The 57,671-nt window shown below is 68.2% G+C and carries 44 protein-coding genes and 2 pseudogenes (1 of these 46 running past the window's edge); 30 read left to right on the top strand and 16 right to left on the bottom strand.

All coding sequences use genetic code 11. The features are described from left to right. The 4 genes from CCS01_RS08230 to hisD all read right to left on the bottom strand — a co-directional run. Positions 1 to 656, bottom strand: partial view of a ribonuclease E/G gene (locus CCS01_RS08230; RefSeq protein ID WP_239992053.1) — the 5' portion only. 463 nt of this gene lie to the left of the window's left edge; only the first 656 of its 1,119 coding nucleotides appear in the window; its start codon is at positions 654 to 656; its stop codon lies off the left edge, out of view. Continuing rightward, positions 653 to 1,228 carry a Maf family protein gene (locus CCS01_RS08225; protein WP_275112898.1) on the bottom strand — a complete coding sequence of 192 codons (576 nt, stop codon included), beginning with the start codon at positions 1,226 to 1,228 and terminating at the stop codon, positions 653 to 655. The genes CCS01_RS08230 and CCS01_RS08225 overlap by 4 nt, the downstream gene beginning before the upstream one ends. Positions 1,229 to 1,244: 16 nt before the next feature. Then, positions 1,245 to 1,463, bottom strand: a complete 219-nt coding sequence (gene infA / locus CCS01_RS08220) for a translation initiation factor IF-1 (protein ID WP_011631737.1) — start codon at positions 1,461 to 1,463, stop codon at positions 1,245 to 1,247. A gap of 480 nt (positions 1,464 to 1,943) precedes the next feature. Further along, entirely contained in the window at positions 1,944 to 3,233 is a 1,290-nt protein-coding gene (hisD, locus tag CCS01_RS08215; RefSeq protein ID WP_104518345.1) for a histidinol dehydrogenase, read from the bottom strand. 108 nt (positions 3,234 to 3,341) lie between these two features. Here hisD and CCS01_RS08210 point away from each other — a divergent pair, with 108 nt between their 5' ends. Then, positions 3,342 to 3,656, top strand: a complete 315-nt coding sequence (locus tag CCS01_RS08210; protein ID WP_146101615.1) for a type II toxin-antitoxin system MqsR family toxin — start codon at positions 3,342 to 3,344, stop codon at positions 3,654 to 3,656. Further along, a complete protein-coding gene (locus CCS01_RS08205; protein WP_158258291.1) occupies positions 3,649 to 4,239 on the top strand; it encodes a type II TA system antitoxin MqsA family protein in 591 nt (196 codons plus the stop codon). The genes CCS01_RS08210 and CCS01_RS08205 overlap by 8 nt, the downstream gene beginning before the upstream one ends. Positions 4,240 to 4,508: 269 nt before the next feature. Here the strand turns inward: CCS01_RS08205 and hisG are convergent, their stop codons facing one another. Next, positions 4,509 to 5,207 carry an ATP phosphoribosyltransferase gene (hisG, locus tag CCS01_RS08200; protein WP_104518342.1) on the bottom strand — a complete coding sequence of 233 codons (699 nt, stop codon included), beginning with the start codon at positions 5,205 to 5,207 and terminating at the stop codon, positions 4,509 to 4,511. 569 nt (positions 5,208 to 5,776) lie between these two features. Next, positions 5,777 to 6,286, bottom strand: coding sequence for a tetratricopeptide repeat protein (locus CCS01_RS08190; protein WP_158258290.1), 510 nt, complete (start codon positions 6,284 to 6,286; stop codon positions 5,777 to 5,779). Between the two features lie 559 nt (positions 6,287 to 6,845). Between CCS01_RS08190 and CCS01_RS08185 the strand changes: the two genes are divergently transcribed. From CCS01_RS08185 to CCS01_RS08165, 5 genes are all read left to right on the top strand, one after another. Beyond that, positions 6,846 to 7,661 carry a DUF3313 family protein gene (locus tag CCS01_RS08185; RefSeq protein ID WP_158258289.1) on the top strand — a complete coding sequence of 272 codons (816 nt, stop codon included), beginning with the start codon at positions 6,846 to 6,848 and terminating at the stop codon, positions 7,659 to 7,661. 84 nt (positions 7,662 to 7,745) lie between these two features. Beyond that, complete coding sequence (locus CCS01_RS08180; RefSeq protein ID WP_104518338.1) at positions 7,746 to 9,023, top strand: carbohydrate porin; 1,278 nt, start codon at positions 7,746 to 7,748, stop codon at positions 9,021 to 9,023. A 445-nt stretch (positions 9,024 to 9,468) separates the two neighbouring features. Beyond that, positions 9,469 to 9,960 (top strand): squalene/phytoene synthase family protein, encoded by a 492-nt coding sequence (locus tag CCS01_RS08175; protein ID WP_146101614.1) that lies wholly within the window; start codon positions 9,469 to 9,471, stop codon positions 9,958 to 9,960. A gap of 469 nt (positions 9,961 to 10,429) precedes the next feature. After that, positions 10,430 to 11,152, top strand: coding sequence for a DUF3313 family protein (locus CCS01_RS08170; RefSeq protein ID WP_158258288.1), 723 nt, complete (start codon positions 10,430 to 10,432; stop codon positions 11,150 to 11,152). 83 nt (positions 11,153 to 11,235) lie between these two features. Beyond that, positions 11,236 to 12,519 carry a carbohydrate porin gene (locus CCS01_RS08165; protein ID WP_104518335.1) on the top strand — a complete coding sequence of 428 codons (1,284 nt, stop codon included), beginning with the start codon at positions 11,236 to 11,238 and terminating at the stop codon, positions 12,517 to 12,519. Between the two features lie 152 nt (positions 12,520 to 12,671). Here CCS01_RS08165 and CCS01_RS08160 read toward each other — a convergent pair whose 3' ends face one another. Further along, positions 12,672 to 13,271: a superoxide dismutase gene (locus CCS01_RS08160; RefSeq protein WP_104518334.1), complete on the bottom strand. Its 600-nt coding sequence runs from the start codon at positions 13,269 to 13,271 to the stop codon at positions 12,672 to 12,674. Between the two features lie 151 nt (positions 13,272 to 13,422). On the opposite strand from CCS01_RS08160, the gene CCS01_RS08155 reads away from it, so the two are divergent. Both CCS01_RS08155 and CCS01_RS08150 read left to right on the top strand, forming a co-directional pair. After that, on the top strand, positions 13,423 to 14,226 hold the full coding sequence (locus tag CCS01_RS08155) for a squalene/phytoene synthase family protein (protein ID WP_104518368.1): 804 nt from the start codon (positions 13,423 to 13,425) through the stop codon (positions 14,224 to 14,226). 3 nt (positions 14,227 to 14,229) lie between these two features. Continuing rightward, positions 14,230 to 15,186, top strand: a complete 957-nt coding sequence (locus CCS01_RS08150) for an alpha/beta fold hydrolase (protein WP_104518333.1) — start codon at positions 14,230 to 14,232, stop codon at positions 15,184 to 15,186. A gap of 21 nt (positions 15,187 to 15,207) precedes the next feature. On the opposite strand, the gene CCS01_RS08145 is transcribed toward CCS01_RS08150, so the two are convergent. Both CCS01_RS08145 and CCS01_RS08135 read right to left on the bottom strand, forming a co-directional pair. Continuing rightward, positions 15,208 to 16,155 (bottom strand): hypothetical protein, encoded by a 948-nt coding sequence (locus CCS01_RS08145; RefSeq protein WP_104518332.1) that lies wholly within the window; start codon positions 16,153 to 16,155, stop codon positions 15,208 to 15,210. 695 nt (positions 16,156 to 16,850) lie between these two features. Then, on the bottom strand, positions 16,851 to 18,290 hold the full coding sequence (locus CCS01_RS08135; protein WP_104518330.1) for an alkaline phosphatase family protein: 1,440 nt from the start codon (positions 18,288 to 18,290) through the stop codon (positions 16,851 to 16,853). A 133-nt stretch (positions 18,291 to 18,423) separates the two neighbouring features. Between CCS01_RS08135 and CCS01_RS08130 the strand changes: the two genes are divergently transcribed. The 3 genes from CCS01_RS08130 (at position 18,424) to CCS01_RS08120 (ending at position 20,508) form a co-directional block, all read left to right on the top strand. Continuing rightward, positions 18,424 to 19,560 (top strand): FAD-dependent monooxygenase, encoded by a 1,137-nt coding sequence (locus CCS01_RS08130; RefSeq protein ID WP_104518329.1) that lies wholly within the window; start codon positions 18,424 to 18,426, stop codon positions 19,558 to 19,560. A gap of 262 nt (positions 19,561 to 19,822) precedes the next feature. Further along, entirely contained in the window at positions 19,823 to 20,281 is a 459-nt protein-coding gene (locus CCS01_RS08125) for a putative toxin-antitoxin system toxin component, PIN family (RefSeq protein ID WP_158258287.1), read from the top strand. After that, positions 20,236 to 20,508, top strand: coding sequence for a toxin-antitoxin system HicB family antitoxin (locus CCS01_RS08120; RefSeq protein ID WP_104518327.1), 273 nt, complete (start codon positions 20,236 to 20,238; stop codon positions 20,506 to 20,508). Before CCS01_RS08125 ends, CCS01_RS08120 begins: the two co-directional genes overlap by 46 nt. A 104-nt stretch (positions 20,509 to 20,612) precedes the next feature. Here the strand turns inward: CCS01_RS08120 and CCS01_RS08115 are convergent, their stop codons facing one another. Continuing rightward, positions 20,613 to 21,725 carry an FUSC family protein gene (locus tag CCS01_RS08115; protein ID WP_104518326.1) on the bottom strand — a complete coding sequence of 371 codons (1,113 nt, stop codon included), beginning with the start codon at positions 21,723 to 21,725 and terminating at the stop codon, positions 20,613 to 20,615. Then, on the bottom strand, positions 21,722 to 22,663 hold the full coding sequence (locus CCS01_RS08110) for an HlyD family secretion protein (protein ID WP_204848183.1): 942 nt from the start codon (positions 22,661 to 22,663) through the stop codon (positions 21,722 to 21,724). The genes CCS01_RS08115 and CCS01_RS08110 overlap by 4 nt, the downstream gene beginning before the upstream one ends. A 1,039-nt stretch (positions 22,664 to 23,702) precedes the next feature. Between CCS01_RS08110 and ileS the strand changes: the two genes are divergently transcribed. Beyond that, positions 23,703 to 26,510, top strand: a complete 2,808-nt coding sequence (ileS, locus tag CCS01_RS08105; RefSeq protein WP_104518324.1) for an isoleucine--tRNA ligase — start codon at positions 23,703 to 23,705, stop codon at positions 26,508 to 26,510. Beyond that, on the top strand, positions 26,495 to 27,016 hold the full coding sequence (gene lspA, locus CCS01_RS08100) for a signal peptidase II (protein ID WP_104518323.1): 522 nt from the start codon (positions 26,495 to 26,497) through the stop codon (positions 27,014 to 27,016). Before ileS ends, lspA begins: the two co-directional genes overlap by 16 nt. Positions 27,017 to 27,244: 228 nt before the next feature. Here the strand turns inward: lspA and CCS01_RS08095 are convergent, their stop codons facing one another. Together CCS01_RS08095 and CCS01_RS08090 are read right to left on the bottom strand one after the other, a co-directional pair. After that, a complete protein-coding gene (locus CCS01_RS08095) occupies positions 27,245 to 28,681 on the bottom strand; it encodes a sensor histidine kinase (RefSeq protein ID WP_104518322.1) in 1,437 nt (478 codons plus the stop codon). After that, positions 28,678 to 29,352 carry a response regulator gene (locus CCS01_RS08090; protein WP_104518321.1) on the bottom strand — a complete coding sequence of 225 codons (675 nt, stop codon included), beginning with the start codon at positions 29,350 to 29,352 and terminating at the stop codon, positions 28,678 to 28,680. The genes CCS01_RS08095 and CCS01_RS08090 overlap by 4 nt, the downstream gene beginning before the upstream one ends. A gap of 233 nt (positions 29,353 to 29,585) precedes the next feature. On the opposite strand from CCS01_RS08090, the gene CCS01_RS34555 reads away from it, so the two are divergent. The 11 genes from CCS01_RS34555 to CCS01_RS08030 all read left to right on the top strand — a co-directional run bounded on the left by CCS01_RS34555 (position 29,586) and on the right by CCS01_RS08030 (position 49,930). Beyond that, positions 29,586 to 32,231, top strand: coding sequence for a glycosyltransferase (locus tag CCS01_RS34555; protein ID WP_204848182.1), 2,646 nt, complete (start codon positions 29,586 to 29,588; stop codon positions 32,229 to 32,231). A gap of 5 nt (positions 32,232 to 32,236) precedes the next feature. Then, positions 32,237 to 33,487 carry a glycosyltransferase family 4 protein gene (locus CCS01_RS08075; RefSeq protein ID WP_104518320.1) on the top strand — a complete coding sequence of 417 codons (1,251 nt, stop codon included), beginning with the start codon at positions 32,237 to 32,239 and terminating at the stop codon, positions 33,485 to 33,487. Continuing rightward, positions 33,484 to 35,280, top strand: coding sequence for an ABC transporter ATP-binding protein (locus CCS01_RS08070; protein ID WP_104518319.1), 1,797 nt, complete (start codon positions 33,484 to 33,486; stop codon positions 35,278 to 35,280). Before CCS01_RS08075 ends, CCS01_RS08070 begins: the two co-directional genes overlap by 4 nt. A 6-nt stretch (positions 35,281 to 35,286) precedes the next feature. Further along, positions 35,287 to 35,907, top strand: a complete 621-nt coding sequence (locus CCS01_RS08065; protein WP_104518318.1) for a histidine phosphatase family protein — start codon at positions 35,287 to 35,289, stop codon at positions 35,905 to 35,907. After that, positions 35,900 to 37,078 carry an efflux RND transporter periplasmic adaptor subunit gene (locus tag CCS01_RS08060; RefSeq protein ID WP_158258286.1) on the top strand — a complete coding sequence of 393 codons (1,179 nt, stop codon included), beginning with the start codon at positions 35,900 to 35,902 and terminating at the stop codon, positions 37,076 to 37,078. The genes CCS01_RS08065 and CCS01_RS08060 overlap by 8 nt, the downstream gene beginning before the upstream one ends. Then, positions 37,075 to 40,119, top strand: a complete 3,045-nt coding sequence (locus tag CCS01_RS08055; protein ID WP_104518316.1) for an efflux RND transporter permease subunit — start codon at positions 37,075 to 37,077, stop codon at positions 40,117 to 40,119. The genes CCS01_RS08060 and CCS01_RS08055 overlap by 4 nt, the downstream gene beginning before the upstream one ends. Further along, on the top strand, positions 40,116 to 43,373 hold the full coding sequence (locus tag CCS01_RS08050; protein ID WP_104518315.1) for an efflux RND transporter permease subunit: 3,258 nt from the start codon (positions 40,116 to 40,118) through the stop codon (positions 43,371 to 43,373). The genes CCS01_RS08055 and CCS01_RS08050 overlap by 4 nt, the downstream gene beginning before the upstream one ends. Positions 43,374 to 43,819: 446 nt before the next feature. Continuing rightward, complete coding sequence (locus CCS01_RS08045; protein WP_104518314.1) at positions 43,820 to 45,244, top strand: TolC family protein; 1,425 nt, start codon at positions 43,820 to 43,822, stop codon at positions 45,242 to 45,244. Beyond that, positions 45,241 to 46,383 (top strand): efflux RND transporter periplasmic adaptor subunit, encoded by a 1,143-nt coding sequence (locus CCS01_RS08040; protein ID WP_104518313.1) that lies wholly within the window; start codon positions 45,241 to 45,243, stop codon positions 46,381 to 46,383. Before CCS01_RS08045 ends, CCS01_RS08040 begins: the two co-directional genes overlap by 4 nt. Before the next feature lie 6 nt (positions 46,384 to 46,389). Next, positions 46,390 to 49,527 carry an efflux RND transporter permease subunit gene (locus CCS01_RS08035; RefSeq protein ID WP_104518312.1) on the top strand — a complete coding sequence of 1,046 codons (3,138 nt, stop codon included), beginning with the start codon at positions 46,390 to 46,392 and terminating at the stop codon, positions 49,525 to 49,527. Between the two features lie 13 nt (positions 49,528 to 49,540). After that, positions 49,541 to 49,930: a cupredoxin domain-containing protein gene (locus CCS01_RS08030; protein ID WP_104518311.1), complete on the top strand. Its 390-nt coding sequence runs from the start codon at positions 49,541 to 49,543 to the stop codon at positions 49,928 to 49,930. A 401-nt stretch (positions 49,931 to 50,331) separates the two neighbouring features. On the opposite strand, the gene CCS01_RS08025 is transcribed toward CCS01_RS08030, so the two are convergent. From CCS01_RS08025 to CCS01_RS08015, 3 genes are read right to left on the bottom strand one after another with little or no spacing between them, the layout of a single operon-like run. Next, complete coding sequence (locus tag CCS01_RS08025) at positions 50,332 to 51,738, bottom strand: sensor histidine kinase (protein WP_104518310.1); 1,407 nt, start codon at positions 51,736 to 51,738, stop codon at positions 50,332 to 50,334. After that, complete coding sequence (locus CCS01_RS08020) at positions 51,735 to 52,403, bottom strand: response regulator transcription factor (RefSeq protein WP_104518309.1); 669 nt, start codon at positions 52,401 to 52,403, stop codon at positions 51,735 to 51,737. The genes CCS01_RS08025 and CCS01_RS08020 overlap by 4 nt, the downstream gene beginning before the upstream one ends. Next, positions 52,403 to 52,735, bottom strand: a complete 333-nt coding sequence (locus CCS01_RS08015) for a PepSY domain-containing protein (RefSeq protein WP_104518308.1) — start codon at positions 52,733 to 52,735, stop codon at positions 52,403 to 52,405. The genes CCS01_RS08020 and CCS01_RS08015 overlap by 1 nt, the downstream gene beginning before the upstream one ends. A gap of 108 nt (positions 52,736 to 52,843) precedes the next feature. Here CCS01_RS08015 and CCS01_RS08010 point away from each other — a divergent pair, with 108 nt between their 5' ends. The 5 genes and pseudogenes from CCS01_RS08010 to CCS01_RS07990 form a co-directional block, all read left to right on the top strand. Continuing rightward, on the top strand, positions 52,844 to 53,524 hold the full coding sequence (locus CCS01_RS08010) for a cytochrome b/b6 domain-containing protein (protein ID WP_104518307.1): 681 nt from the start codon (positions 52,844 to 52,846) through the stop codon (positions 53,522 to 53,524). Continuing rightward, complete coding sequence (locus tag CCS01_RS08005) at positions 53,514 to 54,062, top strand: hypothetical protein (protein WP_104518306.1); 549 nt, start codon at positions 53,514 to 53,516, stop codon at positions 54,060 to 54,062. The genes CCS01_RS08010 and CCS01_RS08005 overlap by 11 nt, the downstream gene beginning before the upstream one ends. Positions 54,063 to 54,117: 55 nt before the next feature. Next, entirely contained in the window at positions 54,118 to 56,682 is a 2,565-nt protein-coding gene (locus CCS01_RS08000; RefSeq protein ID WP_104518305.1) for a cation-translocating P-type ATPase, read from the top strand. Positions 56,683 to 56,755: 73 nt separating this feature from the next. Next, a pseudogene (locus CCS01_RS07995) lies at positions 56,756 to 57,247 on the top strand (IS701 family transposase); the annotation flags it as partial. Positions 57,248 to 57,451: 204 nt separating this feature from the next. After that, positions 57,452 to 57,671: pseudogene (locus CCS01_RS07990) on the top strand (IS21 family transposase); the annotation flags it as partial.

The raw sequence follows: 57,671 nt of genomic DNA, 5'->3' as shown, positions 1-57,671 counted from the left end.
GACCGGTTCAGTGCCTCGTGCCGGCCGCGTGCGCCACCGCCGCCCTCCAGCGCGCCGCCGGCGTCGACGTCGATCGCCACCAGTGCCGGAGTCGGCCAGATCGACAGCCGGGCGCCGCCGGGCAGCACGACAACCGGACGGGACAGCGCGTCGACGGCGTCGGCGATGTCCGCGTCGAACACGCCGGCAGTCACCGACACCGGACGCCCGGCCTCGGCCCGCAGCGCCACCGCCAGGCCCGCGTCGTCCACCAGGATGGCGGCGTCCGGATGGCGTTCCGCCAGGCGCGCCACCGGGCCGGGGCCGCGCTGCAGCATGCGCGGCGGCCCGCCTGCGGCCAGTGCCTGGTCCACACGGGCGGTGAGTCGCGGACCCTTGCTGCCCTGGGCGGCGCGGGTCACCCGCACGGCCAGGATCGTTCCCACGGTCAGGCCCTTGCCGCCTTCGCTGTCGGGCAGGAAGCCCTGATGATCCGCCAGGGCGACGAACGCCCCGGCCATCGCCGGGACCACGGCGGTCACCCGGCCGACGTGCAGGTCGCCGACGCCGTCCGGCGCGCCCGGGCGCCACAGCGCGTAGTCCACCAAGCGATCACTGGCGACCACGGCAACCTGCGCCTCGCCCGGGCTGGCGGCGACGCGGATGGACAGCGTCACGGCACCTGCCAGCCGAAGCTGCGCAGCAACTGGGCGGTTTCGAACAGAGGCAGGCCGACGACGCCGGACTGGCTGCCCGACAGGAAGCGGATGAAGCTGGCGGCATAGCCGTTGATCGCGTAGCCGCCGGACTTGCCGAGGCCTTCCCCGGTGGCGACATAGCGCTCGACCTGGTCGTCCGTCAGGCGGTTCCAGGTGACGATGTTCTCGACCACGCGCTCCCGCAGCGCGCCGTCGGGGCTGGCCAGTGCGACCGCGGTGATCACCCGGTGGCGGCGGCCGGACAGCAGGGCCATGCAGGCGCGGAGATCGTCCGGCGTTTCCGCCTTGGGCAGGATGCGCCGTCCGGCGGCAACCACCGTGTCGGCGGCCAGCACCAGGTGGTCCGGAAAGCGCACCGCAGCCGCCTTGCCGCGGGCCATGCGCGCGGCATACAGCCGCGGCGGCTCATCGGGCGCGGGAGTCTCGTCGATATCGGGGGCAATGATATGCGCGGGCGTGATGCCGATCTGCTGCAGCAGCATCAGGCGTCGCGGGCTGGATGAGGCCAGCACCAGCGGGAGCGGCTTCACCCGCAGGGCACGCGCATTACTTGAAGCGGAAGGTGATCCGGCCCTTGGTCAGGTCGTAGGGCGTCATCTCGACGTTCACCCGGTCGCCGGCCAGTACGCGGATACGGTTCTTGCGCATCTTGCCGCTGGTGTGGGCAAGGATGGAGTGCTCGTTGTCCAGCTTCACGCGGAACATGGCGTTGGGCAGAAGCTCCATCACCGTGCCGCTGAATTCGATCATGTCCTCTTTTGACATCAGGCCCCATGGTTCCGTTGATTCGGCGGGAACATGATATTCGGCGCCGGCAAGGTCAAGTGATAGCAGCGGCCGCGGCGTTGCCCGCCCGATGGCGGCCACCCGTCAACCCTGCCGTCCGAAGCGGGTTGTGCCGCCGCTACCGCGCCGCTGCACCCGCTCCACATGGCCGCCCGCGGCGAAAAGCGGTCACGAAAACGTCTTCCGTCCGGGTTGCGGATGGAGCGCCCCGGGGCGGAAACGTCTGTAAGAGCGCCAGAGCAAATCGAACATGAGTCGGGACGGATCGACGGCACAGCTTCATCGTCATGGCTGGCGCAGGCCGCATGTGCGTTAAAACTTGCGGGTTGGTGGCAGTGGCGTTGCTATGTTGTCATGGTAGACGAAGGCCCACCATCCACGGCGTTGGCTGATATCGGCACCGCCAGGCGTGGATGGTGGGCCTTCGCCTACCATGACGGGAAGCAGCAACTCGCCGCGCTACGACTGCAGCCGCAGGGCGATGCTGCGCGCATGCGCCTGCAGGCCCTCCGCCTCGGCCAGCGCCACGCCGGCCGGGCCGATTTCCGCCAGTGCCGCCCGGCTCGCCGACACCCAGGTCGTCCGCTTCAGGAAGTCGAACACCGACAGGCCAGAGGCGAACCGCGCGGTCCGCCCGGTCGGCAGCACGTGGTTCGGGCCGGCCACGTAGTCGCCCACCGCTTCCGGGCACCAGCCGCCCAGGAAGGCGGCGCCGGCGTGGCGGACGCGGGCGAACATCGCCTCCGGGTCCGGCAGCATCAGCTCCAGGTGCTCCGGCGCCAGGCGATCGACCAGGGCGACGGCCTGCGCCCAGTCATCGACGACGATCATGGCGCCGTGCGCCTCCCAGCTGGCGCCGGCAATGGCGGCGCGGGGCAGGGTGGGCAGCTCGGCCGCCACCGCGGCGGCGACGGCGTCGGCGAAGGCGGCACTGTCGGTGATCAGGATGGACTGCGCCGCCTCGTCATGCTCGGCCTGCGCCAGCAGGTCGACGGCGATGCGGCGCGGATCGTTGTTCGCATCCGCCAGCACCACCACCTCGGACGGGCCGGCGATATTGTCGATGCCGACGCGGCCGAACACCTGGCGCTTGGCCTCGGCGACATAGGCGTTGCCGGGCCCGACGATGCGATCGACGGCCGGGATGCTGGCGGTGCCGTAGGCCAGGGCCGCGACCGCCTGGGCGCCGCCGATGCGGTAGATCTCGGTGACCCCGGCGCGGCGGGCGGCGGCCAGCACCAGCGGGTTCAGCACGCCGCCGGGCGTCGGCACGCACATGGCGATGCGGCCGACGCCGGCCGCGCGTGCCGGGATGGCGTTCATCAGCACCGAGGACGGATAGGCCGCCTTGCCCCCGGGCACGTACAGCCCGACCGCATCCAGTGCGGTCCAGCGCTGGCCCATGGTCACGCCGGCGGCGTCGGTCATCCGCAGGTCCTGCGGCAGTTGGGCGCGATGGAACGTCTCGATCCGGATCGCGGCGAGGTCCAGGGCGGCGGCGAGGTCTGCCGGAATGGACGCGGCGGCTGCCTCGATTTCCGCGGCGCTGACGCGCAGCGTCCCGGGCGTCAGCGTCTGGCGGTCGAAGCGCGCGGTGTAGTCGATCAGCGCCGCGTCGCCGCGGGCGCGCACATCGGCGATGATGCCGGCGACGATGCGATCAACCGTCTCGGTGGTTTCGCGCGCTTGCGACAGCAGTTCGGTGAAGCGCGCCTCGAAGTCGGCGTCGGTGGTGGAGATACAAATCATGAATGCCGTTTAGCGGATAACGTTGCCTCCGTCCAAGCCGGTATCGTTCGGGCTGGTTGGGTTGCGTTGACAATAGAGGTAGCACCGTGCTACCTCTAATGGGTGATTATGCCTGCCAATGCTCTTGAAACAGTTCGTAGGCTTGTCGCCGACGAACGCACTTGCTCGTTCTTCCAACCGGTTCTTGCGGAGCTTCGGCGGCATGATTTGGACTCGGACGACCTCCGGGAGATATTGGCCACCGAGCTGGGCGAGATTCATTGCTTCAAATCGAAGCCGACGGAAAAATATTTTCCGCAAACGACCTCAGACTATTACTCGATCTGGATCGACGGGTGCGGAACGAAGATGTTCATCAAGCTTCTTGTCAGTGGAGAGAAACTGGTTGTGACATCCTTCAAGAGGGATGAGAGATATGAATGAGATTTGCACGAACTGCGGAAGTTCAGCGATATTTCAACAAATTGCTCCATTCACCTTTGTCCATGGCGGCAAGGAAACCACGATTGATGACGAACGCACGGTCTGTGGCACATGCGGTAGCATCGTGTACTCAGGCGATCAGATCAGCCGGCATGAACTCGCCGTAGCGGCGAAGATTCGCGAACTCGATGGTCTCTTGAGCGCTGAGGCGTTGCGCCGCATCCGTCTGAAATACGCGTTGCGCCAAACGGACCTTGAAGCGATGCTTTCCATCGGCCCCAAGACCTGGACGCGGTGGGAGCGGGGTAAAGTGCCCCAAAACAAGGCAGCCGATACGTTGATCAGGGTTCTGGCAACTGATCCGGAAGTCGCAAGACATTTGATGATGCAAGCCAATATCGACAATCCTGCGGCGGATGCGGTTTTTGCTCAAATCGATGAGGATACGAAGCGACTTGCCGAAGCGAATTTGCGAGCCCGGATAATCGCGTCGGGCCGGAATATGGATATCGCCGATATGGCGCAGCACGCGATCAATGCGGTTCGTGAAGCCCGGCATGAGCTGGGCGTTCAGGCTGCATGACCGGCCAGGCCACAGACCGCGCCAACGGCAGTGATGCCAATGTTATTCGTCCTGACAAACGGCTTTGATCGGCTGGTCCAGGAAATGCATAGGATCAGAGCCGGCGAAAAACAGAACGCCTTCGCGTGCGCCCCGATTCGCCACCCATCAATGACCGTCCTGCAGACGCCAGAGCGTTTCCACCCAGACTGGAAACGCCCTCGCTCATATCTCGCGAGCAATTTCATCGACCCGAATCGCTCGGCGATTCCAGCCATGCCGATAGCGCTCTAACCGCCGGTCTCCAGCGCCGCGCGGAAGCGGGCGATCCAGGCGCCGATGGCCTCAGGCTGCGTCTTCAGCGCGGTGCGATTGACGATCAGCCGGCTGGTGACGTCGGCGATCACCTCGGTTTCCACTAACCCGTTGGCCTTCAGGGTGGAGCCGGTCTGCACCAGGTCGACGATCATTCGGCACAGGCCGAGGCCTGGGGCCAGCTCCATCGCGCCGTTCAGGTGCACCACCTCGGCGTGGATGCCGCGGCCGGCATAGTGCCGCCGGGCGATGTTGGGATACTTCGACGCCACCCGCACCTCCGACCAGCGCGACGGATCGTCGGTCCCGGCCGTTGCCGCCGGCTCGGCGACCGAGACACGGCACTTGCCGATGCCCAGGTCGAGCGGCGCGTACACCTCCGGGTAGTCGAATTCCATCAGCACGTCGGCGCCGCAGATGCCGATATGCGCGGCGCCGAAGGCGACGAAGGTGGCGACGTCGAACGGGCGGACGCGGACGATGTCCAGCAGCGGATCGTCTGTCGGGAAGCGCAGCCGGCGGCTGTCCCCGTCGGCGTAGTCCGGCGACGGCACGATGCCGGCCCGCGCCAGCAGCGGGCCGCACTCCGACAGGATGCGCCCCTTGGGTAGCGCCAGGATCAACGGTGTCGTCGCGTCCGGCGCTAGCGCCGAGGTCGGGAACGAGGCGGTCATGCAAGCTCCGGCTTCACGGTGGCCGGGCGTTTACATCACGATCCCGGCGATCGGAAGCCCGGACCGGGTAACGCTGGGTTGCGTCCTCTCTCGCCCGTAGCGCCTACTGCCAGACCACGCGTTCCGATTCGCCCGGGGCCAGCCGGCTGCGCGGCAAACAGTGCCAGCGCGTCGCCGCGCAGCCGGCGATCAGCCGGTTCGTCCCGATCCGGCGCCGGGCAGGCCCAGCACCAGCCGGCCGGTCTGCTTCGGCCGCCGGGAACGGCGGCTTGCTGTCCATGACGGCGACACGGAAGGGGACGGTCCGTTCCGCCAGGACTCCTTGCAGGGGCATCATGCGGGATGCCGAACCGCCGTCGTGATGACCGGCAACCAACCCGATCGTTGCCAGGTCGCGCCGAGGCTGCGCGGGACGCCTGACAACTCTGCCGCAGCCGCATATGATGGTATCGACAGCCGCCATTGTTCCCGTCATCCATGATGACCCGGCAGCCCCGTGACCTACGGGACTGTCTCGACGTGCGTGTGGTCTGCTGTCGGGCGTTCCCGGTCCCGGGACGGAAGCCGCTTTACCCGAGCCCGGCGCGGTTGCGGGCGATGGCCCGGGTTGTCGGATGATCCGGCCCGTAGACTTTCCGCGTGATCGACAGCGCCCAGTCCAGCGCCTCGCGCGCCGAGAATGCGTCGCCCATGTCCTTCAGCACGCCGGCCAGGTTGTTGGCGTCGCGGGCAACACTGGGATGGTCGCGCCCGAGCGCCATCTCGTCGATCGCCAGGGCACGCTCGAACGCGGCGCAGGCTTCCTCCAGGTCGCCGAGATCGTGCAGCACAAGGCCGAGATGGTTGATGTCGGTGGCGGTTTCGGGGTGCTCCGCGCCGAGCGTTTCGGTATGCATAGCCAGGGCGCTGCGCAGTTGCGCCTGTGCGTCGGCGAAGTCGCCCAGTTCGTGCGACAGGCGGCCGAGGTCGCGCAGGTCGCCGGCCAGGAGCGGATCATTGGCGCCAGGCTGCCGCTGGCGGGCCTCGATTGCCTGTTCGAGACTGGCACGCCGGGCGCGCAGGTCATTCAAGCCGGGCATCGGCAGACTCCATCCCAAGAGTGAGTTCCGCAACGGCCTGCGGTTCGCTGTAGTCATTTGACGGCATGTGGGCAAGGCTCACGGGATTTGCGACCCCATATAACGATCGGCATGATGTTCGGTTGCCGCAGCCGGATCCAAATTTGTCGAATCGTTTTCAACGAATTAATATTGGCGTTGGTGTTGCCCATTTGCCACAGTTCTGACGGCTTCCGGAGGCTTGCCGCACACGGTCGCCAGCTTGTGATTTCGATGTCAAGGCTGCGAAATTCCGGCTGATTTTGGCGATTTATATGTCGATATAGCACCTATCTATATCTTATAAGGCGGAATTTTCCAATAATTTGCCATTTACAAATTTGTCCGGAACTGATTGAGTTGCTTATCATTTATCCAGTGATGCTTTTTGGCGTTGCCGGATCGCTGCAGCGCCGTCATTACAATTGACAGTTCGTCGGAAGCGCAGTCAGGTGTGGTGAACGAAGCTGCGTTTCGCCGAAGCATCTGAAAGTCCAGTGAGTAACAAGTTATGCGCGGCTTTGGTCTGTGGGGTAGAACAATGAAGAAGATTGTCCAGGCGACCGACGTTACAATGCGCGGCCCAGACATGAGGCGTTTCCAGGAAGCCGGGCCACAGCGCCGATCCGGCATGGCCGGGCTGTTGTCTCGACAGTCACGATCGATGCTGGCGGCTTCCGTGGCTGGAGCGTTCGGATTGTTGCTTGCCGCGTGCACCCCGCCGGGGGCCCGGGCGCTCGATACCAACGTGCCGCTGACGAAGGCACCGGAGGATCTTTCGGGCGCCGCGCCGATGGGTACCCGCCTGTGGCGGAGCCCCGAACTCGCCGCCGCGGAGCGCTCGGCATCCGCCTACCAGATCCCGCCGGCCACGGTGTTTCGCGGCCGGGGCTCATACTACGCCGATCTGAGCCCGGACCAGGTGGACCAGGTTGCCGCCATGTGCACCAGGGATGTGCGCAGCGCCGTCGCCAGGCGGTTCAGAGTCGTGGACCAACCCGGGCCGGGCGTGTTCAGGCTGGAACTGATTCTGGCCCGCCTGGTTCCGCCGCGGCCGCAGTACGCTGCGCCGGCGGGCTGGAACTTCGCCGGTCCGGCGCTGTCGGTCGGCATGCCCGAGGCCGGCGGATCGACCGCCGGCACGATGACCATGTCGGGCAAGTTCATCGATTCCCAGAATGGCAACCTGCTGGTGGCGTTCTCCTCGCCGGTCAGCCCGACGGTGATGGACCTGCCGGCGCCCGGCCGGCCGCAGCGGGTGTTGGATTTCGCCGACGCGGCGTGCGAACAGTTCGCCGACGACCTGGTCAGGGCCATGGTCCGCCAGCGGCAGGCCAACGGGACCTTGCCGCGGTAGGATCGGCACGGGTGCCCGGACACGGGATACTGTAACACTCTAGGAATGAACAGCGGCCGGTAACGGGCTGACTGGGAGGGTATCATGTCGAAGATGCGTTACGGGCTTTACCTGGGTACGACGGCGCTTGCAGGCTTGCTGTGCCTCGACCCGAGTGCAGCCCATGCCCAGGCAGTGCCGTCGGCGACACCATTCGATCCGATCATCAATTTCGGGCAGACATTGAAGAACAACGGCATCTACTTCGATGCCGCCTACTCCGAAACCTTCAGTGCCGTCGTTGCCGGCGGCCAGAAGAACGGCGTCATGCCGATCGGCCACTTCTCGACGGCTGCGGTGTTCGACCTCGAGACCATCCTGGGCATCCCCTCGGCCTCGGTGCATATTGGCTTCGATCAACGCTATGGTCTGCTGGTCCAGCAGATCGCCGGCAGCCCCGCCGGCCTGCTTCAGTCCGCCGACGCCGGTCCGTTCGCCATCCGCCTGGGCTTCCTGTACTGGGAACAGGGCTTCTGGAACGACCGGCTGGACATCACCCTGGGCCGTACCAACCCGACGTTCGACTTCGCGTTCTCCGACATCTCCTGCACCTTCGTCGGCCAGATCTGCGCCCAGCCGACAAGCTGGTACTTCAATAACGCCAACGCGGCTTATCCGAACTCCCAGTGGGGCGGCCGCGCCAACTTCCAGGTGACGCCGGACATCTATGTCAGGGCCGGTGCCTATCAGCATACCGCCGACACCGGTTACGCCAGTCACCAGTTCAACTGGGGCCTGAATGCGCCGGGCGTCTTCGTCCCGGCCGAGATCGGCTACCAGACCAGCTACAGGACCGCCCAGTACCCGGCGAAGTATGACATCGGCGGCTACGTGGATACCGCCATCTCCAACGCGAACCCGCTCATTCCCGGCCGGAATGCCCGCGGCGCATGGTGGGCGCAGTTCCAGCAGGCCGTGTGGCGGCCGGACCGCAATACCAACCGGAGCCTGTGGGCCTTCGGCGGTGCCATTACGTACACCGGGAACTCGAACCAGTGGGGCCAATACTATCTTGGACTGTTCGACCAAGGGCCGTTCCTGTCGCGGCCACGTGACACCATCGGCTTCATCGGCTCACTGTACGTCAACAATTCGCAGATCACGCCCGCCTATAACAAGGAATACGATTTTGAACTGAACTATGCCTTCAGCATCGTCCCGGGCATTACGTTCAAGCCGGTCGCGAATTACGTCGTCAACCCGAGCAACGTGAACGGGGGCTCCGGCGTTGGGTTCAAGCCGCACAACGCCTGGCTGCTGGGCTTCCAGGTTGCCATCGACCTCGGCCAGGCCTTCGAGTGGCCGACTTTCGTGCCGCACTAGCACGGTGCCAGCCTGCGGTCGCAGCGTGACCGCAGGCTGATCAGGTTGTTCACGATTCATGGGCGGCAGCGTTTCCACGCAGGATGGGGACGCTGCCTGTCCTGCATGGCGCCCCAGGTTCGTTGCTCCTCCGTCATGGCCGGGCGTGTCCCGGCCATCCACCCCCACCGTCGAAGCGCAGATGGCCAGGACACGTCTGGCCATGACGATAGCGCAACATGCCGGGCCGCCGGGCAAGCCCCTGACTTCGCGGTTGTTTCCGACGGGTGTGCATGCGGGTGGGGCCATGTCCTGTCTTCCTCCATTGTCCCCGGATTCGAGCCGTTCCGACTGCGTGGCGACCTTCCGCCGGCCTCAGCCGCGTCCACGCGAGTCGTCAATTCATGGGGACAAGCCCTTGCGGACATGCGTCACGGACGACGCGAACCGCACGACGGCCCGCAGCATGAACGACGTGATCGCCGCCCTGGTTCGCCGCCGCAACCCCGGCCGGTTCCTGACCGCGCAGTTCGTGCCCGCCCCGTGCCGCGATGCGCCGCTGCGGTTGTACGCCTTCAACCATGGACTCGCTCGTGCCCGCAGCATCGCGCACAAGCCGCCGCCGCAGATCCGCCTGCAATGGTGGCGGGAGATGGTGGACGGCGCGCAGGTGGCTGGCCAGTCGCGGACCATCGGCTTCGCACGGCCGCTGCCGCCTCGCAATCGGGTGTTCGGGACTGACGCGGCCGTGGCGCGGCCCACTCAGCCCGGACATCGGCCCGGCCCACCGATAAGATCCGCGGCTCATTTGCCAGCGAGGCGATTTGCCAGCGTGCCGGCAATGCTCACGGACCACGCGATCGCGGACCGCCGATCGGCGTTACGTTCGGGCGCCGGGGCCGGGTTCGATTTAGTCGGGCTGTTTCGCCACATTATGCGGGTGCTCGGTGTTGCCTGACCGCCACACTCAAGGCGGCAACAAGAAGGCTGCGGCATGAGGTCGCCAGCTTGTGATTTCGATCCAACGGTGGCGCATTTCCCGCATGACGTGCATCTCTCATAACGGTAATTTATTGTGCGTCGCTTGTACGACGACATTCTTCTCATTTCCTGCTAATGGAATGTAGTTATCGAAACTGATCTGGCCATTTATCATTTGCCGGGTGGTGTTTTTTGGCGTTGCCGGATCGCCGCAGCACTATCATTGCAATTGACAGTTCGCTGGAAGCGTCGTCAGTCTGGCGAACGAAGCCGCGTTCTATAATGCATCCGTGCGTCCAGTAAGTAATAAGTCCTGCGCGGCTTTGGTCTGTGGGGGCAACACAATGAAAAAGACTGTTCAAGCGATCGGCGCTCCGATGCGCGGTTCCAAGGTAGTTCGGTCTCGGGAAACAGAGACCCAGTGTCGATCCGGCGTGGTGCGATTGTTGTCCCGACAGTCACGCGCGGTGCTGTCGTTTTCAGCGATCGGTGCGTTCGGGCTGCTGCTCTCGGCGTGCACCCCGCCAGGGGCGCGGGCGCTCAACACCAACGTGCCGCTGACCAAGGCACCGGAGGATCTTTCGGGCGCCGCGCCGATGGGCACCCGGCTGTGGCGGAGCCCCGAACTCGCCGCCGCGGAGCGCTCGGCATCCGCCTACCAGATCCCGCCGGCCACCGTGTATCGCGGCAGAGGCTCGTACTTCGCCGATCTGAGCCCGGACCAGGTGGACCAGGTTGCCGCCATGTGCACCAGGGATGTGCGTGCGGCCGTTGGCCGGCGGTTCAGGGTCGTGGACCAGCCCGGGCCGGGCGTGTTCAGGCTGGAACTCGTTCTGGCCCGTCTGGTTCCGCCGCGGCCGCAGTACGCTGCGCCGGCGGGCTGGAACTTTGCCGGACCGGCGCTGTCGGTCGGCATGCCCGAGGGCAGTGGATCGACCGCCGGCACGATGACCATGTCGGGCAAGCTCACCGATTCCCAGAATGGCAACCTGCTGGTGGCGTTCTCCTCGCCGGTCAGCCCGACGGTGATGGACCTTCCGGCGCCCGGCCGGCCGACGCGGGCGTTGGATTTCGCCGACGCGGCGTGCGAACAGTTCGCCGACGACCTGGTCAGGGCCATGATCCGCCAGCGGCAGGCCAACGGAGCCTTGCCGCCAGCGCAGCAGTAGGACCGGCAGGGATGCCTCCGCACGGGAAGCAATCGTACAATAGGAATAAAAACAGCCGGTAACGGGCTGACTGGGAGTGTATCATGTCGAAAATGCGTTACGGGCTTTACCTGGGCGTTACGGCGCTTGCCGGCGTCCTGTGCCTCGATCCACGTTCAGCCCATGCCCAGGCTGTGCCGTCGGCGGCACCATTCGACCCGATCATCAACTTCGGGCAGACCCTGAAGAACAACGGCATCTACTTCGACGCCGCCTACGCCTATGATTTCGCGGCCGTCGTTTCCGGCGGCAAGGAGAACGGCATCATGCCGATCGGCCATTTCTCCACGGCCGCGGTGTTTGACCTCGAGACCATCCTGGGCATCCCCTCGGCCTCGATCCATATCGGCTTCGACCAGCGCGCCGGCATTCCCATCGAAGGAATCGCCGGCAATACCGCGGGCCTGATCACGTCCGACCAGGGCCCGTTCCAGATCCGCCTGGGCTACCTGTACTGGGAACAGGGCTTCTGGAACGACCGGCTGGACGTCACCCTCGGCCGTACCAACCCGACGTTTGACTTCGCGTTCTCGGACATCTCCTGCACCTTCGTCGGCCAGATCTGCGCGCAGCCGACAAGCTGGTATGGCAACAACCTGAACGGCGCGTATCCGATCTCGGAGTGGGGCGGGCGCGTCAACTTCCAGGTGACGCCGGAAGTCTATGTCAGGGCCGGTGTTTACCAGCACCAGTTCAACCCCCCCTTCCCGTACGCCGATCACGGGTTCGCCTGGTGGCCGTCCACGCCGGGCGCCTTCATCCCGATGGAGATCGGCTACCAGACCAGCTACAAGACCGCCCAGTATCCGGCGAAGTATGACATTGGCGGCTACGTGGACACCGCCATCGCCAACGCCAACACGTTCATCGGCGGCCGGAATGCCCGTGGCGCCTGGTATGCGCAGGGCCAGCAGGCCGTCTGGCGGCCGGACCGCAACACCAATCAAAGCCTGTGGGTGTTCGGCGGTGCCATCACCTATACCGGAAACTCCGGGCAATGGGGCCAGTACTATGGCGGCCTGTTCACCCAGGGGCCAATCTATTCGCGGCCACGCGATACGGCCGGCTTCATTGCCTCGCTGTACGTCAACAACTCGCAGATCAATCCCGCCTTTAACAAGGAATACGACTTCGAGCTGAACTACGGCTTCAGCGTCATTCCGGGCATCACGTTCAAGCCGTTTGCGGATTTGATTGTCAACCCGACCAACGGTGGCACGCCGGCGGGGACGCCACCGGTCCAGTACCATAACGCCTGGGTGCTCGGCTTCCAGGTCGCGATCGATCTCGGCCAGGCCTTCGAGTGGCCGACCTTCGTGCCGCACTAGCATAACGCCAGCCCGGGATTCCGAAGCGGTCCCGGGCTGACGCGGTGGCTCGTGCAACACCAGACGGGGCGTTTCCACGCGCGTGGAAACGCCCCGTCTGGCCGAGGACAGGAACAACCCGGGCGCGGCGACCGCGTCCGGGTTGTTGGTTCCTACAGCTGGGCCTCGGCGTATTCGTAGTTCGCCAGGTTATCCAGCCAGTTCTGCAGGTAGTCCGGGCGGCGGTTGCGGAAATCCAGGTAGTAGCTGTGCTCCCACACGTCGCAGGCCAGCAGCACCTTGCCCTCGCCGGTGGCCAGCGGGTTGGCGCCGTTCGGGGTCTTGGTGACCTTCAGCTTGCCGTCCGGCCCCAGTACCAGCCAGGCCCAGCCCGAGCCGAACTGGCTGGCGCCCGCGGCCTTGAAGGCGTCCTTGAACGCCTGCACGCCGCCCAGGTCTTCCTTGATCTTCGCTTCCAGCTTCGTCGGCATGCGGCCGCCGTTCGGGCTCATGCACTGCCAGAACACGATGTGGTTCCAGTGCTGGCCGGCATTGTTGAACACCGGCGCCTTGGCGGCGTCGTTGTAGGTGGACCTGACGATGTCCTCCAGCGACTTGCCTTGCAGCGCCGAATCTTTCTCGACGAAGCCGTTCAGCGCCGTCACGTAGGCTTGATGGTGCTTGCCGTGATGCAGATCGAGGGTTTCCTCACACATACCCTTCGCTCCGAGGGAACTCTTGGCGTAGGGCAGGGTCGGCAGTTCGAAAGCCATGGATACCTCCAAACACAGTGCTGTTGGGTGCCGTGGATGCGGCCGGTAACGATCCGTAGCTATGGTTGCGATGGCGGGTCGTCAACCCGTGCCGGCAGGCCAAGAGCGGGCAGGCTTGCCAGGCGGCACGAACCGCGCGACGACCCGCGGCATGAACGACTCGATCGTCGCCCTGGTTCGCCGCCATGACCCGGACCGGTTCCTGACCGCGCTGTTCGCGCCGGCCCCGCGGCGTGACGCGCTGCTGACGCTGTATGCCTTCAACCACGAACTCGCCCGCGCCCGCAGCGTCGCGCACGAGCCGCCGCTGGCGCTGATCCGGCTGCAATGGTGGCGGGAGGTGGTGGAGGGCGCGCCCCGTCCGCACGAGGTCGCCACGCCCGTCTCGGCGGCCATCGCAACCGGTGCGCTGCCAGCCGATCGGCTGTTGCCGCTGATCGAGGCGCGGGAGGCGGAGGCGTATGGCGACTTCCCGACACTGGCGGACTGGCGCGGCTGGCTGCTGGCCGGCGCCGGCGGCTTGGCGGTGGCGGCGGCGGCCGCACTGGGCGCGCCGGACCCCGAGCCGTTCCGGCCGTTCGGTGCCGCCTATGGCGTGGCGGCGCTGCTGCGGGCCAGCGGCGCGCTGGCGGCGCAGGACCGCTGCCTGCTGCCGCAGGAGCTGCTGGCGCGGCACGGACTGTCGCCGGAGGCATTCATCCATGATCCCGGCGCCGCGCCGGCGCGGGCGGTGCTGGACGCGGTCGCCGGCGAGGGACGGGCGTTCCTGGCGCAGGCCCGGCCCCGCGCGGTGCCGCGGTCGGCGGTGGCGGCGGCGCTGCCGGCGGTGCTGGCGCGGCGCGACCTGGCGGCTTGGCCGGCCGTCGCACAGCCGCGCCGCCTGGCCGATCGGCTGGCCGTCACGTTCGCGGGATTGACCGGACACATTCGGACACGCATGGTTGCGCAGGAGTAGGCAATGATCGCGGCGGACGAGACCTTCGACGGCACCTGGCCCTTCGCCCCGCGCTTTTGCGAAGCGGCGGGCTTCCGGCAGCATTACGTTGACGAAGGCCCAGGGGGAGACCGAGACCCAGGGGAAAACGGCCAGGGGCGTCCCGTGCTGCTGCTGCACGGGCAGCCGACATGGGGCTATATCTGGCGCCGCTTCATCCCGTCGCTGGCAGCCTCGGGCCATCGCGTCGTGGTGCCGGACCACATGGGCTTCGGCAAGAGCGCGACTCCGCCCGACCGGGAGTACACGCTGCGTACGCACGTCGCCAACCTCGCGGCGCTGATCGAAGCGCTGGACCTGCGCGACATCACCCTGGTGATGCAGGACTGGGGCGGCCCCATCGGCGTCGGCTACGCGGCGCGGCACCCCGAGCGCATCCACAGCCTGGTCCTGATGAATACCGTCGTCGGCTATGGCGCGGCCGGGCGGCGCGATCTGCCGAACCCGCTGGAAACGCCGTGGTTCCGCTGGATTCGCGAGGGACTCCCGACGGGCCGCACCGAGGCGGTGCTGTCGCAGCTTGGCTCGACCATCCTGTCGGTGATGCAGATCGTCGGGCTGGAGCGGCTGGACCGGGTCGATCCGACCTTCATCCGCGCCTATGCCGCGCCGTTCCCGACGCCGGCGGATTGCAAGGGCGCGATCGAATTTCCGCTCGACCTGGCGCTGGGGCGGATCCGGGAGTTCGTCAGGGAAGGCGCCGCCGGCGTGCCCGCCCTGCGCGCGAAGCCGGCGCTGATGATCGAGGGCATGCGCGACCGCGCCATCCCGCCGGCACTGGCGCTGGCCGATTTCGACGGCCTGTGGCCAAAGGCGCCGGCCGTGCACGTGCCATCCGCCGGGCACTACATCCAGGAGGACGCGCCGGAGGTGGTGGTGCCGGTGCTGCAGACGTTCCTGGAGATGCTGGCGGCGCGATGACGGCCGCCTCCATGCTCGCCGCTAGAAGTTCATCCGCGTCGTCAACAGCCACGCATGGTTGTACGCGGGCGTCAGCGGCCTGGCGACGTAGGCCGGCGAGACGGCCACCTGGTAGCCCACGCCGAGCGTGAATTTCAGATTGTCTGACAGCGGCAGCCGGCCGGCCACCAGCCCCGGCGTCAGGTACACCTGATTCAGGCCGCCGCGCTGGCCGTTGGCGTAATAGATCCAGTTCACTTCCAGTTCCGGCCAGAGCACGCGCAGCACGTGGTACTGGAAGGCGACGTTGGTCGCCACCTGGTAGCCGATCCTGTCGGCGCTCGACAGCGGCAGAATGCCGCCGACCGTGCCCTGGATATCGAACGCGCCCCATCCCTTGCCGAATGCCAGGGTCGGCAGGAGAGTCCAGGCATCGCTGGTCAGGCGGGCGATCCCCGTTGGCGCCTGGATCTGGAACAGGGCAGAAACAAAGTAGTTGCCTTCGTTCGCTGATCCGCTCGCCAGCCGCTGCTTGATGCGGACGAACGGCCAGTCGCCGAACCCGTTCAGGGACGCGATCGCCCCCTTGTTCTTTGGGCCGGTGCCGGGGACCCCGGTGCGGAAGTCATAGGGCGCCACGGCGAACTGGATTTCAGTGGTCGGGCCGACAATCAGGTCGATGCCCTTGCCGCCGTCGAGCACGGTGGTGTTCGTCCCGTTGCCGGAATGCTGCGCGGCCATATCGAAGCGGATCCGCTGTTCGAGCATGCCGCTGGTGGTGACGAGCGGACTGCTCCATGCCGGCTGTGTCGCGCGCGCCTGCGCCGCCCGGGCTTTCCACGTTGCGAGAAAATCGCTGAAGCCGCCGGGGTCGGCCGGCGGATCCGTTGGCGCAGTCGCAGCCGATTGAACGGGCATGCTGGTGGGCGGCAGGGTCATGTCGAGCCCCTCGGCCCCGCAGGCGAGGCGCGGCACGATCGCCACCACCATGGCGAGACAGGTCAGGGGCGCCCTGGCTGCACCGTGGCGTGTTGCGTCTCTCAAACGGTATGGAATCATACCGGCATCACCTTCTCCTGTCAGCAACGGAATTGGCTGACTGACGGCAATGAAAGGTTGCTTCAACGTTCTTTGGCAACCACGCGGATCGAAAAAAGCTTCCAGTTTTACGAAAGCGACAAAAGCGAAAAATACATTCTACCATACAGCGTCTGATGGTGATCGCGTTGCCATGCCGACCCGACCTTCGATTCGCCGGAATCGGCACAGGGCGATCTTGGGTTGCCGACAGCGGACTGCACTCTGGTCACAACCAAGGTCCTGTGGCGGCTGAAACCGGCAGGCGGGGCGTTACCCGCTCTGCCGGAGATCCTCGTCCGGGTCGGGGGGACGGGGGAAATCCTCCGCTCTCTCCATCGCAGGCGATGTCCCGACCTGCATGCGGTTTGCTGTGGCATCGGCCTGGACAGGCATTCCGGGCAACGCGTGGTCGCGCCCGGCGGTCGGAATTCCGCTGTCGACAGCGGGACCATTCCTGATCGCGATCATGCCGGACCGGCCGGATGCCGTGCCGATCCGGGGACTTGCCGGAGGCACGACGTTCGCGCTTCACTCGTCCGCCCCGCCTGTCGCAGCCGGACCGGCGCGGCGGGCCGCCTCCGGTTGGCGTGGACATGACACCCCGCCTACAGGCTTCCCAGGAAGGCCTTGATATGCGCCGCAATCGCCGCCACCGGCGATTCAGCCAGCGCGGGCGTCGGCATCGGCGCGGGATCGGGCGCCTGCGCCAGTCGCTGGATATGCGCGCCAACGTTCGCGCCCGCGGTCGGCAGCACGATCGCCGCGGTGTGCAGTCCCTTCTGCATGGCGTTGGCCGGGCGCGCGACCGATCGCGCAAGCTGCTCCGGCGTCACCGTCACAGTCGGCACGGCGATCGAGGCGGGGCCGTTGTTGCCGCCGTCGCCGGTCAGCGCCTCCAGCAGGTTTGGCGCCGCCGCGTCGCGCGGCGTCAGCGACGCGAAACGGAACAGCTTCGCCAGCGTGGCGATGACCGAGGTGTGGTCGAACGGCGTCGGGCCCGGCGGACGAATCTTCGCGCCCTTCGGCACCCAGGGCGAGACGATCACCGCGGGAACCCGCACGCCGAACGAATCGAAGGTGTAGCCGTCCGGCGTCTGGCCTCCGGGCGGCGTCGCCGGCGGCGGCACCACGTGGTCGTAGCAGCCGCCATGCTCGTCATAGGTGATGATCAGCAGCGTGTTCTTCCAGCCGGGGCCGGCGCGCACGGCGTTGTAGACCCGCGCGATCAGCGCCTCGCCATGGCGGATGTCGTGCGGCGGGTGCTGGTCGTTCGGCATCTGCCGCAGCACCGGATCGGTGAAGTAACGGGGCTCGATGAAGCTGTAGGCCGGCAGGCGCCCCTTCCTCGCATCTTCCTCGAACTCCCGGTCGAAGAAGCGGAAGTTCGTCACCGCGTTGTCCCACAGCCGGGCCAGGGTCGAGGATTGCGGGATGTCGTGGAAATACACGCGCCAGCTCTGCTTCGCGTCCTCCAGCCGGTTGAACACCGTCTGCATGGTATAGGGGAAATGCGTCGGCGAGTTGTTGACGTAGCCGTTCGCGGTTCCGGTATGGACGAAGAACCGGTTCGGCCAGGTCTGGCACGGTGCCGAGGCATGCCAGCGGTCCGACACGCCGAACGCACGCGCCAGCTCGCTGAGCACCGGCACCTGGTCGGGGGTGAAATAATGCATCACCGCCGGCGGATCGGGCGGCGGATCGGTCTTCGGATCGGGCAGCGGCTGGCGCATGTAGTTGTCAACGAAACCGCCCATCGTCGCCGGGCCGGTGTTGGGCTGGCCGTCCGCGACCAGGCCTTGGATCTGCATGGCGATGTCGGTGAACAGCTCGCCCGGATCGGGGGCGGGGATGCACGCGGCGGTCGGGGTCAGCTCTGGCGATGCCCACACGGGGATGGTCTGCTGCAGGCCGCCCGGCTTGTGCCAGGTGTTCTGCTCGGTGCCGGTCAGGCCGTCGAACGTGGCGTCGCTCTGGTACAACTGCCCCAACATACAGTCGAACGAGCGGTTCTCCAGCATCAGCACGACAACATGCCTGATGTCCATTGCGCTTTCTCCCTGCCGGCGCGACTACAGCGGCAATCGGTGCCGCTGTCCATGGTGGAATTGGGCCAGAGTAGGCGTCCCGCTTGCCCGCCGGTGTGACGTGGATCACACTTTGGCCGACGGAGGAAAACGGATGCCGCAGCGCAAGCCCCGCATCGCCATCATCGGCGCCGGCATCGGCGGCCTGACCGCAGCCGCCTGCCTGCGCCGCATCGGCCTGGATGTCCGCGTTTACGAGCAGGCGCGCGGCTTCACCCGGCTCGGCGCCGGCATCCAGCAGGCGCCGAATTCGGTCCGGGTGCTTTACAAAATCGGCCTGGAGGACACGCTGCTGGCGCAGGCGTTCCAGCCGGACAGCAACGACAGCCGCGATCATGATACCGGCGCGCTGACCAATTCCCTGCCGCTCGGGGAAACGGTGCGGCAGCGTCACGGCGTGCCGTATTTCCTGATGCATCGCGGCGACCTGCACGCCATGCTGGCGGACCTGGTGCCGGCCGACATCATCCGCCTGGACCACCGGCTGGTGGGCCTGGAGCAGGGGGCGGCGGGCCGCGTGCGCATGGCCTTCGCCAACGGCGAGACGGCCGAGGCCGACGCGGTCATCGGCGCCGACGGCGTGCATTCGGTGGTGCGGGAGTTCATGTTGGGCAAGGAACAACCGCGCTACACCGGCCGCGTCGCCTACCGCACCGTGTTTCCCACCGCGCGGGTGCAGGGGGTGCAGCCGTATCCCTGCGTCAAATGGTGGGGGCCGGATCGCCACATCGTCAGCTATTTCGTCAACCCGCGCCGCGACGAGCTGTATTTCGTCACCAGCACGCCGGAGCCGGATTTCTCGGTCGAGTCCTGGTCCGCCAAGGGCGACCTGGCGACGCTGCGCGCTGCCTACGAAAGCTTCCACCCGCAGGTGCGGGCGATCCTCGCCGCCTGTCCCGACGTGCACAAATGGGCGCTGGTCGAGCGCGATCCGCTGCCGCGCTGGGTCGAGGGCAACGTGGCGCTGCTGGGCGACGCCTGCCACCCGATGACGCCCTATATGGCGCAGGGCGCCGCGACCTCGATCGAGGATGCCGCGATCCTCGCGCGCTGCCTCGACGGCGTCGATCCCGACGGCGTGCACGCGGCGCTGTGCCGCTACCAGGCGACGCGCAAGCCGCGGACCTCGCGCATCCAGCAGACCTCGGCGCAGAACACCTGGCTGCGGGAGCCACACGACGCCGACTGGGTCTATGGCTACGACGCCTGGACGGTGAAGCTGGCGGACTGATGGCGGCGCGCAGAGCGCCGCGGCCAATCGGCGGGATCACGCCTGATGCATCACCATGTGGGCCGGCAAGGCGTGGGCCGAGCCACGGCTGGGTTGCGATCCGCCACCCGGCATTCAGCGCCTCGGTGGTTTGCAGGTGAATGCGAACTGGCTCCGGCCGGACCGACGTATCCAAGCCCCAGGCCGATAGCAAAGCCATCGTAATGCGCAATGATTGCCAGCCACGACGCATGGTGATATTGTAGGCAATATGAGATCGGTGTTGGACACCGACGTTCTTCTGAGCGGTCTGCGCAGCACCATTGGCGCCTCTCGGGTTCTCCTGCTGGCCATGGAGGCGAAGGTGATCACGCCGCTGGTCAGCGTCGCCACGGTGATCGAATACGAGGCCGTGCTGAAGCGGACCGAGCACCTGCACGCGATGCGGATGGATGCCGAGGACGTGGATCGCTTTCTGGATGCTTTCGTGGCGCAGGCCGATGCCGTCACGACGCATTTTCGCATCCGGCCTTCGGTGCGCGATCCGGACGACGAGATGTTCGCGGAGTTGGCGATCAACGGCCAGGCTGATGCCCTGGTATCGTTCAATATCGCGGATTACCGCACCCTTGATCCTGGTGCGCCGCGTCTGGATATTCCGGTCTGCCGGCCGGGCGACATTTTGAGGAGGCTATCATGGCGACCATCAGCAACTTTGCCCTCCGCATCCCGCCTTCCCTGATGGAAGACGTGAAAGCGCTGGCCAGTCGCGATGCCGTGTCGGTCAATCAGTTCCTGGTTCAGGCGGCGGCCGAGAAGGTGGCGGCCCTGAAGGCGCGGGACTACCTGGCCGAACGGGCGGCGCGCGCCGCGCCAGGCGATCTCGGGCGTATTCTCGCCAAGGCGGGCGCGCCAACGCTTGTCCCGGGTGATGAGTTGCCGGAAGGCTGGCCCGGGAGCCAGGCCTGAGACGCGGCTTTCGTCACAGGCCATTCGGCTCCTCGACGAGATCCCGCGCGGCAAGCCAGGTTCCTACAGCGGGCCGACACAGAGCCAGGCCCCGTGCCGGTGCCTCAGCGCCGGACCGCCGCCGGCGCATTGGTGGACGGCGCGGTCAGGGCGGACACCGCCAGCAGGATCAGCAGGCCGCCGGTGACGCCGGCGAAGCGGCCGATGCCGGGCAGGATGCTCTGCGGCGGCCCCGGCCCCTGGACCAGCGTCAGGATGAACACCACCGCGGCCTGGGTGCCGACATAGCCGATGCCGCGCACGCTGGCCTGGATATGCGCGCACACCCAGACACCGCCCGCCAGCAGCAGCAGCCAGGGCAGCACGCTGTCGAGCGACAGCGCCACGCACGCCAAACCGGCAATCCCGCCCAGCAGGCAGCCGAGGACGCGCTGCAGTGCGCGCTCGGTGACCATCTGCTGGTTCGCCGCGTCGTCCGCGGACAGCCGCGGCACCGCCATCACGGCGGTCACCGTCACGGCGGCCTGGGACAGGCTGGGCAGGTCCAGCCAGTTCCACACCAGCGGCACCAGCATGGCGCCGGCGCCGGCCCGCAGCGCGAACTGCACCGTACCCCATTGCATGCCGAGCAGGTCGCCCCATCCCGGCGGTGGCGCCGCCGCCGCGGTGTCGGCCTCCGGCGCCAGGGCCAGCGCGACGCAGACGGCGACGACGGTCCCGGTCACCACCTCGGCGATGCGGTTGGCGGCGACGCCCATGGCCGAGGGCGGATCGTTCAGCAGCGCCACCAGCACCATGTCGGCGGTCATCGCCCCCAGCAGCCAGGCATAGCCGTGCGGACTGACCAGCAGCCCGAGCACGCCCAGCGTGCTGACGGCGAACAGCACCAGCGCCAGCGTCGGCGGATCGCCGGCCAGCCAGGGGCTCAGCAGCACCGACGCGCCCGCGCCGACGAAGGTTCCCATGATCCGCAGCACGCCGCGCTGGAGCGAGGCCGGCGCCGTCGCCTGCATCGAGACGAAGCCGCTGATCCCCGCCCACCAGGCGTCCTGTAGCCGCAGCATCAGCGCGAGCATGACCGCCAGCGCCACCGACACCGCCGTCATGGTGCAGCGTGGCCCCCGGTCGCTGAGCAGGTGCAGTTCGGCGAGTTCCTGGCGCAGCGCCACGCCCGCCTCCCGCGTCACCCGGACCGCGGCGGCGAACGGCCCGCTCATGGCAGGATCAGCACCCGGGCGTCGGCGCCCATGTACAGCGTCAGATCGGCCGGGGGATCGACCAGGGTCAGGGTGACCGGGAAGCGGCGCTGCAGCCGGATCCAGTCGGTCGTCGGCGCGACATAGGCCAGCAGCTTGCCCGGCGCCGGATCGCGGCTGATGCCGCGGGCGATGCCCTGGACGCGGGCGCGGTGCAGGCGCCAGGGCTCGGAGTCAAGCCAGATCCAGGCTGCGTCGCCGGGCGCAAAGCCGCTGAGGAAGCTTTGCTTGAAGTTGGCGACGATCCGCCAGGCATGCGCATCGACGATCCCGACCAGCGGCCGGTTGGCCTCGGCGGTGTCGCCGGGGCGAAGGCCGAGGTTGATGATGCTGCCGTCGACCGGCGCGGTCAGCCGGGTGCGGGTCAGCCGCCACTCGGCCGTGCCCAGGGCCGCGGTTGCCCGGGCCTCGGCCGCCTGGTGCATGGCGGCCGTTGCCTGCGCCCGCGCGGTCGCGGCCCGGGCCGCCTCGACCGCCGCGTCGGCCTGGCGCATGTCGTCGTCCGCTTTCTGCAAGTCGGCACGGGCGGCGAACTGGTCCGACGCCAGGGCGGTCAGCCGCGCATGGGTCTCGTGGGCATAGGTGGCGGCGGCGATCGCGGCGGTCAGGGCCGCCTCGGCCGAGGTGACGCTGTCCTGGTCCGCGGCGACCTGCGCCTGCGCCTCGTTCATCTCGGCGCGGCGCTGGTCCACGTCGAGCTGAAACGGCACCGGATCGATCAGCGTCAGCAGGTCGCCGCGCGCCACGGTCTGGTTGTCCGTGACCCGCACGCTGACGATGCGCCCGGTGACCTCCGGCGCGACGGCGACGAGGTCGGAGCGGACGTAGGCGTCGGCGGTGTAGGCGATGAAGCTGGTGGCGACCTGGTAGGCGGCGAAGGCGCCGGCGACGGCCGTCATGGCGAGGAAGATCCGCCGGCGGCGCGTCATGGCCGGTGGACCCCGGGATCTGCTTGCTGGTCGAAGCCGCCTGAGTGCATGCGCCTGCCTGCGGAACGATTCCCCCTGCCAGGATTCCCGGCGATCGGGCTTTTGTCGAGCGATTCGGCAGAGGATGCGACGAATGGCACGGTGATAAAGAAGTCCAAACGATATCAGGATCTTCCCGATGCCGGAAGAAAACGGCATGCAGCAGCGGCGTCATGAATCAGCGGCACGTGCCGGCAAGGCATCGCAAAGAGCGGGATAAAGAAACAGATTCTATATCGGATTGTTCTTATCAGGCATCGACGAACATAACGGCTCGGGCATGACGAAGAACAGCGTGATGCCGTGCCTGTCCTGCCCCGCCAGTGGCTCCTGCCGACCAAGGTCTGGTATCGGGCGAAGCAGATGAAACCGAAGGACATTTGTGTTCATTTGTGTTCATTTGTGGTTGCATAACCGAACGGTCGCGGCTCCAAGGCTGGGCGATCACCGGACGCTGGCGGTTGCCACCGGCAGCAAGCTCGGGCCGCGGCTTCGGATGTGCCGGTTTCGACATGAATGCAACCACAAATGAACACAAATGGCGATCCTGCGGTTGGTGGGCCATGGCGTGGATGGCCCGCGCGCGGAGCGCTGTCACATCTGTTTCCGAGCACAGCCGGGCTGCGGTCCGCCGCCGCGAACCTCTGCAGTGATACGCAGGTGGGGAGCCAGGGCGGCCGGCCTCAGCTGCGTCGGAGCCCACAGTATGGCGCCCATCAGGCAGATCCGGCATCCGGCCAAGCGGGTGCAGGTCCGGGGGCCGGGCGTGATCAGCAGTGGGAGGGCCCCGGGCCGGGTGCTCCGAGGGTCCTGACGGACGGCCCGGCCAACCGGCCGGGTGGGACGGGCGCCGCGATCTTCTCACCTTTCTGCGTTCTTCATGGTCGCGCCGCGCGCATCCGTGTATAGGCTGGCCCCCCTGATCCCCGGACAGCTCCGGCTGGCCGCCCACTGCCGTACGGAATATTCAATGAACGACGCCGTCACCGACTCCCAGCGCGACTACCGCGACACGGTGTTCCTGCCGCAGACCAGCTTCCCCATGCGCGGCGACCTGCCGAAGAAGGAGCCGCAGATCCTGGCGAAGTGGGACGCGGTCGACCTCTGGAGCAAGCTGCGCGCCGCCGCGGCTGAACGGCCGTTGTTCATCCTGCATGACGGGCCGCCCTACGCCAACGGCCACCTGCACATCGGCACGGCGCTGAACAAGATCCTGAAGGACGTCATCAACCGCACCCGGCAGATGGCCGGCTACAACGCCAACTACATCCCCGGCTGGGACTGCCACGGCCTGCCGATCGAGTGGAAGATCGAGGAAGAATACCGCGCCCGCAAGCAGGACAAGGACGCGGTGCCGATCCTGGACTTCCGCGCCGAATGCCGCGCCTACGCCAATCACTGGATGGACGTGCAGCGGCAGGAGTTCCGCCGCCTGGGCGTCGAGGGCGCCTGGGGCGAGCGCTATGCCACCATGGACTATCCGTCCGAGGCCGCCATCGCCGCCGAGATCTGCAAGTTCCTGCTGAACGGCAGCCTGTACCGCGGCCTGCGTCCGGTGATGTGGTCGCCGGTGGAAAAGACTGCCCTGGCCGAGGCCGAGATCGAGTACCACGACCACACCAGCACCACGATCTGGGTCCGCTTCCCCGTGGTCAAGGCCAGTGTCCCGGCGCTGGAGGGCGCCGCGGTGGTGATCTGGACCACCACCCCCTGGACCATGCCCGGCAACCGCGCTGTCGCCGCCGGCGCCGAATTCGACTATGCCGTCGTGCAGGTTGACGGCGTCGCCGAGGGCTCGCTGGCGCGGGCCGGGGAAAAGATCGTCGTCGCCGAGGCGCTGCTGCCGACGGTTCTGGCGGATACCGGCATCACCGCGCACACCGTCCTGGCCACGCTGAAGGGCGCGGAGCTTGCCGACACCATCCTGGCGCATCCGCTGCGCGGGCAGGGGTACGAGCAGGACACGCCGCTGCTGCTGGGCGACTTCGTCACCACCGAGGCCGGCACCGGCTTCGTGCACATCGCCCCGGGCCATGGCGAGGACGACTTCATCCTCGGCCGCGCGCACGGCCTGGACATTCCGGAGACGGTCGGCGACGACGGCACCTTCAACGCCTGGGTGCCGCTGTTCGCCGGCGCGCATGTCTACAAGGCGGCGGACCCGGTCTGCGCGGCGCTGCAAGGGGCGGGGAACCTCCTGGCGCGCGGCAAGATCGTGCACTCGTACCCGTGCTCCTGGCGGTCGAAAGCGCCGCTGATCTTCCGCGCCACGCCGCAATGGTTCATCCCGATGGACGGGCCGCACGACATCCGCGGCAAGGCGCTGGCCGCCATTGCCATTACGAAGTTCGTGCCCGACCAGGGGCGCAACCGCATCGGCTCGATGGTCGCCTCGCGGCCGGACTGGTGCATCAGCCGCCAGCGCGCCTGGGGCGTGCCGATCACCGTGTTCGTCGAGAAGCGGACGGGGCAGCCGCTGCGCGATCCGGCGGTGGTCCAGCGGATCGTCGCGGCGTTCGAGAAGGAAGGCGCCGACACCTGGTATTCCTCGCCGCCCAGTCGCTTCCTGGGGCCGGACTACAATCCGGACGAGTACGAGCAGGTCATGGACATCGTCGACGTCTGGTTTGAGTCGGGCTCGACGCACGCCTTCGTGCTGGAGAAGCGCGGGCTGCCGTGGCCGGCGGACCTGTACCTGGAAGGCTCGGACCAGCATCGCGGCTGGTTCCACTCGTCGCTGCTGGAAGCCGTCGGCACCCGTGGCCGCGCGCCGTTCAAGGCGGTGCTGACGCACGGCTTCGTCAATGACGAAAAAGGCCGCAAGATGTCCAAGTCGCTGGGCAACACCGTCGCGCCGGAGGAGGTCGCCGCCAAGTTCGGCGTCGATATTCTGCGGCTGTGGGTGATGTCCTCCGACACCACCGAAGACCTGCGCATCGGCCCCGAAATCCTGAAGCAGCAGGCGGAGCTGTACCGCCGGCTGCGCAACACGCTGCGCTGGGTGCTGGGCAGCCTGCACGGCTTCTCCGAGGCCGAGTGCGTGCCGGAAGCGGACATGCCGGAACTGGAGCGCTGGGTGCTGCACCGGCTGACCGAGCTGGACGCCCGCATCCGCGCCTCGGTCGAGTCCTACGACTGGACCGGCGTCTATCCCGAGCTGCACAATTTCTGCGCGGTCGATCTGTCGGCGTTCTACTTCGACATCCGCAAGGACGCGATCTACTGCGACCGCCCGGACAGCCTGCGCCGCCGCGCCGCCCGCACCGTGCTGGACCACCTGCACCGCTGCCTGTGCACCTGGCTGGCGCCGGTGCTGTGCTTCACCGCCGAGGAAGCCTGGACCGCCCGGTTCGGCGCGGACTCCAGCGTCCACCTGGAACTGTTCCCGGTGCTGCCGGCGCATTGGCGCGACGAGGCGCTGGCCGCCAGGTGGGAGACGATCCGCGGCATCCGCCGCCGGATCACCATCCCGATCGAGGAAGCCCGCAAGGCGAACCTCATTGGCTCCTCGCTGCAGGCGGCGGTCGAGCTGCCGCTGGACGAGGCGCACCAGACATTATTGGATGAAGCCGCATGGGCCGAGATCGCGATCGTCTCCTCCGTCAAACTCGGGTTGGACACGGGCGAACCCCTCGCGAAGGTCACGCCCGCGCCCGGCGAGAAATGCGTCCGCTGCTGGAGGGTGCTGCCGGAGGTGGGGACGAACACGACGCATCCGACGCTGTGCCTGCGCTGCGCGGATGCAGTGGAGTCGGGGCTGGTATGCAAGCCGGCGTGAGGCGCGGCAGCTACGTGCCGCTGGGCATTGCCGCCGGTCTGGTGGTGCTGGCGGCGGACCAGGCAAGCAAATGGTGGGTGCTGAACGTGCTTCACCTGGAGGCGGTGCGGCAGGTGGTGCTGCTGCCGGTGCTGAACCTGACGATGGTGTGGAACCGGGGGGTGACGTTCGGCATGCTGAACGGCCTGGGCGCCTGGGGGCATGTGGCGCTGGCGGCGGTGTCGCTGGCGGTGGTGGCGGCGCTGGGCGTGTGGCTGCGGCGGGCCGAGGACGCCATCGTCGGCACCGCCATCGGCGCCATCGCCGGCGGGGCGATCGGCAATGTCATCGACCGGGTGCGGTTCGGCGCCGTGGTTGATTTCATCCATGCGCATGTGAACACGCCCTGGGGCGACCTGTCCTGGTATGTGTTCAACGTGGCGGACGCGGCGATCGTCTGCGGCGTCGCGGCGCTGATCATCGATGCGCAGTTCCTGCGGCGGCGGCACCGGACGACGTCGGCGTGAGGCAGCCGAGGGCGGTGGGATAAGTGATCTGATAGAAGCCGGTTACCATCCGCGTCATGATGTCAACGGCGAGCGTGATCCAGCAGAAATTCTCACTCTTGCGGCAGCACGACAGCCGCCGACGCGGCCGCATTTGCACGCCGCCAGCAGGCCGGACCAATGCGGCGGGGCTCAACGCCTGCTCGAGCAACGCCACCGCCAAGCCCTCCGGACTCAGGCAGGAGCCGATCAGCCAACCACCGCCGGCGCGGGTTCGCCCATCCTGCAGCAGACCGGCTGGACATGGACGAATGTCAGCACGAACCGTGCGCCGCCATCGGAACAATCCTCCACTGTGACCGCACCGTCGTGCAATTGCATGACGCGGCGAACCAGTGCGAGGCCGATCCCCGCGCCGCCACGGCGCCGATCGGCTTGCCAGAGGCGGTCGAACACGCGCGGCTTGTGAGCGTCCGGCACACCTGGCCCGCTGTCTTCCACCGCCAGTCCCTGTGCCAGGATGCTGACCGTTACGAGGCCCTCGACCGGAGAGACGCGCAAGGCATTGTCCACGAGGTTGCGCACCGCAACGTCCAGCAGCGTCGGGTTGCCCGAAACGATCAAGGATTCGTCCGGCGCCACGAAGCTCAGTTCCTGGCGCCGCCGCAGTGCCGACGGCGCCAGTTCCTCGCAGACATCGCGGGCGATGGCGGACAGGTTGCAGGGGCGGCGCTCGCTTGCCATCGCCTCTTCGGCCTGCGCAAAGCGCAGCAACTGGCCGACCAGGTGCGCAAGGGCCGCGACCTCCTCATCCAACTGCCGCGCGACCTGTCCGGGCGGGAGTTCCGCCAGTTGCAGGCGTAGGACCGCAAGCGGCGTGCGCAGCTCATGCGCCACATCCGCCGCGAACGCCCGCTCCCGCGCGATCGTTGCGTTCAGCCGCGCGGTCATGCCGTTCAGGGCGCGCACCACCTCGCGCATTTCCAGGGTGAGGCCATCCTTGGCCAGCGGCTGCATGCGCTCGCCCTGGGCGACCATGTCGGCCAGGGCACGGGTTTCCCGCGCCACCCGCTGCAGCGGCAGCAACGCGGACCGGATCACCCACAGCACGGCGCATGCCATCACCAGGATCAACAGGCCCGACGGCAGCAGCACGCGCATCAGCACCTCCTGGCCGAGCATCATCCACCGCAGCCCGGCGGGATCGCTGCGCAGAACGGCCTGCACCCAGAAGCCGTGGCCATGGACCGCAACGCGGTGGGTAATCATCCAACCACGATGATCCCTGGGTCCGCCCGGCCCGGACAGCGCTCCGAACTCCTCGTTCAAAGCCAGTATGGGATCCCGCTTGTTGGGTACTGACGCGGGCATGGCAGGCATGGCAGCGTCATTGACCTGTGCCAGCAGGCGCTTGCCGGGCGGCAGTCCCTTCTGGAACACGCGAAAGCCGTAGGCCTGCGGATAATCACGGTAATGTGCCCACTGCGCGGGCACGTTGCCGTTGGCGACAGCCTCGGCAATACATTTCGCCTCGGTTTCCAGCACCATCCGCACGAGCTCTTCCGGGTCCGCCAGGTACTGCGCAACGAACGCCGCCAGCATCAGCAGCACCGCCACGCCGGCGACAATCGAGATCCGCATCGTGAGCAGCCGGATCAGCGTGGGTGATTGCGCGGTGTCGGTCATGACTGCTCCGAAAGGATATAGCCGAGGCCACGCATCGTGGCGATGCGCACGCTCGCGCCCTGCTGTTCGAGTCGCCGCCGCAGGCGTGAAACCGCCGCCTCCAGTGCGTTCGGCGTCACTTCGTCGTCGAGCGAATAGATCGCCTCCTCAAGTACCCGCCGCGGCACCAGGCGGCCCTGGTCGCGCAGCAGGACGGCAAGGACGCTGAGTTCCCGCCGTTGTATCTCCGTGGCGGCGCCGTCAATGCTCAGTGCCATGCTCGCTGTATCCAGCGCAATATTGCCGACTGCCAGGACGGTATCGAGCGTCACGCGCGGGCGGCGCAGCAGCGCCCGCACCCGTGCCAGCAGTTCCTCGGTCGAAAAAGGTTTCACCAGATAATCGTCGGCACCGTCGTCCAGCGTGCACACCCGCTCCAGCAGGTCGCTGCGCGCGGTTGCCGCCAGTACCGGCACGCCATTGCCCGCAGCGCGCAATGCCCGCAGGAATGCCCGCCCGTCGCCGTCAGGCAGTGTGAGGTCAAGAACGACCAGATCGAATGAAACGACTTCCAGCATTGCTGCGGCTGCGTCAATGCTGGCCGCGGCATCGACGGCATAACCTTGTTCGGTGAGCCGGCTTGTCAGCAGATCAGCCAGCTTCTCGTTATCTTCGACGACCAGGACGCGCATCGTGCCATTAGTACATAAGTTGAAAGTCTGTCAAATATTACTGGTTGATGAAACTGCACGCTTTCGGCGGCAGGTCAGGCTCTCGTCAGCCAGCGCGATTATCCTCTCCCGGCATCAGGCATGCGTCAAGGCGACGCCTGGAGGCCGATGTTGGCCACAGTCGTGCCTCGGCGACAACGGGAACGGTAACATCAACGGCTTCGGGACCCGGAGCCGAACGGGGAGGATGGACCATGGCCGACGGCGGCACCGCATTTTCTGCCCAGCCATTCCAGATCGACGGGGCACTTTCGGCGGACGGCCCGCGCCGCCGCGTCGTTCTTTACTCACACGACACATTCGGCCTGGGCCACCTGCGCCGCAACCTCGCCGTTGCGGAAGCGCTGCTCGCGCCGTGGCGGAACTGCGACGTGCTCCTGCTCAGCGGCTCCCCGGTGATCCGGTCCTGGGACCTGCCGCCCGGACTGAGGGTGCAACCACTGCCGCCCGTGGTCAAGACTGGAGCGGAACGATATGCCGCGCATGGCGCGGGCAGCCCGTTCGGGCTGGTCAAGGGCTACCGCGAGGCGCTGATCCTCAACACCGTCGCGAGGGAACGGCCCGACGTCATCCTGGTCGACCATGCGCCCGCCGGCATGAAGAACGAACTGCTGCCGATGCTGGCCATGGTACGGCAGGAAATGCCGAACACCCGTGTCGTGCTGGGCCTGCGCGACATCATCGACAGCCCCGACGTCGTCCGCAAACTCTGGCAGGACGAGGAAATCTACGAACTCCTCGAGCACGCCTACGACCGCATCCTGGTGTACGGCAGCCGCGACATCTTCGATGTTTCTCAGGCGTATGAAATGCCCCCCGCCGTCGCCGCGAAGCTGCGGTACGTCGGCTATGTCGGCCGGCCGGCCGCGGCGGCGGTGGACCAGCCCTGGCCCGGCCTGCACGACGCGCCCGGGTTGCGCGTGCTGGTCACCGTCGGCGGCGGCGGCGACGGCCACGCCATGATGGCGGCCTATCTCGATGCCCTCGCCGCGTTGCCGCCGCAGGCAACCTCGTCCCTGCTGGTGCCCGGGCCGCTGATGTCGGCCGGGCAGATGGACGCGCTCCGGCGCGCGGTGGCGGGGCGGCCCGGGACGGCGATCCTGCCGTTCACCACGAACCTGCTGCCGTTGCTGGCGCAGGCCGACGTCATCGTGTCGATGGGCGGCTACAACACCACGGCCGAGATCCTCGCCGCGCGCAAGCCGGCCATCATCGTCCCCCGCAGCACCCCGCGGGTCGAGCAACTGATGCGGGCGCGCATGCTGGAACGGCTCGGGCTCGTGCACGTCGCCGAGGAGGGCGCCGATCTGGCCCGGACACTGGCGCGCCTGCTGCCGCGCGTGCTGGCCGGCCGCGTGGAAACCACGCCGCAATGGGATGCGATCCCGCTGGATGGCGCGGCGCGCGCGGCCGCGGCGGTCACCGAGCTTGCCCCGTTACCGGCCTCCGGACGCCGCGTCGCCTACGTGATGAAGCGCTATCCGCGCCTGAGCGAAACGTTCATTCTCAACGAAATCTGCGCCATGGAGGCGCTCGGCGAGCATCTTGACATCTTCTCGCTGCTGCCGCCCGAACCGCCGCCGCATCATCCGCTGGTGGCGCAGGTGCGCGCCGCGCTGTCGCACCTGCCCGTGACCTGGGGCCGCAAGCTGGTTGCGCTGGGGCGCGGCCATGCCGCCGCGGCCGCCGCGTCGCCCGCCGGCTATGCGCGCGCGTTCTCCCATGCCCTGAGGCTCTCGGTCACGTCGGCGCCGCTGCTTTCGTCCTGGCGGCAGTTCCTGCGGGCCGGCTTCTTCGCCAGCGAGGCGCGCCGGCGCGGCATCACCCACCTGCATGCGCATTTCGCCAACGCACCGTCGGAGGTGGCGCACCTGGTCAGCATGATGACCGGCCTGCGGTTCAGCTTCACCGCGCACGCCAAGGACATCTACCTGACGCCGCCGCATTTGGTCGCCGGCCGCATCCGCGCCGCGTCGTTCGTCGCCACCTGCACCCACTACAACGTCGCCCATCTGCGCGGCATCGTGCCGGGCGACCAGCACGGCAAGATCAACCTGGTCTATCACGGCATCGACCTGTCCCGCTTCCGCTACCGGGCGCCGCCGTATGAATTCGCCGCCGCGGGTCAGCCGCCGTTGATCCTGTGCGTGGCCCGTCTTGTGCCGAAGAAGGGCCTGGACGACCTGCTTGCCGCCTGCGCCGTGCTGAAGCGCCAAGGCGTGCCGTTCCGCTGTCGCATCGTCGGCGCCGGCCCGCTGCGCGACCAGCTTGCGACCGACATCGCGGCACGCGGGCTCGATCGTCTGGTCAGCCTCGACGGCGCCATGACGCACGAGCGCCTGATCGGCCTGTTCGCGCAGGCCGACCTGTTCGCCCTGCCGCCGCGCATCGCCGAGGACGGCGACCGCGACGGCATTCCCAACGTGATCGTCGAGGCGATGGCAACCGGCGTCCCGGTCGTCTCCACCGCCATCTCCGGCATTCCCGAGGTGGTGGAGCACGAGCGCACCGGCCTGCTGGTGCCGCCGAATGATCCCAGAGCCCTGGCGGCCGCGATGACGCGGCTGCTCGGCGACCCGGCGCTTGGCCGCCGCCTGGCGGCGGAAGCCCGGGCGCGCCTGGAACAGTGCTTCGACTGCTGGCAAAACACCCGGGCGCTGCGCGGACTGGTCGGGCGGCTGACCTGCGAGGCCGTCGAAGCGCCCGACACGGCGCCCGATACGGTCCCCGGCATCGTTCCCGACACGGTTCCCGATTTGGCCCCCGATTTGGCCCCCGATTTGGCCCCAGGCACGGCCCTCGCCTTGTCGCCCGGCATCACCCTGGCCGCGGCGGAGTGACCGCCATGCGCATCCTCTACCTCAATTTCGATCGCGGCATTCCGACGCTGGGCGACAAGGGCGGCTCGGTGCATGTCCGGTCTGTCGTCACCGCCATGGCGCGGCTTGGCCATGAGGTCACGGTGCTGAGCACCCGGCTCGGCGCCGGCAACGCGCCGCCGCCGGGACGGATGATCGAACTGCCCATCGGCGTCGATACCGACATGCTGCAGCGGGAGGCCAGGACGCTCGGCCTTGATCCAGAAGCGGCCCTGGGCCCGGCGGTGCGCCGCGAGCTTGAGTTACTGGCCCACGACCGCGCGTTGCCCGCGCGCATTGCCGCGGTCCTGCGGGACGCCCCGGCGCCCGACCTGATCTACGAGCGGCACGCGTTGTTCCACCGCACCGGCGCCGCGCTTGCCAGGCGGTTGCGTGTTCCACGCATCCTCGAAGTCAATTCGCCGCTGACCGAGGAGGCGGCCCGCCATCGCGGGCTGGTGCTCAGGGACCTGGCTGCGGCGCGGGAGGCCGCGTCCTGGCGCGCGGCGACCCTGAATGTGGCGGTGTCGCAGGCGATGCGGCACCGCCTGGAGGCGGCCGGCGTGACGGCGCGGCAGATCCTGGTCGCGCCGAACGGCGTCGACACGTCGGCATTCGCGCACGACCCGGTCGTCGCCGCCATGATGCGCCGCAAGCTCGGCCTGGGCGAAGTCCCCCTGATCGGCTTTGTCGGCAGCTTCAAAGCCTGGCACGGCATCGACCTGCTGATCGACAGCTTCGCCGCCCTGCACCGGCAGCGCCCCGGCGCGCGGCTCCTGGCCGTCGGCGAGGGCCCGATGCAGCAGGCGGCGCGCGAGAGGATCGCCGCCCTCGGCCTTACCGACGCGGTTATTTTTGCCGGCGCGGTCCCGCATGCGGCGGTGCCAGCGTACCTCGCGTCAATGGATTTCACCGTCGCGCCGTATGCGGCACAGCCGGGATTCTATTTCTCGCCGCTGAAGGTGGTCGAATCGCTCGCGGCCGGGCGCCCCGTGGTCGCGCCAGGCATCGGCCAGATCACGGCGCTGGTGGACGACGGCATCACCGGCCTGCTGTATCCGCCGGACGATCACGTCGGCTTCCTGGCGGCGATGCACCGGCTGTTGTCGGAACCCGGCCTGTGCGGGCGCCTGGGGCAACAGGCCTCGCAACACGCGCACCGCGTCTGGAACTGGACCGGCATCGTCGAGCGCATCCTGGACGACCCGGCGCTGCGGCCAACGGAGGCCGCGGCATGACCGCGGACCGATGGTGGCTGGCCCGGCTGCTGTTCACCGGACGCCAGCAGATCATCCTGGCCGGCCTGGCCATGCTCGGGCGCGCCGGCGTGCTGGTGCTGGTGCCATGGCCGCTGAAATACGTCGTGAACTGCGTGATCCTGGGCCGGCACCCGCCGCACTGGATGGTGTCGCTGTCGCCGGCGATCGCCTCGGAGCGGATCGCGCTGCTGAATTTTCTCGCCGTGGTCATGCTGGCGCTGGCGGCGGCCGATGCGGCGCTGGATTATTGCGGCAACCGGCTGTTCCTGTCCGCCGGCCAGCGCACGGTGTACGCCCTGCGCCGCCAGGTCTTCAATCACCTGCTCAGCCTGCCGATTGCCTATCATCGCCACCGCCGCGGCGGCGAACTGATGTCCCGCCTGACCGAGGACGCCGGGCAGATCCAGGATGTGATCGTCGTCGCCGGCACGAGCCTGTTTCCCCATGTGCTGACCCTGGCCGGCATCGTTGGCGTGATGCTGCTGATCGACTGGCGCTACGCCTGTCTGGTCATCGCGATCCTGCCGATGCTGGGCTTCATCAACTACCGCTGGTCGCACCTCCTGCGGGCGCATCTGCGCCGGACACGCGGCAGGGAGGGCGAGCTATGGGGCCTCGCCCAGGAAGTGCTCGCCGCACTGCCCCTGGTGCAGACCAGCGGGCGGGAGCCGCATGAGCAGCGGCGGTTCGCGTTGCAGGGCTTGTCCAGCCTGCGTGCGGCGCTCGCCGCCACCCGCACGCAGGCGCAGTTGCGCCCGCTGATCGATGTGCTGATCGCGACGGGCACCACCGCCGTCATCTGGTACGGGGCGATGCGGGCGCTTTCCGGGTCGCTGACGCCCGGCGACCTGCTGCTGTTCCTGGCCTACCTGCGCGGCCTGGTCACGCCGGTGCGGCAGATCACCAAGGCCGCGCCGCAACTCGGGCGCTGCGCCGTGGCGCTGGAGCGCATCCGCGAGGTGTTCGACGAACGCTCGCCGGTCTGCGACCCGCCGCATCCGGTGGTGCCCGTCCGCTGTCTCGGGCGGATGGAGTTCCGCGGCGTCGGGTTTGCCTACAAGCCGGGCGTGGCCGCGCTGGCCGACGTCGCCTTCACGCTCGCGCCGGGCCGCCGCGTGGCGCTGGTGGGGCCGACCGGCGCCGGCAAGACGACCATCGCCATGCTGGCCATCCGCATGGCCGATCCCGGTTCCGGCCAGGTGCTGCTGGACGGCGAGGACCTGCGGCGGCTGCCGCTGCGCTACGTGCGCCGCCACGTGGCGCTGATGCTGCAGGACTCGCCGCTGCTGCACGGAACGGTGTGGGAGAACATCGCCTATGGCCGGCCCGGGGCCAGGCGGGCCGATGCGATCGAGGCCGCAATTGCCGCCGGGGTTGACGACGTCATCCGCGCCTTGCCCGACGGCTATGACACGCGCGTCGCCGAGCGCGGCGGCAGCCTGTCCGGCGGCCAGCGGCAATGCATCGCAATCGCCCGCGTCACCCTGGCCGATGCGCGGGTGGTGATCCTGGACGAGCCCAGCAGCGCCCTGGATGCGACGACGGAACGCCGCATCGCCGGCGCCCTGCGGCGGCTCGGGCAGGACCGGGCCTTGCTGGTCATCGCCCACAGGCTGGCGACGATCCGCGACGCCGACGAGATCATCGTGCTGGCGCATGGCCGCATCGCGCAGGTCGGCTCGCATCACGCCCTGCTGCGGAACGGCGGCATCTACGGCAGCCTGCTGCGGGATCATGGCGTCGAGGCGCTGCCGCAGGTCGCGGCGGAATAGACAGCCATGCTCGACACATCCGCTGCGATCAACCTGCTGTTCGTGCGCCATGGCGCGACGGACTGGACCCGCACCGGCCGCTACCAGGGACGACAGGACACCGCCTTGTCGCCGGAAGGGGAGGCAGAAGCGGCCGGCCTTGCCCGGTCCCTGGCCGGGATGCCGATTGCGACGGTGATCTCCAGCCCGTTGCGGCGGGCGCGGGACACCGCCGGACCGATTGCCGCGGCGGCGGCGGTTCCCCTGGCGCTTGATTCTCGCCTGGTCGAACTGGCGTACGGCCAGTGGGAGGGATGGACGCAAAGCGGAATCAAACGCCATTGGCCCGAGGCGTTGCGCCTTTGGAAGCACGCGCCGGGAGAAGGCCGCCCGCCGGGTGGCGAATCGCTCGCCGAGGTATCGGCGCGGCTGAACGACCTGCTCGATTGTCTGCAGCAACAACCATCGGACGGATACGTCGTGCTGGTGACGCATGACGTCGTCATCCGCCTGGCACTGCTGGCGATGCAGGAAGCCTGCCTGGCCGCTTTCCGCGCCATGCGCGTGCCGCCTGCCTCGGTGCATGCGGCATGCCTGTGCCACGGACGTCTGTTTCCTGCCAACAAGGAGCTTGCGGCCCATGTCTGACCAACTTGCCCGCGTCAGCCCCGCGCCAACCGCCACGCGCCCGCGGCTGCGCCTGGCGCTTCTGTTGCTCGCGCTTGGCCTTGTCCCGCTGCCGTTCCTGCTGCCGAACCCCTGGATGTCGCGGGACCAGGCGCAGGTTCCGGCGGACAACCGGCCCACTGTCCGCACCGCGCTGGCAACACGCGGTGATATGCCGATCATTCTGCAAGGGCTTGGCGTCGTTACGCCGTTCTCGACGGTAACGGTGCGGCCCCGCATCGGCGGCGAACTGCAGTCGGTCAGCTTCCGTGAGGGGCAGATGGTGCGCCAGGGGGACGACCTCGCGCAGATCGACCCGCGTCCGTATGAAGCCATTGTCGGCGCGATCGAGGGCGACCTGATGCGCGACCAGGCGCTGCTGCAGCAGGCGCAGGTTGACCTGGCGCGCTATCGTCCGCTGGCCGAGCGTGACGACATTTCGAAGCAGAAATACGACGCCCAGCAATCCCTGGTGCGGCAGTACCAGGGCACGCTGGTTGCCGATCGTGCCCGGCTGGCAGGCGCGCAACTGAACCTGGCCTATTGCCACATCACCGCGCCGATCGGCGGACGCGTCGGCCTGCGGCTGGTGGATCCCGGCAATGACGTCAAGGCGGACGACCCGACCGGTCTTGTCGTCATTGCCGCGCTGCAGCCGATCAGCGTGATCTTCCCGCTGCTGGAGGACGATCTGCCGAAGGTGATGCGCCGCCTGGCCGCGGGCGCGGACCTGCCGGTGGACATCTACGACCGCGCCGGCCGGACCCTGATCGAAAGCGGCACCCTGTTCAGCGTGGACAACCAGGTTGACGTGGCGACGGGCACCGCCAGGCTGCGTGCGCGCGTCGCCAATGCCGCGAATGTGCTGTTCCCCAACCAGTTCGTCACCGCGCGCCTGCGGGTCGATACGCTGCACGATGCGGTGGTGGTGCCCGAGGCGGCGATCCAGGAAGGCACCGACGGCAACTATGTCTGGCTGATCGGGCCGCATGGCCGCGCGACGGTGCGGCGCGTCTCCACCGGCCCGGCGGCCGGCGGGCGTATCGCTGTGCTGGACGGGCTGAAGCCCGGCGCCCGCGTCGTCACCGACGGCGCGGACCGCCTGCGCGAGGGCGCGCGGGTCGTGCTGTCGGACACGGCCGGCGCTTCATGAATCCGTCGAAACTGTTCATCGAGCGGCCGGTCGCCACCACGCTGCTGATGGTGGCGATGCTCCTGGTGGGACTGCTCGCGCTCGGGTTCCTGCCGGTGTCCGCGCTGCCGGACGTCGATTACCCGACGATCGAGGTGCAGACCTTCTACCCCGGCGCCAGCCCGGAAGTGATGACAGACGCGGTGACGGCGCCGCTGGAGCGGCAGTTCGGCCAGATGCCGGGGCTGGCGCAGATGGCCTCGACCAGCGGCGCCGGCGCCTCGGTGATCACGCTGCAATTCACGCTGTCACTGAAGCTCGACGTGGCGGAGCAGGAGGTGCAGGCCGCCATCAACGCCGCCGGCAACCTGCTGCCGGCCGATCTGCCGGCCCCGCCGATCTACGCCAAGGTCAATCCGGCCGATGCGCCGATCATGACGATTGCGCTGACCTCGGCGACGCTGCCGCTGGCGCGGGTGCACGACCTGGCCGAACAACTGGTGGCGCTGAAGCTGTCGGAACTGCCCGGCATCGGCATGGTCGGCATGGGCGGCGGCGGACGGCCGGCGCTGCGGGTGCGGTTCCGGCCGGCGGCGCTGGCGGCCCTGGGGATCAACATCGACGACCTGCGCACGACCATCGGCAATCTCAACGTCAACCTGCCGAAAGGCGGCTTCGACGGGCGCGCGCGCAGCTATGCCCTGAACGCGAACGACCAGATGCTCGATGCGCATTCGTTGCAGAACCAGGTGATCGCCTGGCGGGACGGCGCGCCGGTGCGGCTGTCGGACGTGGCGACCGTGGCCGAGGGGGTGGAGAACACGGCGCAGGCGGCCTGGGTGAACCGTGTCCCGGCCGTCATCCTGAACATCCAGCGCCAGCCGGGCGCCAACGTGATCGCGGCGGTGGCGGCGATTAGGGCGAAGCTGCCGGAACTCCGGGCCAGCCTGCCGGCGTCGGTCAGCCTTGCCGTGGTCAGCGACCGCACGGTGACGATCCACGCCTCGATCCGGGATGCGGCGCGGGAACTGCTGTTCGCGATCGCCCTGGTGGTGCTGGTGATCATGCTGTTCCTGCGCACCGTGCCGGCGACGCTGATCCCCAGCCTGTCGGTGCCGCTGTCACTGGTGGGCACGCTGGCGGTGATGTACCTGTGGAACTTCAGCATCGACAACCTGTCGCTGATGGCGCTGACGATCGCGACCGGCTTCGTCATCGACGACGCCATCGTCGTGATCGAGAACATCGCCCGTCATATCGAGGCCGGCGCGACCCCGCGCGACGCCGCCCTGGCCGGATCTCGGCAAATCGGCTTTACCGTGATCTCGCTGACGGTTTCGCTGATTGCCGTGCTGATCCCGCTGCTGTTCATGGCGGATGTGGTCGGGCGCCTGTTCCATGAGTTCGCGCTGACCCTGGCGGTCAGCATCGTCCTGTCCGCCGTGGTCGCGCTGACGCTGGTGCCGATGCTGTGCGCCCGGCTGCTGCGGCCGCGCGCCCGGGCGCAGCGGACGCACGCGGCCCCGGCCGTGTATGCGCATGCGCTCGACTGGGTGCTGGATCACCAGCGCCTGATGCTGGCCGCGATGGTGCTGACGCTGGGGCTGACCGGCTTGCTGTACGTCCGGGTGCCGAAAGGATTTTTCCCGACGCAGGATACCGGCATGCTGCAGGCGGTGACCCGGGCGCCGGCCGGCATCGGCTTCAAGGCGATGGGCGAACGGCAGCAGAGGCTCGCGGCGGCGCTGCTGGGCGATCCGGCGGTGGACAGCCTGACATCGGTCATTGGCGTGGACGGCAGCAACCCGTCGCTGAACCAGGGGCGGATGGGCATCGTGCTGCGCACGGACCGGCAGGGGACCGCGGCGGCGATCATGCGCCGGCTTCAGGCTGAGGCGGCCTCGGTCGATGGCATCGAGCTGCAACTGAGGCCGACGCAGGACCTGACCGTGGATGCCAGCACGGGGGCGACGCGCTATCACTTCCTGCTCTCCGCCCCGCGGTTGCGGGACCTTGCCGCGTGGCTGCCCCGCTTCCTTGCGCAATTGCGGGCGCAGCCGGCCCTGGCGGATGTTTCAGCCGATCTGCACCAGGACGGGCGGGAACTGCGCGTCGCGATCGACCGGGATACCGCCGCGCGGTTCGGCATCACGCCGGCGAGCGTGGACAACGCCCTGTATGACTCCTTTGGCCAGCGTATCGTCTCCACCATCTTCACGCCCACGGACCAGTATCGCGTCATCATGGAGGCGGACCCGGCCACGACCGGCGCCGCGGCGCCGCTGGACGACATCTACCTGCCGTCGGCCCTGGTGGCGGGCGGGCAGGTGCCGCTGCGGGCGCTGGCCGCCATCACCCCGCGCCCCGCGCCGCTGGCGATCGATCACCTGGCGCAGTTCCCGGCCACGACGGTTTCGTTCAACCTGGCGCCCGGCGCCTCGCTGGATGCCGCACTGCAGGCGATTCATGCCGCTGCGAGGGCGGCGGCCCAGCCGCGGCAGATCCGGCTGGTGCTGCAGGGGGAGGCGCGGGCGCTGACGGCCTCGCTGGCGAACAACCTGCTGCTGATCCTGGCGGCGGTCGGCACGATGTACATCGTGCTCGGCGTGCTGTATGAGAACTTCATCCACCCGCTGACGATTCTTTCGACGCTGCCGGCCGCGGCCGTGGGCGCGCTGCTGGCGTTGCTCATCTCGGGCCATGAGCTGGACATCATCGCCATTGTCCTGCTGATCGGGATCGTCAAGAAGAACGCGATCCTGATGATCGACTTCGCCCTGGACGCGCAGCGCAACCGCGGCCTGTCGCCGCGGGCGGCGATCCGGGAGGCGGCGTTGCAGCGCTTCCGGCCGATCCTGATGACCACCTGCGCGGCGTTGTTCGCGGCCCTGCCGCTGATGTTCGCGCACGGGCAGGGGGCCGAGCTGCGCCAGCCGCTGGGCCTGGCGATCGTCGGCGGGCTGCTGGTCAGCCAGGTGCTGACGGTGCTGACCACGCCAGTCGTGTATCTGTTCTTCGACCGGTTGGCGGGCGTGTCCGGGCGGAGGCCGATCCCGCTGTGAACCTGTCCGCCCTGTTCATTGCCCGTCCGGTGGCGACCACGCTGCTGACCATCGCGGTGCTGCTGGCCGGGCTTGTCGCCTATTTCGGCCTGCCGGTCGCGCCGCTGCCGCAGATCGACATGCCGACCATCCTGGTGCAGGCACGGCAGCCGGGCGCCAGTCCGGCGATCATGGGCAGCAGCGTCGCCGCGCCGCTGGAGCGTCACCTCGCGGCGATTGCCGATGTCTCCGAGATGACCTCGCAGAGCTTCACCGGGCTGACGCGCATCACGCTTCAGTTCGGCCTCGATCGCGACATCGACGGCGCGGCGCGCGATGTCCAGGCGGCGATCAATGCCGCGCACGCCGATTTGCCGGCGACGCTGCGCAGCAATCCGATCTACCGGCTGGTGAACCTGGCCGATGCGCCGGTGCTGGTGCTGGCGCTGACGTCCGCCACGCTGACGCAGGCGCAGTTGTTCGATGCTGCCGACAGCGTGCTGCGCCAGCGGCTGTCGCAACTGCCCGGCGTGGGCGACGTGGACATGGCCGGTGCGTCGCTGCCGGCGGTGCGGATCGAGACCAACCCGGACGCGCTGGCGGAACTGGGCATCAGCATGGAGGATCTGCGCGCCGCCGCGGCCTCGGCCAATGCCAACAGCCCCAAGGGCATGGTGGAATTCGCCGGGCATCGCCTGCAGATCGCCGTCAATGACCGGATCCGGCGGGCCAGCGATCTGCGCGAGATCATTGTCGGGTGGCGCCAGGGCACGCAGCCCGGGGCGCACACCCGCGCGCCGGTGCGGCTGAGCGACGTGGCGGCGGTAACGGATTCGGTGGAGAACCTGCGCAATGCCGGGCTCGCGAACGGCAAGCCGGCGGTCCTGCTGATGCTGTACCGCCAGCCCGCCGCGAACATCATCGCCATTGCCGACGAGGTGCGGGCCTTGCTGCCGGAACTGACCGCCGCTTTGCCGGCGGATGCCAGCCTTGCCATCACGGTCGACCGCAGCACCACGATCCGCGCCTCACTGGCGGACATGCGCGAGGCGCTGCTGCTGGCGATCGGGCTTGTCGTACTGGTGGTGGTCGTCTTCCTGCGCAGCCTGCGAGCCGCCGCGATCCCTGCGGTGGCGGTTGTCGTTTCGATCTCCGGCACGTTTGGCGTGATGTGCCTGCTGGGCTACAGCATCGACAATCTCTCGCTGATGGCGCTGATCGTCGCCACTGGATTCGTCGTGGACGACGCCATCGTGGTGCTGGAAAACATCGAGCGCCACATGGCCGAGGGGCTGCCGCGCCGGGCCGCGGCCCTGGCCGGCACGCGCGAGGTCGGTTTCACCGTCGTCTCGATCAGCCTGTCGCTGATTGCCGCACTGCTGCCGATCCTGGCCATGGGCGGGCTGGTCGGCCGGATGTTCCGGGAATTCGCGGTGACCCTGTCGGTGGCGGTACTGGTGTCGCTGGTCGTGTCGTTGTCAACGACGCCGATGATGTGCGTGGTGCTGCTGCGGCCCGGCGCGGCGGCAAAGCGGGGCGCCGCCGGGGGAATGCGGCTGTATGGGCGGTCACTCGACTGGGCGTTGCGGCACCGCCTGTTCATGGGCGGAATCCTGCTGGCGTGCGTGGGCGCGACGCTGGTCGTGTTCCACTCGATGCCGAAGGGCTTCTTCCCGCAGCAGGACACCGGCCGGCTGGTGGGCAAGCTGATCGGCGACCAGAGCGCGTCGTTCCAGTTGATGCGCGAAAAGCTGTCCCAGTTCGAGCAGGTCATGCGGGAGGACCCGGCCGTCGGCTCGGTGGTTGGCTTCACGGGCGGACGGCAGACCAATGCCGGCTCGCTGTTCATCAGCCTGAAGCCGCTGGCGCAACGCGGCGTCAGCGCCGATGCGGTGATTACCCGGCTGCGGCCGAGACTGTCCCGGGTGGCGGGAGCGCGGCTGTACCTCACGGCGGTGCAGGACCTGCACCTGGGCGGGCGGTCGAGCAATGCGCAGTTCCAGTACACGCTGCGCGGCGACAGCGAGGCCGCGGTACAGGGGGCGGCCGATCGGCTGGTTGCCGCGTTGCGCAAGAGCCGAGCTCTGGTGGACGTCAACTCCGACCTGCAGTTCCGCGGCCTTTCGGCGATGCTGCACATCGACCGGGATGCGGCGGCGGCGCATGGCCTGACGCCGGTGCTGATCGACAATGCGCTGTACGATGCGTTTGGCCAGCGCCAGGTTTCGACGATCTACGATGCCTTGAACCAGTATCACGTCGTGCTGGAGGCCGCGCCGGCCTACTGGCAGGACCCGGCGATGCTGGACCGTCTGTTCATCGGCACCGTCGGAGCGCCGCCGGCCGGCACCAGCGTGACCGCAGGGATTGCGGCCGGACCGGTTGAGGGGCTTGCCCGGCAGGTCAGCGTGCGGATTGGCGCCACGCCGGCGCCTGGTGCCGCGCAACAGGAGGCAAGCAACGCGATCGCCGCCGTCGGCCGCGGCGGCGAGGCTTCGGCCGCGCCGATCAGCCCGGCCATGGAGCCCATGGTGCCGCTGCGGGCGGTGGCTCGCTGGCAGCGCGGGATCGCGCCGATCGTCGTCAACCACCAGGGGCTGGAGGCGGCGGCCACGATCTCGTTCAACCTGCCGCCCGGCGGCACCCTGGCCGGCGCCGTCGCTGCCATCACGGCGGCGGTGGCGCGGATCGGGTTGCCGGCATCGGTGCATGGCGCTTTTGCGGGCGCCGCCGCCGCGTTCCAGGCTTCGCAGCGCACCGAGGCACTGCTGATCGTGGCGGCGCTGGTCACCATCTACATCGTGCTGGGGATTTTGTACGAAAGCTTCCTGCACCCGCTGACGATCCTCTCCACGCTGCCGCCGGCGGTGATCGGGGCCATGCTGGCGCTTCGGGTCACCGGCACGCCGTTCACGGTGGTCGCCCTGATTGCGGTGATCCTGCTGCTGGGCATCGTCAAGAAGAACGGCATTATGCTGGTCGATTTCGCGTTGAGCAATCAGCGTGAGCGCGGGCTTTCCGCGGCCGAGGCGGTCCGCGACGCCTGCCTGAAGCGCGTGCGCCCGATCCTGATGACCACGCTGACCGCCGTGCTGGGCGCCGTGCCGCTTTCAGTCGGCGGGGGTGAGGGAGCGGCGCTGCGCCATCCGCTTGGGATAGCGGTGATCGGCGGGCTGCTGCTGAGCCAGTTGCTGACGCTTTACACCACGCCGGTGGTCTATACGTTCATGGCCGGCGCCCGGCACGGAGTCCGGCGGGTACGGAACTGGTCGTAGCAGAAGATCACCTTGCCGGCGGAACGCTCGCGGAGCCGCTGGCTGACCTGCCGGTGGCGGCCTTGATTTGAGTCCTGCCGTGCCGATCAGGACGGTGGCCACACATCGTGCGGCCGCTCGCCAGCAACCGATCTACCGGCTGGCTGTCCTTACTGGCCTTACCCTGCGCAACCTGTCCATTCGCTGACAAGCGCCGACAGCCACGTGTCAGTGACCCTGCGATAGAACCGCGCCCATAACCCGGGGCCGGCCCCGAACCAAGCCGCACATTCCGCGAAGCAACAGCAAAAGAGCACGGTTGACAGCCAACGAGCAGGCTCATGGATCAGGATGACGAAGCATTGAACAACAGTCCCGGCCTTCCTGGCCGCATCCGCGAAGCGCACGCCCGCATGCAGGCCTGATCGCAACCAGGCCTGCCGGACCATTCAACACAAGGGCTTTCCATGCCGCGACGACTGTCGCAGTCACTCAGCGCATGCCTGGCGCTGGGCCTGACCGCCTGTGCCACAGACCAGGCAAAGATGACCCGCCCGCCGCCTCCACAGCTCGTGCAGGATGCGATCGGAACCCCGTCACCGCCGCTGCCCGTGTCCGCGCCGTTGCCCGGGCTGCAGCCGGCCACGACCATCGCCCGCATCCCGGAGCCGATCGGCGGTCTCACCCTGCAGCGGGCCCTGTCCCTCGCCCTGGTCGGCAATCCCGCACTGGCCCCGTATTCCATCGAAATCCGCGCCGCCGAGGCCCGTACCCTCCAGGCCGATCGGCCGCCCAATCCCGAAATGGATGTGCTGGGAGAGGATATCGCCGGCACCGGTCCGGCCAAGCGTGCCCTGGGCGGCTCACAGGCAACGCTGGCCCTGGCACAGGTCGTCGAACTGGGAGCGAAACGCGCGAAACGGGTCCGGCTGGCCCGATGGGGCGAAACCCTGGCTGCCTGGGACTACGAAACCAGGCGGCTCGATGTCTTCGTCGGCACCAAGCGCGCCTTCACCGACGTCCTGGCCGCGCAGCGCCGGCTGAAGCTGGCCGAAGCAACACTGCGGCTCGAGCGCCAGCTGGCGAACGCCGTCGCCGAGCGCGCCCGCGCCGGGCAGGTGTCGCCACTGGAGGAAAGCCGCGCGCAGGTGCTGCTCTCGGGCGGACAGGTGGCGCGGGACAAGGCCGAGCGGGAGCTTCAGGTCACACGCTCCCGCCTCGCCGCCTTCTGGGGCGGCACGCAGCCACGCTTCCAGGAAGCGCTTGGCGACCTGGGCGACGTGGCGCCCGTCCAGCCGCTGCCGGCGTTGCAGCGCATGGCGGCCGACAACCCCGACATCGCCCGATGGGCCGCCGAGATGAACCAGCGCGAGGCACGCGTCGCGCTGGAGAAAGCAAAGAACATTCCTGATCCGAGGATCGTCGTCGGCGCCCGCCGCTACGGCTATGGCGTCGGAGAGACGGCATTCATCGCCGGATTCTCGATCCCGCTGACGGTCTACAGCATCAACGAAGGCAACCTGCGGGACGCCCAGCTTCAGGTGGCCAGGGGCCAGGCGCAGCAGCAGCAGGTCACCCAGCAGGTTGCCGCGGCGATTGCGCAGACGCATGAGCGGCTGACCTCCGCCTATGACACCGTGCGGGCACTGCGCCGCTCCACCCTGCCCGCCGCCGAGACGACGTTCAACGGCATCAGCACAGGCTATCGGGAGGGAAAATTCAGCTTCCTGGAAGTTCTCGATGCCCAGCGCGCGCTGCTGGATGCCAGGGCGCAGCTGATCGACGCCGAGGCGGCCTACCAGGGCGCCAGTGCCGACGCCGAACGGCTGACCGGCCAATCATCAAGAAACGAACCCGGCCGCGGTGGTGCGGGGAAAGGAGCAGCACCATGACCCGGCGATTCCTGATGGCGGCCCTGCTGACGCTGCCGGTCTTCGTGATGACCGGCGCCCGGGCCGCTCCCGCCCCGGAAGCCGCGCCGTCCGGGGAGGTCCGCCTGACGCAGGACCAGATCAAGCTCATCGAGCTTGCCACCGAACCGGCGCAGCCCGGCACGATCAGCCCGGAGCTGTTGCTGAACGGCGAGGTCATGCCCGACCAGAACCGCATCGTCGACATCCTGCCGCGCAGCGCCGGCATCGTCCGCGACGTGCCGCGCCACCTCGGCGACACCGTCAGCACCGGCGACACGCTGGCGGTGATCGAGAGCAGCACAATCGCGGAAGCGGAAGCAAATTATCTCACGGCCCGCTCCAAGCTGGCGCTGATGCAGGCACGGGCGGCGCGCGAAGCCAGCCTGCGCGCCAAGAGGATCACCTCGGAGCAGGAGTACCAGGTCGCCCGCCAGGCGGCCGAGCAGGCGGCCGTGGAACTGCGGGCCGCCGAGCGCAAGCTGACCTTGCTGGGCCTCGATCCGGCCAAGGCTGGGGAGATGCCAACCGGCGTATCGCCCCGCATGCCGGTCAGGGCGCCGATCGACGGCACGCTGATCGAGCGGCGCGTCAATGTCGGCGACCAGGTGAGCGACAGCACGCCGCTGTTCCGGCTGGCCAACCTGGACCATGTCTGGGTGATCGCCAGCGTGTTCGCCCGCGACATCGGCAAAGTCGCCCTCGGCCAGCCCGCCAGCGTGATCGTCGAGGGCTATCCCGAGCGCCGCTTCGAAGGCAAGGTCACCTGGATTTCCGACATCGTGGACCAGCAGACGCGGACGCTGAAGATCCGCGTCGAGCTCGACAACGCCGAGCACATGCTGCGCCCCGGCAGCTTCGCCGGGGTCACGATCAGGCCCCATCCGGCAAACGTGCTGGCCATCCCGGTTTCCGCCGTGCAGCGGCAGAAGGACCAGGCCTATGTCTTCGTGGAGGCAGCGCCGGGCGTGTTCCGTAAGCGGCCGGTGATCCTGGGCAACCGCGGCCGCTCGCGCGTCGAGGTGGTCAGCGGCCTGCAACCGGGGGAGAAGGTCGTCAGCCAGGGCGCGTTCACGCTGCGCGCCGAGCTCGAGAAGAGCTCGTTCGCCAGCGCCGAGTAACGCGGCATGATCAATACCATCATCGAACGGGCCCTGGGGCACCGCCTGATCGTCGTGCTGGCCGCGATCGGGCTGCTGGCGTTCGGCCTGTGGTCCACGTCCAGGCTCAACCTCGATGCCTTCCCGGATGTCACCAACGTCCAGGTGCAGATCTATACGCAGGCGCCCGGCCTGGCCGCGGCGGAGGTCGAGCGGCTGATCACCTTCCCCGTCGAATCGGTGATGGGCGGCCTGACTGGCGTGACCCAGGTGCGCTCGATCTCGAAGACCGGCCTGTCGGTGGTGACGGTCGTCTTCGAGGATGCGATCGACACCTACTTCGCCCGGCAGCTCGTGCTGGAACGATTACAGATCGCCCGGCAACGGATACCGAACGGCCTGGGCAATCCCGAACTCGGGCCGATCACCACGGGGCTCGGGCAGATCTACAAGTATGTGCTGACCAGCCCGACCATGGACCTGATGGACCTGCGGGCGCTCAACGACTGGCAGATCAAGTTCCAGCTTCGCACCGTGCCGGGCGTGACCGATGTCATGAGCATCGGCGGCCATGTGCGCCAGTACCAGGTCCGGGTGAATCCGAACCGGCTGATCGCCTATGACCTGACGATCGACGACCTGAAGGCCGCGTTGCAGACGAACAACGCCAACGCCGGCGGGTGGTACCTGGAAGGTGCGCAGGACCAGCAGGTGATCCGCGGCGAGGGGCTGATCCGCGGCGGGCAGGATGGGCTGCTCGACATCGAAAGCATCGTGCTGAAATCGGTGAACGGCACGCCGGTCTATGTGCGCGATGTCGCGGACGTGGAATACGGCAGCGAGATCCGCCAGGGCGCATCGTCCCTCAATGGCGAGGGCGAGGTCGTCATGGGCATCGTGCAGCAGCTCAAGGGCGCCAACACCAACAAGGTGATCGAAGGCGTCCGCAAGAAGATCGAAGCCATCCAGGCGACGCTGCCGCCCGGGGTGACGCTGACTCCGCTGTACGACCAGTCCTCCTTGATCAAGGCGGCCGTCCACACCGTGACCAAGGCGCTGGAGGAAGCGGCGGTGCTGATCGTCGTGGTGCTGGCCCTGTTCCTGTGGAACATCCGCTCCGCGCTGGTGGTGCTGAGCGCGATCCCGCTGTCGATGCTGGTGGCGGTGATCATGATGCGCTGGTGGGGCCTGTCGGCGAATTTGCAGTCGCTGGGCGGCCTGGCGATCGCCATCGGCATGATGGTCGACGGCTCGCTGGTGATGGTCGAGAACATCATGCGGCACCTGGCGGAGCCGAACCACGGCAAGCGGTCGATCACCCTGCGCGTGGCGGACGCAGCCCGCGAGGTGGCGCAGCCTATTTTCTTCGCCGTATTGATCATCATCGTGGTGTTCCTGCCGCTGTTCACGCTGCAGGGTGTGGAAGGCAAGCTGTTCAGCCCGATGGCCTTCGTCATCGCCTTCGCCATGATCGGCTCCCTGGTCTGCGCGCTGACGATCGTGCCGGTGCTGGCGTCCCTGATGCTGTGCGGCAGGATCAGCGAAGACGACAGCGTCATCGTCCGCTGGCTGAAGCGGGGCTACCGGCCGATCCTGGCCTTCGCGCTGCGGCGCAGGCTGGCCGTTGTCGGTATCGCGGTGACGGCGTTCCTCGGCGCCATCGCCCTGGTTCCCCACCTCGGCACCGAGTTCGTTCCGGAACTGGAGGAAGGGACGCTTAATGTCCGCATTACCATGCACCCCAGCATCTCGCTGGATGAAACGCTGCGGATCGCCCGGCGCATGGAGCAGAAGCTGAAGCGTTACCCCGAAGTAACCTATGCCATGAGCCAGATCGGCCGGCCGGAGCTGGGCGGCGATCCCGAATCGGTCAACAACAACGAAATCGCGGTTGGCCTGAAGCCGCATGACGAGTGGACCACGGCCCATTCCCGCGCGGACCTGGTGAAGAAGATCGCCGACGACCTCGGCGAATATCCTGGCGTAACGATCAGCATATCGCAGCCGATCGCCAACCGCGTCGACGAGCTGCTGTCGGGCGTCAAGGCGCAGATCGCGATCAAGCTGTTCGGCGACGACCTGAAGGTGCTTGAGGAGAAAGGTCGCGCGATCCAGGGGGCGGTTGCCGCCGTTCCGGGCGCGGCCGGGGTGATGATGGAGCAGATCAGCGGCGAATCGCAGCTCGTGGTGCGGGCGCGGCGCGCGGATCTGGCGCGCTACGGGCTGAACGTGGCCGACGTCATGGACGTGGTGACCACGGCCGTCGGCGGCGAGCGGATCACCGACGTGCTCGACGGCCAGCGCCGCTTCGCGGTGTACCTGCGGGTCGCCGAGGCGTTCCGCAACGATCCCGACGCCATCGGCAATTTGTGGGTGGCCAACAAGGAGGGCGTGCGTGTCCGGCTGTCACAGGTGGCGACGATCGGGCTGGAGGAAGGCGCGCCGATGATCAGCCGCGAGGACGCGCAGCGCCGCGTGGTGATCCAGACCAACGTGCGCGACCGCGACATGGGCGGCTTCGTGGCCGAGGCGCAGCAGGCCGTGGCACAGAAAGTGAAGCTGCCGCCAGGGTATTACGTGACCTGGGGTGGGCAGTTCGAGAACCAGCAGCGGGCGCAGCAGACGCTGTCGATCGTCGTGCCGATCGGCCTGGGCCTGATCTTCCTGCTGCTGTTCCTGTCGTTCGGCTCGCTGGCGGATGCGGCGCTGATCATCCTGAATGTTCCGTTGTCGCTGATTGGCGGCATCTGCGCGCTGTGGCTGTCCGGACAGTTCCTCAGCGTGCCCTCGGCGGTCGGCTTCATCGCCCTGTTCGGCGTGGCCGTGCTGAACGGCGTGGTGATGGTTTCGTATTTCAATCAGCTGCTCGAGACCGGCAAGCCGGTGCGCGAGGCGGTGTTCGAGGGCGCCATGCTGCGGCTGCGTCCGGTGCTGATGACCGCGACCGTCGCCGCGCTCGGGCTGGTGCCGCTGCTGCTGGCAACCGGGATCGGTTCGGAGGTGCAAAAGCCGCTGGCAACCGTCGTTGTCGGCGGCCTGGTCAGCTCGACGCTGCTGACCCTGGTCGTCCTGCCCGCCATCTACAGCTGGACCGCCGAACGCGGCCAGCGGCGCCAGCAGGCGATGTACGAGCACGAATCGCGTCGCCCGCAAAACATTCAATGAAGGAGGCATCGTAATGGGAGTCTGCAAACCGGCCACGCCGCTGCTGGCGGCGGCGCTTTCCCTGGGCGGATGCGACCTGTTCAAGGCCGAAACCGGCCACCGGTCGATGACGGTCACGCATCATCGGCTCCAGCCCGCCGAGGTCACCGTTCCTGCCGAACAGCCGTTCGTCCTGACCGTGGGCACCATCAAGGAAGTGGATATTGCGATCTCGGCTGCCGACGCCGGCATCAACGATCTGCGTATCCCGGCGACGGCGGCGGATTACGGATCTCCGGTGGTGACCCACGTTCACCCGTCCCGGACGGCGCGTATTCCCCTCGGGCCGTTGAAGGCGGGCCGCTACACCGTGTCCTGTGAGTGTGACGGGCAACCGAGTACAGCCGTTATTGTCGCGCGATGAATACCAGGGCCGGCGTCGCGACGGTTGCGGCCCGGTCATGGCCTGGACTATCCCAAAGGCGCCGGCTTAGAAAGATGGAGCCGGATCTATTACATCTCCGTCATGGCCGGGCGTGTCCCGGCCATCCACCCCCGACCGTCGAAGCGCAGATGGCCGGGACACGCCCGGCCATGACGACAGGGAGACGACCACGACGGTGAGAGAACGGCCTCGGCGCTAAATCCTTCTCTAACTGTCGTCTTATCCTGATACACATGCGGACACGCCGGGCCATGACGGAGCGGCAACGGGGGACCCTGCTGCCCATGTCCCTCCACCTGTGGCTTACTGCAAGATCACGGGGCTGAGATGCCCGGCCACCCGCGCCATCCCGGCCCCTGATCCGCCGCCTCATCGGCAAATCAAGGCACCTGTGGTTTGCCGCCCCGGCCCAATGCCGCGGGCCATTCCCCACCCGGCATCCGGATCGCCGCCCGCAATCCCCCCAAAGCCGATCGGCCGAGGGCCAGGGAACCGCTGTAGGCTTCGACGAGGTCGCTGACGATGGCGAGTCCCAGCCCGGTGCCGGGCCGCGACTCATCCAGCCGCCCGCCACGCGCCAGGGCGGCTTCGATGGCGTCATCGGCAATGCCGGGCCCGTCGTCCTCCACCGCCACCACCACCACCACGCCGCCAGGCTCCGCCGCCCCCAGGATGCGCACCCGGGTCGCGGCCCATTTCGTGGCATTCTCCGTCAGGTTGCCCAGCATCTCGGCCAGGTCCTGCGGATCAATGGCCAGCGACAGCCCCTCGGCCAGATCGACGTGCCAGTCGAGGTCGCCGCCACGTGGCGTGCGGCGCAGCACGCCGACGACACGCTCGACCACCGGACGCACCGGCTGCGGCGGCAGGGCACGGCCGGAGATGCCGGTGCGGGTCCGCGCCAGTTCCCGCTCGACATGCCGGCGCATGCTGTCGGCCACGCTCGCCACTTCGCCGGCGACCGCGGCGTCGCCCCGCTCGCGCAATTCCTCGGCGGTCGCGGCCAGCACCGTCAGCGGCGTCTTCAGGCCGTGCGCCAGGTCCGCCGCCCGCGCCCGCGCCCGGGCGATCGCCTGCTCCTGCGCGTCCAGCAGGGTATCGATCTCGATCGCCAGCGGCTGCACCTCGTCAGGGAAGGCGTTGCCGAGCCGCGGGATCTTCCCGGTCCGGACCGCCTCCAGCCGGCGGCGGACGGCATCGAGCGGGCGCAGGCCGACGGTCACCTGCAGCCAGGCGGCGGTGATCAGCACCGCGACCAGCCCCGCCAGCGCCGGCAGCAAATCGGCGGCGAAGGCGCGCGCGGCGTCGGTGATCTCGCGGTGGTCGATGGCGACCGCTACGCGGATGTCTCCGCCGCCCAGGCTCGCCGGCAGCGTCACGACGCGCTCGATCGCCAGCAGGTGGCTGCCGCCGGGGCCGCGCATCTCGTGGCGGTGCATCTCGCCAGGAGCCAGCGTATCGGCCGGCAGCGCCAGGAGCCCATCCCACAGCGACCGCGAACGCAGCACCGGACTGCCGGATGGCTGCGTGATCTGCCAGTAGCGTCCGCCCAGAGGCTCCGAGAAAGCCGGTTCGGACGGGGCACGGCCGATGGCCAGCGTGCCGTCGGGGTTGCGGGTCAGATCGCTGACCAGTTCCTTCAGGTCGCCTTCCAGCTCCAGCACCACGCGGCGCTCGACATGGCGCTCGAACAGCAGCAGCAGGCCGGCGGCGGCAATCGTCAGGGCCAGCAGGATCGACGCCGCCCCGGCCGCGAACAGGCGGAGCCGGAGCGAACCCTTCCTCATGCCGGCGCGGCTTCCGACACAACGTAGCCGAAGCCGCGCCGGGTCTCGATCAGGCCGACGCCCAGCTTGCGCCGCAGCCGGCCGATCAGCACCTCGACGGCGTTCAGGTCGTGGTCGTGGTCGTGGGCATAGAGGTGGTCCATCAGTTCCGTTGGCGGCACGACGCGGCCGGCGTGATGCATCAGGTAGCTGAGCGCGCGGTACTCCAGCGGCGACAGCGGCAGCTTCTCGTCGTTGACCAGCACGCGCATCTGCCGCGTGTCCAGCGTCACCGCGCCGATGCGCAGGATTGCGCTCGCCCGGCCGGCGGCGCGGCGCAGCAGGGCACGGACGCGGGCGAGCAGTTCCTCCATGGCGAACGGCTTGATCAGGTAGTCGTCGGCGCCGGCGTCGATGCCTTCGACCCGCTCGGCCCAGGCGCCGCGGGCGGTCAGCACCAGCACCGGGAAGTCGCGCCGCGCCGCGCGCCATTTCTTCAGCACCGCCAGCCCGTCGAGCTTCGGCAGGCCGAGGTCGAGCACGGCGGCGTCGTAGTCCTCGGTGTCGCCGCGGAACCAGGCGTCCTCGCCGTCGGCGGCGGCATCGATGGCGTAGCCGGCGGCTTCCAGCGCCACCTGCACCTTGCGGGCGATGCGGGGATCGTCCTCGACCAGCAGGATACGCATCAGTGGGGCTCCCGCTCGACGATTTCGGCTGTGGCGGCATCCACGTAGACTTCCGTCATTCGGCCAGCCCGGGTGATGACGCGGAACTCGTAGAGCCAGCGGTCACCCTGGCGGCGGAAGGCGACGCCGACGACCTCGCCGCCGAGCGCCGGCCGCACCTGGGCGAGAATCTCCGACAGCGGCTGCGCCTCGCCCCGCTCCACGGCCAGACGGGCGCGGTCCTGGTCGTGACGCCAGTCGTCGTCGTGATCCGCGCGCGCCAGTCCGGCCAGGAGCAGGACGGCTGCACCCGGGCTGAAGCCGAGAACGGCGCGGCGGGTCGGACGACACATCGGCGCAGTATCCGCGCCGTCGCCTGACAATTCGCTGACATGGATCAACAGCGCCCTGACAGCGGCACGGGAGCAGGTTCGCGCCTGCCACAAGACGGAGAAGGCATCATGTCGGGCCAGCAAATCGCTGCACCGCCGCAGAAAACCATGATCCGGGTCTGGAATCCGGTGATCCGCATCTGCCACTGGACCCTGGTGGCCGCTTTCGCCATCGCCTGGCTGACCGAGGACGACCTGCTGACGGCGCATGTCTGGGCAGGCTACGCGGCGGCCGGCGCGGTGCTGGTGCGGCTGACCTGGGGCATTATCGGCCCTGAGCAGGATGACCTGTCGAATTTCCTGCGCCCGCCCGGTGAGGTGCTGCGCTACCTGGGCGACGCGCTGCGCCTGCGCAGCAAGCGGTACCTGGGCCACAGCCCGGCGGGCGCTGTGATGGGGCTGGCGCTGCTGGTCTCGATGGCGGCGACCGCCGGCACCGGCATGATGGTGCTGGCGCAGGAGAAGCATGCCGGCCCGCTGGCCTCGTGGTTCGGCCCCTCCGCCGCGCAGGCTGGCCCGGGCCTGATCGCGCCGGCCCGGTCCGGCGGCGACGATGACGACCGCGGCTCCGGTGGCGAGGGCCATGAAGGCGGCGAGAGCGGCATCGGCGAGGTCCACGAGTTCTTCGCCAACCTGACGCTGATTCTGGTGCTGCTGCACGTCACCGGCGTCGCCCTGGCCAGCCTGTCGCACCGCGAGAACCTGGTGCGTGGCATGATCACCGGCGACAAGCCGGCCGATGCGCCCTGAGCCGATGCCGGACCGCAGCAATGAAAAGCGGGCACGGGCCACACGGACCCTGGTCGGCGGCTTCATGGTGGTCGAAACCGCCGGCGGGCTGGCACCCCTGGCCGGCGCCTGGGCGGCACCGGTGCCAACCGGCAGCGCCGAGGGCCCATGCAGGACGGAATACGGCGCCTGCCCCATGGCGTTCCAACCGGAACTGCTGCCGGCACGATCCTGGGTCGCGCTCATGGCCGGCCTGAACAACCAGTTTGCTGAAAACGCCATGCTGGACGCGGATACCGATCGCGAGATCCTGGCCTGTCTCCGGACACCCGCGACGGACGCGGCCGGCAGCCGCAGTTATCATGATCATGTGCTGCGCAGCCTGCCGGCCAGCGAGACGCTGCTGCGGATCACCGACACGCCGTACTGGATCTGCGAGTACCGGCGCGAGATCGCGGCCTCGGCCTTCGCCAACCCGAAGGTGAAGAGCAGAGCCAACGGCGTTGCCTGCCCACGAGGGCGGAGCCGGGCTATTATGACGACGACTGATCGCAGTTAGCAACAACGGGCGGCGGATCTGCTCCGTCGCCGCGCCTTGTCCCGGAGCGCACCGCATGTTCAGCACCGCCGGCCTGACGACACAGGAAGCCCGGGAGATCCTGCGGCGCGAAGGGCCGAACGTGCTGCCGCAGGAGCATGCGCGTGGCCCGGTCCGCATCGTCCTGGACGCGGTGCGCGAGCCGATGCTGCAATTGTTGCTCGCCGCCGGCATCATCTATCTCGTGCTCGGCGACCTGGCCGAAGCGCTGATCCTGCTGGGCTTCGCCGTCCTCAACGTCGTCATGGTCGTGGTGCAGGAAAACCGCACCGAACGCGCCCTGGCGGCGCTGAAGGACCTGACCGCGCCACGGGCGACGGTGATCCGCGACGGACACCGCCAGCCGGTGCCCGCCGCGTCCCTGGTCGCCGGCGATGTCATCCTCGTCGAGGAAGGCAGCCGTGTTCCCGCTGACGCGCTGCTGCTGGACGCCACCCACCTCGAGGCGGACGAGTCATTGCTTACCGGCGAATCCGTTCCGGTCGTCAAGGCCGTCACCGCCGAACTGCCGGCCGACGCGCGGCCTGGCGGGGATCATACGCCGAACCTTTGGTCGGGGACGCTGGTCGTGCGCGGGTCAGGTATTGCCCGCGTCACCGCCACGGGCTCGCGTACGGAAATCGGCCGCATTGGTGCCTCCCTTGGAGAGGTGGAAAGCGCGCCGACGCCGCTGCAGGTGCAGACCCGCCGGCTCGTCACGGTGTTCGCCGCCCTGGGTGTTGGCGCATCGGTGGTCCTGGCCGTCGTCTACGGGCTGCTGCACGGCGCGTGGCTGGACGGCATCCTCGCCGGCATCACCCTGGCGATGGCGACGCTGCCTGAGGAATTTCCGCTCGTCCTGACCGTGTTCCTGGTGATCGGGGCCTGGCGCATGGCGCAGAGCAAGGTGCTGAGCCGCCGCGCCAGCGCGATCGAGGCGCTGGGGGCGGCGACCGTGCTGTGCACCGACAAGACAGGCACGCTGACGATGAACCGCATGCGGGTGGCCAGGCTGGTGGCTGACGGCCAATCGCTTGCGGTGGACGGCGTGGCGGACTTGCCGGAGGCGTTTCACCGCCTTGTCGAATTCGCCATCCTGGCCAGCCGCCCCGATCCGTTCGACCCGATGGAGCGCGCCTTCACCGATCTCGGCCAGACCTTCCTGGCGCGCACGGAGCATATCCACGGCGACTGGACCCTGGCGCATGGCTATCCGCTGGCGCCGGACATGCTGGCGATGTCGCAGGTCTGGCATGATGCCGACCCGGACTCGCCGTCCTACATCGTCGCCGCCAAGGGTGCGCCGGAGGCGATCGCCGATCTTTGCCACCTGTCCCCGCCCGCCATCGAACGGATCAGGCGCGACGTTGCCGGCCTGGCCGCCGAGGGCCTGCGCGTCCTGGCCGTGGCCGAGGCGGGCTGGACCGGCCCCTGGCCCGGCAACCAGCACGATTTTGCCTTTCGCTTCGTCGGCCTGACCGGTCTCGCAGACCCGCTGCGGCCCGAGGTCCCGGCGGCGGTTGCCGCTTGCCGGGCGAGCGGCATCCGCGTGGTGATGATTACCGGCGACCATTCCGGCACGGCCCGCGCCATAGCGCGCCAGGCCGGGATCGATGCCCGGCACGTCCTGACCGGCGACGACCTTGCCGCGCTCGACGACGCCGCGCTGCGCGACCGTCTTGCGGAAACCAGCGTCTTTGCCCGTATCATGCCGGAGCAGAAACTGCGCCTTGTCCAAGGCTTCACGGCTGCCGGCGAGGTGGTGGCCATGACCGGCGACGGTGTCAACGACGCCCCGTCACTGAAGGCTGCGCATATCGGCGTCGCCATGGGCGGCCGCGGCACCGACGTGGCGCGCGAGGCCGCTGCCCTGGTGCTGCTGGACGACAACTTCGTCAGCCTGGTCACGGCGGTTCGGCTTGGCCGGCGGATCGACGACAATCTTCGGAAGGCCTTCGCCTATATCCTGGCAGTCCACGTGCCGATCGCCGGCATGTCGCTGATCCCCGTCGTCGCCGGCTGGTCCCTGCTGCTCGGCCCCATTCACGTTGTCTTCCTGGAGATGATCATCGATCCGGTCTCCTCGATCGTGTTCGAGGCGGAGCCCGAGGAGGCCGGCATCATGGAGCGCCCGCCGCGCCGCCCGGACGCACCGCTGTTCGACCTTGCGTTGCTGGCGCGCGGCCTGTCCCAGGGGCTCGTCGTGCTGCTCGCCGCGCTCGGCGTGTTCCAGCTTGGCATTGCCGACAGCCACACCGAGGAGACGGCCCGCGCCATGGCGTTCACTACGCTGGTGCTCGGCAATCTCGGTCTTGTGCTGACCAACCGATCCAGTTCGGCCGGCGTGCTGACCGTCCTGCGCCGGCCGAATGCAGCGCTCGCGCTGGTCGTCGGCGTGACCTTGCCGGCGTTGGTGCTGGCCCTGTTCGCTCCCTGGCTGCGCGGGCTGTTCGCCTTCGCGCCACTGAGCCTCGCTCACCTGGCCGAGGCTGCTGGCGCCGCGCTCGTATCCGTTGCGGTCAATGACTTGACTGGCTTGGTTTGGCGAAAGGGGAGCCGGCATGAGCGCAAGTCCGGCTGCGGCAAACCGCGAGCCAGTTGAGACGGCTCGGCCGTTTAATCTTACTGTGTCACTATCCTCTAGCTATTGACCACAACCACCCCACATAGGGTGCATGGAACAGCAAGGAGCAAGACAAGCGCCGACAAGCGAGGCCCGGTTGGAGGCGTATCTGGATGCGGTGGTCGGAGGTTTAGGGCATGCCCGCCGCACCGCCTCGGCGCGGGCCTACTGCACCGGGCTGCTGCTGCCCGGCGAGCGCAAGAGCATCGAGCCGATGGCCGCACGGCTCGACCCGGCGCATGTGCAGGCCAAACACCAGTCGCTGCACCACGTGGTGGCGCAGGCCGAGTGGGACGATGCGGCACTGCTGGCCGCGGTGCGCGCCGAGGTGCTGCCGGCGATCGAGCGGCATGGACAGATCACCTACTGGATCGTCGATGACACCGGCTTTCCCAAGCAGGGCAAGCATTCCGTTGGCGTGACGCGGCAGTACTGCGGCCAACTCGGCAAGCAGGACAACTGCCAGGTGGCGGTCAGCCTCTCGGTGGCCAATGACCATGCCAGCCTGCCGGTTGCCTACCAACTCTTCCTGCCGGAGGTTTGGACTGCCGCGCGACAATCAAGATGAGAATCCGCGACAATCAAGGTGAGAAAGTTTCCGGGGCGTGGGCTGAATGGAGGGCGTAGCCCGACCGCAGGCCCACGCCCCGGAAAAAGTCGGTCCGCGGCCCCCGGAGGGGGCGTGGATCGTCTGGTGATCGCCACCGACCGGCTATCGAGATGGATCTTCTCTGCGAGGATCCCCCCGTTGCCTGGCCGCCATGTCATCGATCACCAGATGAGGCTCTACATGAAGTTCCGGCAAACAGACGCCCCGCCCGTGGCCGCGGCGAAGGCGTCCTTCAGCACCGCCACCGCGTATCGCTTCGAGCACGATCACCGGCTGCCCTCGCACAAGCAGCCGGTCCGCGGCCGCCGTCGCCCCGACCCGCTGGCCGACCTCTTCGAGACCGAGATCGTGCCGATGC

Origin of the sequence: Rhodopila globiformis (assembly GCF_002937115.1) — a bacterium.
Classification (GTDB): Bacteria; Pseudomonadota; Alphaproteobacteria; order Acetobacterales; family Acetobacteraceae; genus Rhodopila; species Rhodopila globiformis.
The sequence above is the reverse complement of the archived record's forward strand: the minus strand, read 5'-3'. Positions and strand labels throughout refer to the sequence as shown.

What these genes read in the sequence shown, in the direction of transcription:
- CCS01_RS08185 (WP_158258289.1), top strand. Translation starts at nt 6,846, where the DNA reads ATGAAGAAGATTGTCCAGGCGACCGACGTTACAATGCGCGGCCCAGAC.
- CCS01_RS08180 (WP_104518338.1), top strand. Translation starts at nt 7,746, where the DNA reads ATGTCGAAGATGCGTTACGGGCTTTACCTGGGTACGACGGCGCTTGCA.
- CCS01_RS08045 (WP_104518314.1), top strand. Translation starts at nt 43,820, where the DNA reads ATGCCGCGACGACTGTCGCAGTCACTCAGCGCATGCCTGGCGCTGGGC.
- CCS01_RS08130 (WP_104518329.1), top strand. Translation starts at nt 18,424, where the DNA reads ATGCCGCAGCGCAAGCCCCGCATCGCCATCATCGGCGCCGGCATCGGC.
- CCS01_RS34555 (WP_204848182.1), top strand. Translation starts at nt 29,586, where the DNA reads ATGGCCGACGGCGGCACCGCATTTTCTGCCCAGCCATTCCAGATCGAC.
- CCS01_RS08075 (WP_104518320.1), top strand. Translation starts at nt 32,237, where the DNA reads ATGCGCATCCTCTACCTCAATTTCGATCGCGGCATTCCGACGCTGGGC.
- CCS01_RS08030 (WP_104518311.1), top strand. Translation starts at nt 49,541, where the DNA reads ATGGGAGTCTGCAAACCGGCCACGCCGCTGCTGGCGGCGGCGCTTTCC.
- CCS01_RS08210 (WP_146101615.1), top strand. Translation starts at nt 3,342, where the DNA reads ATGCCTGCCAATGCTCTTGAAACAGTTCGTAGGCTTGTCGCCGACGAA.
- CCS01_RS08065 (WP_104518318.1), top strand. Translation starts at nt 35,287, where the DNA reads ATGCTCGACACATCCGCTGCGATCAACCTGCTGTTCGTGCGCCATGGC.
- CCS01_RS08000 (WP_104518305.1), top strand. Translation starts at nt 54,118, where the DNA reads ATGTTCAGCACCGCCGGCCTGACGACACAGGAAGCCCGGGAGATCCTG.
- infA (WP_011631737.1), bottom strand. Translation starts at nt 1,463, where the DNA reads ATGTCAAAAGAGGACATGATCGAATTCAGCGGCACGGTGATGGAGCTT.
- CCS01_RS08145 (WP_104518332.1), bottom strand. Translation starts at nt 16,155, where the DNA reads ATGGTGGTGGCGATCGTGCCGCGCCTCGCCTGCGGGGCCGAGGGGCTC.
- CCS01_RS08025 (WP_104518310.1), bottom strand. Translation starts at nt 51,738, where the DNA reads ATGAGGAAGGGTTCGCTCCGGCTCCGCCTGTTCGCGGCCGGGGCGGCG.
- CCS01_RS08055 (WP_104518316.1), top strand. Translation starts at nt 37,075, where the DNA reads ATGAATCCGTCGAAACTGTTCATCGAGCGGCCGGTCGCCACCACGCTG.
- CCS01_RS08150 (WP_104518333.1), top strand. Translation starts at nt 14,230, where the DNA reads ATGATCGCGGCGGACGAGACCTTCGACGGCACCTGGCCCTTCGCCCCG.
- CCS01_RS08095 (WP_104518322.1), bottom strand. Translation starts at nt 28,681, where the DNA reads ATGACCGACACCGCGCAATCACCCACGCTGATCCGGCTGCTCACGATG.
- lspA (WP_104518323.1), top strand. Translation starts at nt 26,495, where the DNA reads ATGCAAGCCGGCGTGAGGCGCGGCAGCTACGTGCCGCTGGGCATTGCC.
- CCS01_RS08035 (WP_104518312.1), top strand. Translation starts at nt 46,390, where the DNA reads ATGATCAATACCATCATCGAACGGGCCCTGGGGCACCGCCTGATCGTC.
- CCS01_RS08005 (WP_104518306.1), top strand. Translation starts at nt 53,514, where the DNA reads ATGCGCCCTGAGCCGATGCCGGACCGCAGCAATGAAAAGCGGGCACGG.
- CCS01_RS08175 (WP_146101614.1), top strand. Translation starts at nt 9,469, where the DNA reads ATGAACGACGTGATCGCCGCCCTGGTTCGCCGCCGCAACCCCGGCCGG.
- CCS01_RS08115 (WP_104518326.1), bottom strand. Translation starts at nt 21,725, where the DNA reads ATGAGCGGGCCGTTCGCCGCCGCGGTCCGGGTGACGCGGGAGGCGGGC.
- CCS01_RS08205 (WP_158258291.1), top strand. Translation starts at nt 3,649, where the DNA reads ATGAATGAGATTTGCACGAACTGCGGAAGTTCAGCGATATTTCAACAA.
- CCS01_RS08090 (WP_104518321.1), bottom strand. Translation starts at nt 29,352, where the DNA reads ATGCGCGTCCTGGTCGTCGAAGATAACGAGAAGCTGGCTGATCTGCTG.
- CCS01_RS08015 (WP_104518308.1), bottom strand. Translation starts at nt 52,735, where the DNA reads ATGTGTCGTCCGACCCGCCGCGCCGTTCTCGGCTTCAGCCCGGGTGCA.
- CCS01_RS08160 (WP_104518334.1), bottom strand. Translation starts at nt 13,271, where the DNA reads ATGGCTTTCGAACTGCCGACCCTGCCCTACGCCAAGAGTTCCCTCGGA.
- CCS01_RS08155 (WP_104518368.1), top strand. Translation starts at nt 13,423, where the DNA reads ATGAACGACTCGATCGTCGCCCTGGTTCGCCGCCATGACCCGGACCGG.
- CCS01_RS08120 (WP_104518327.1), top strand. Translation starts at nt 20,236, where the DNA reads ATGGCGACCATCAGCAACTTTGCCCTCCGCATCCCGCCTTCCCTGATG.
- hisD (WP_104518345.1), bottom strand. Translation starts at nt 3,233, where the DNA reads ATGATTTGTATCTCCACCACCGACGCCGACTTCGAGGCGCGCTTCACC.
- CCS01_RS08190 (WP_158258290.1), bottom strand. Translation starts at nt 6,286, where the DNA reads ATGCCCGGCTTGAATGACCTGCGCGCCCGGCGTGCCAGTCTCGAACAG.
- CCS01_RS08165 (WP_104518335.1), top strand. Translation starts at nt 11,236, where the DNA reads ATGTCGAAAATGCGTTACGGGCTTTACCTGGGCGTTACGGCGCTTGCC.
- CCS01_RS08110 (WP_204848183.1), bottom strand. Translation starts at nt 22,663, where the DNA reads ATGACGGCCGTCGCCGGCGCCTTCGCCGCCTACCAGGTCGCCACCAGC.
- CCS01_RS08040 (WP_104518313.1), top strand. Translation starts at nt 45,241, where the DNA reads ATGACCCGGCGATTCCTGATGGCGGCCCTGCTGACGCTGCCGGTCTTC.
- ileS (WP_104518324.1), top strand. Translation starts at nt 23,703, where the DNA reads ATGAACGACGCCGTCACCGACTCCCAGCGCGACTACCGCGACACGGTG.
- CCS01_RS08070 (WP_104518319.1), top strand. Translation starts at nt 33,484, where the DNA reads ATGACCGCGGACCGATGGTGGCTGGCCCGGCTGCTGTTCACCGGACGC.
- CCS01_RS08060 (WP_158258286.1), top strand. Translation starts at nt 35,900, where the DNA reads ATGTCTGACCAACTTGCCCGCGTCAGCCCCGCGCCAACCGCCACGCGC.
- CCS01_RS08010 (WP_104518307.1), top strand. Translation starts at nt 52,844, where the DNA reads ATGTCGGGCCAGCAAATCGCTGCACCGCCGCAGAAAACCATGATCCGG.
- CCS01_RS08020 (WP_104518309.1), bottom strand. Translation starts at nt 52,403, where the DNA reads ATGCGTATCCTGCTGGTCGAGGACGATCCCCGCATCGCCCGCAAGGTG.
- hisG (WP_104518342.1), bottom strand. Translation starts at nt 5,207, where the DNA reads ATGACCGCCTCGTTCCCGACCTCGGCGCTAGCGCCGGACGCGACGACA.
- CCS01_RS08135 (WP_104518330.1), bottom strand. Translation starts at nt 18,290, where the DNA reads ATGGACATCAGGCATGTTGTCGTGCTGATGCTGGAGAACCGCTCGTTC.